We start from the raw sequence: 56518 nt of genomic DNA, 5'->3' as shown, positions 1-56518 counted from the left end.
GTCGTCGGATTCCCGCTGCTCACCACGCTCGCGCTCCAGACCTCCACCACCTCCCACGCGGCCGTCGTGGTCGGCCTGCTCCCGTTGACCACCGCCCTGCTGTCCGCGCTGCGGATGGGCACCCGGCCCTCGCGCACCTTCTGGGCGGCGGCACTGGCCGGTGCGGCCGTGGTGATCGCCTTCACGGTGCAGCAGAGCGGCGGCAGCCTCACCTCCGCCGACCTGTATCTGTTCGCCGCGCTCCTGGTCTGCGCGGCGGGCTACACGGAGGGCGGCCGGCTCGCCCGGACCATGCCGGGCTGGCACGTCACCGGCTGGGCGCTGGTGCTGTGCCTGCCGGTGTCCGTGCCCGCCGCCGTGCTCGCCCTGACCCACGAGCCGGTCCAGCTGACCGCGCACAGCGTGGCCGGGGTGCTGTGGGTGGCGGCGGGTTCGCAGTTCCTGGGGCTGGTCGTCTGGTACCGGGGCATGGCCGTCATCGGCATCCCAAAGGCCAGCCAGTTGCAGTTGGCGCAGCCCCTGCTCACACTGGTGTGGTCGGTGCTGCTGCTGGGCGAGCAGCTGACGGTGGCCGCCCCGCTGACGGCCGCAGCGGTCCTCGTCTGCATCGCCGTCACCCAGCGGGCGCGGGGTTGAGCGGGCCGTACGGCCCACCTCCCGCGGCCGCCCCGGGCCGTAGACTCAAGGCCACGGACCGCTTTGCTCCCGCTTTCGCCGAGGAGGCTCCCCCATGCGCGCAACCGTGGGCGACCAGCTTGTCCAGCACGGACGGGTGGTCGGACAGCACGACAAGGTCGGCGAGATCGTCGAGGTGCTGGGCGAGAAGGGCAATCCCCCGTATCGCGTCCGTTTCCAGGACGGCCACGAGGGACTGTGCTCACCAGGACCCGACACCGAGATCCGGCACCAGGACATGACCCGGTAGATCAGCGCGCGGGCGGTGCCGCCGGCTGCTGGTAGTGGTCGGCCACGACCCGCGCCATGGCCCCGATCCGGTCGTCGGCCGTCTCCCGGGCGGCGAAGTACACGTGCCCGCGCACCTCCGGGTGGCGCCCGGCCAGCGTCAGGTGCCGGGACAGCTCGGCCGGATCCTGCCAGGCCGCGGCCTGCGCGGGGTCCCCCGCCCGGTACAGCGCCTCACCCGCGTACAGCTGTGTCGCGGTGCCCCGCGCCACCTCCGCCCACCACGGCAGCAGCGCCGCGTAGTCGGCGGCGGGGTTGCCGATGTGCCAGTACAGCTGGGGGCAGATGTAGTCGATCCAGCTCTCCCGGACCCACTTGCGGGTGTCCGCGTGGAGGTCGTCGTAGGACTGGAGGGCCCGGGTGGCGGAGCCGCGCGGGTCGGTGTCGGCGTTGCGCCACACCCCGAAGGGGCTGATGCCGAACCGGGTACCCGGCCGGGCCTGCCGGATCCGGGCCGCGACACCGGCCACCAGCAGGTCGACGTTGGCGCGTCGCCAGGCGGCCCGGTTCGGGTGGCCACCGCCGTACAGGTCGTAGGCCGCGGTGTCGTCGAAGGTCTGGCCCGCGACGGGATACGGGTAGAAGTAGTCGTCGAAGTGCACGGCGTCCACGGGGTACTGGTGCACCGCGTCGAGGATGGCGTCCTGGACGAAGGACCGGACCTCGGGGAGCCCGGGGTTGTAGTAGAGCTTCCCGCCGTACCGGACGACCCAGTCGGGGTGCTGGCGCGCGGGGTGCCCGGCGACGAGCCCGGCCGGGTCGGAGTGGTTGGCGATCCGGTACGGGTTGAACCAGGCGTGCAGTTCCAGACCGCGGGCGTGCGCCTCCTCCACGGCCGTGCCCAGCGGGTCCCAGCCGGGGTCCCGGCCCTGGGTGCCGGTGAGCACCGCCGACCAGGGCTCGTACGGGGAGGGCCAGAGCGCGTCGGCGGTCGGCCGCACCTGGAAGATCACCGTGTTCAGCCGGCGCCGGACCGCCGTGTCGAGGTGGGCGATCAGCTCGGCGCGCTGCCGCGCCGCGGTCAGCCCCGCCTGCGAGGGCCAGTCCCGGCCCGCCACCGTCGCGAGCCACATGCCGCGCATCTCCCCGGCCTGCTCCCGCCGCCGCGGCGCGGCCGACGCGCTCGACGCGGTCGAGAGGGCCGCCAACGCGGCCACGCCGAAGGCCCGTCGGGTGACCTGCCCCATGATCTGCACCCCAGTCGCACTGTGGATCCGTGCGGTCACGGACCGTTCTCGCGCCCCAGGATGCACGACCCCGGCGATCGATCATCGATACTTGGCGGTAACGTGCACGAACGGAGCAGGCACCGGGACCCGGCACCCTGCCCCTGGCCGAAGTGACAGCGAAAGGGACGATGTGGTGGACATCGAGCGCGTCGGAGTGGTGGGCTGCGGCCAGATGGGAGCGGGCATCGCCGAGGTGTGCGCCCGCGCCGGCCTGGACGTGAAGGTCGCCGAGACCACCGGCGAGGCCCTGGAGATCGGCCGTACCCGGCTGTTCAACTCCCTGGCCAAGGCGGCGGAGCGCGGCAAGATCAGCGCCGAGGAGCTGGCGACGACGCAGGCGCGCCTGAGCTTCACCACCGACCTCGGCGAGTTCGCCGACCGCGATCTGGTGATCGAGGCCGTGGTGGAGAACGAGCAGGTCAAGACGGAGATCTTCCAGGTGCTGGACCAGGTCGTGACCCGGCCGGACGCCATCCTGGCCTCCAACACCTCCTCCATCCCGCTGGTGAAGCTGGCGGTCGCCACCTCGCGGCCGGACCAAGTCGTCGGCATCCACTTCTTCAACCCCGCGCCGGTGCAGAACCTCGTCGAGCTGATCCCGGCGCTCACCACCTCCGAGGGCACCCTCAGCCGCGCCCAGGCCTTCACCGAGAAGGTGCTCGGCAAGCACGCCATCCGGGCCCAGGACCGCTCGGGCTTCGTGGTGAACGCGCTGCTGATCCCGTACCTGCTCTCCGCGATCAGGATGTTCGAGTCCGGCATCGCCAGCCGCGAGGACATCGACAACGGCATGGAGCTGGGCTGCGCCCACCCGATGGGTCCGCTGAAGCTGTCCGACCTGATCGGTCTCGACACCGTCGCCTCGGTCGCGTTCTCGATGTACGAGGAGTACAAGGAGCCGCTGTACGCCGCTCCCCCGCTGCTCCAGCGCATGGTCGACGCCGGCCGCCTCGGCCGGAAGTCCGGCTCCGGCTTCTACACCTACGGCTGATTACGGACGGTCAGTATTCGGCCAAGTACCCGGGCCCGGCACCTCGTTGGTGCCGGGCCCGCGCCGTTCACACACCGTGTGCACCCCGGGCCCGCATATGCCCTTCGCACACTCTCCCCACGCGCTCACCAGGCGAGTTCACTTTGCTGCGCATGCAAGGGACGAGACATGACTACGGAAGGGAGCGGACACGTGACCGCCGATCCCGAGCATCCCGTCGTACACGGAGAACTCGCAGAGTTACGGCGCCGCTTGGACGTGGGCCACGCCCAAGTGGAGGGCGGACTGGCTCTGCTGACACACCGCACCGAGGAGACCGCCAAGGAGCTGGACGAGCTGATCAGCCGGGTCTGCACACTCGAACACGCACGCTGGCCGCTGCCCGCGGTCGCCGCGCTCACCGCCCTGGGCGCCCTGGCGGTCGCGGTGTGGCAGGCGCTCGGCCGCTGAACTCAAGGAGCGTCCTGGCCCAGCCTGAGGTGGTGCAGCAGGAGTAACGCGGCCGCCATGTTGGCGGCCGGCACCTCCCCGCGGGCGATCATGTCGGGGACCAGCTTGAGGTGGACCCACTCCCGGCGGTCCGACTCGAAGTCGTCCACCGGGTGTCCGACGTACTCACCCTCGTCGGCCCAGTAGATGTGGTGGCGGGCGTCGGTGAGTCCGTTGGACGGCTCCACGCTCATCAGGTGCTGCAACGGTCCCGGCCGCCAGCCGGTCTCCTCCTCCAGTTCCCTGGCGGCCGCCAGGGCGACGTCCTCGCCGTCCTCGACCACTCCGGCCGCGAGTTCCCACCCCCAGCTGTCGGTGATGAACCGGTGCCGCCACAGCAGCAGGACCTCGTTGGCCGCGTTGACCACGGTGGCCACGGCGACCGGGCGGAGCCGGATGAGGAAGTGGTCCAGGTGCCGGCCGTCGGGCAGCTCCACATCTGCCAGGTTGACGGTGAACCAGCGGTTTTCATACACAGTTTGTTCGTTCTGTTTCGTCCACTGCACGGTTCTGCCACCTTCCGTCGAGTAAGTGGCAATATCGCAGCAGGGACGGTGTGCTGTCGGTGTCCGGGCAGCGGCCTACAGCGGTACGCGCAGTGCGCCGTCGATGAGTTCCGCGGCCTCGGCGGTGCCCGCACAGCCGCTGCGCACCAGGTGTTCGCGTACCGCGCGCAGTCTGTCGCGCAGGCGCTGCGACTCCATTCCTCTGGCCTGTTCGGCCATCTGCACGGCGGTGGCCACCGCCTTGTCGGCATGCCCCTGGCGCAGCTCGATGGTGCTGAGCATGGCGAGCCGGTGCACCCGCCCCCGGTCGTGCGCGGGGTTGTCCACGGCCGCGGCGGCGTGCTCCCCGGCGGCCGCCAACTCGCCCAGGCTGAGCAGCGCCTCCGCCACTTGCACGTTCACGAGTCCCGGCTGGACATAGCCGGTCTCGTCGGGTTCGTATCCGCGCCGGATGCGTTCGGCGGCCTGTTCGGCACGCCGGATGCAGGACAACGCGCCGGTGCCGTCGCCGAGATGGGCGTACGCCTTCGCCTGCATCGCGTACAGGTCGGAGGCGAGCGCCGGTGTGATGTGCTTGCCGGCGGCCCGCAGCGCGGCCTCCGCGAAGGCGACCGCCTGCCGGAACTCCCGCATGTACAGAGCCTGGTTGACCAGCAGCGCTATCACATAGGCGCCGAGTCCCCGGTCCCCGCTGGCCTTCGCGAGCCGCAGCGCCTGGTGGAAGTAGCGCTGCGCCAGACCGTGCGCGTCTGAGTCGTAGGCGCAGATCCCGGCGATGGCGACCAGGCCGCCGGTGGCGCGGTGGAGTTGACGGCCCGTCGCGTCGGTGTAGCTGCCGCGCAGCAGCGGGGCGGCCTCGGAGTTGAGGAATCCCACGATCCGGGTGCGGGTCGCCATGCCGCCCGCCTTGCGGTACATCTGCTCGTAGTGGGCGCGGGCGGCCCGCAGCATCTTGATGTCGGCGGACGTGACCCGGTGCCGGCCGCCGCGGGAGACGTCCACGTCCTCGGGCGGGTTCTCCCACTCCCACACCGGCATCACGGCGGGGGTCCCGGTGACGGCGGGGGCGCCGAGGAGGTGCGGGCGCTGCTGTTCGTCGCTGCGCCACAGCGCGGTGGCCCGCTCCACGAAGCCGGACAGCGAAGTGCCGTGCGGGTTCGCGGGTTCGCCGGGGACTCCGAGGCCGATGTCGTCGAGGGTGACGGAGCGCTGGAGCCGGCCCGCGAGCACCTCGCAGATCAGGTCCGGTACCTGGCCGCGGGGCCGCTGCCCCTTCAACCACCGTGCCACGGCGGTGTGTTCGTAGCGCAGCGCGAGTCCGCGGGACCGGCCCGCCTGGTTCACGTGCGCTGCCAGCCCCGCGTGCGAGATCCCGGCCTCGTCAAGGATCGCGTCGAGCAGAGTGTTGGGCTGCATGGGATGCCCCCCGGGTGGCTCGGTGCCGTCAGAGTAGTGGTTCCGCCTTCACACGGGGTGTGAACGGAGTGCCCGGATCCGGGCTGTGCGCGCACTGTCGCGGAGAGTTTCCGACCGGTTGACTGAATTGCCTCGAAAGAGGCCGGCCGGGCCGCCGGCTCCCCCTCGTACAGTGCGGCGGCCCGCATCAGCGCCGTCCGCCCGGCTGCCTGCCCGACACTCCGTGGCGGGGCGGACGGCCGCGCCGGCGCTGCGCCGGCTGGGCGGGGCGACTGAACACCGTTGCGCCGAAGGTGCGTTGTCGGCTACCGGGGGGTGCCGGGCGGTCGCGCAGTTCTTCGCGCCCCTATGGGGTGGGTGCGGTCGTTGCGCAGGATCAGCAGGGCGATGTCGTCCGAGGGCGTGCCGGGGGCGTGGTGCGTCAGTGCCCGCAGCACCGAGCGGAGGATCAATTGCGGGCGGCCCGGCCGCGTGCGGACCGCTCGGCCGAGCGCCTCGTGCAGGGAGAAGAAGCGGCCGCGGGTGTCGCGGGCGTCCTCGGCTCCGTCCGTGTACAGCACCAGCGCCTCGCCCGGCAGCAGTCGGCCCGCGTGTACGACCGGCGGGTCGCAGGGCAGCGGGAACATGCCGAGCGGCGGCAGCGGATCCGCGGCCGTCAGCGGCTCGACGGACGTGCCGCTCATCAGATAGGGCCACGGATGACCGCAGTTGACGCCCCGCACCGTGCCCTCCTCGCCGATCTCCAGCAGCAGGACGGTGGCGAACTCCTCGGCCTCCGGGTGCTCGTCTGCGGCGCGTGCACGCAAGTGCCGGGCCTGGGCGCGCTCCAGTCTGCGCAGTATCCGCCCGAGATCGGGTTCGTCGTGGACCGCGTCCCGGAAACCGTCGAGGAGGGCGTCGGCCGCGCCGACCGCGGCGGTCCCGTGTCCCCGTACGTCGCCCATCACCACACGGACGCCGTGCTCGGTGGCGACGACGTCGTACAGGTCCCCGCCGGCGCGGGCGCCCCGGTCCGCGGCGAGGTGCGCCGCGGCGACGCTCAGTCCCGCGACGCGCGGCGCCGGAGGGCGGCGGGGACGCACTGCCTTGATACGGATCATGCCGGTGGCCCCCAAGCAGGCCCAGTCAGACAGAATCGGACCGGCCCCGAAAGGCCGGTCCGATTCTGTCGACCACTACCCCGGCGGAACCGGCCCACCAGGAAACCTCACCCAATCGAGTGAGGTAACCCCAGGTGTCCCAGGTCCGCGGGGAACCGCGCTATCCCCGCAGTACGGCTCCCGTGCGCTCGCCCGCGAGGGCGACCGCCGCGTCCCGCGCCGCCGAGGCCTCGTCCACGGTCAGCGTCCGGTCCCCGGCACGGAACCGCAGCGCGTACGCCAGAGACTTCCTGCCGTCGCCGAGCTGCTCCGCGTTCTCGTACACGTCGAACAGCCGGATGGCCTCCAGCAGGGACCCCGCGCCCTCGCGCAGCGCGGCCTCCACCTCGGCGTGCGGCACAAAGGTGTCGACGACGAGGGCGACGTCCTGCGTGGCGACCGGGAAGGAGGAGATGCTCGGCGCCTGCGGCGTACCGTCGCCGACCCGCTCCAGCGCGTCCAGGTCCAGCTCCGTCGCGCAGGTGCGCGCGGGCAGGCCCAGCGCCTTCAGCACACGCGGGTGCAGCTCGCCGGCGTGACCGACGACCGTCTCCACGCCGTCGACGACGACCGCCAGCTCGGCACAGCGGCCGGGGTGCCACGGCCCGTACTGGCCCTTGCGGACGACGAGTTCGGCGCCCGCCTCGGCGGCGACGGTCCGCGCGGCCTGCACCGCGTCGGCCCAGCCGGCCGGACGGCCCGCGCCCCACCAGCCGGCCTGCTCGCGGGCGCCCGCGAGGACGACGGCGACATGGCGCGGCTGCTCGGGCAGCACGGCGTCGAGCGCCGCGATCTCCTCGTCCGTGGGACGGCGGTCCACCGGCAGATGCGCGGCGGCCGACCGCTCCTCGCGCGGGAGGAAGACCAGACCGGTCTCGAACAGGGCCAGGTCGTGCGAGCCCCGTCCGTCGTTGCGCCGCAGCGCGCCCAGCAGGCCCGGCAGCAGCGACGTACGGAGCGCGGGCTCCTCGTCGTTGAGCGGGTTGGTCAGCCTGACGACCCGGCGGGCCGGGTCCTCGGCATCGAGCCCGAGCTGGTCGAAGACCTGCTCCCCGATGAACGGGTAGTTGGGCGCCTCGACGTAACCGGCGCCGGCCAGCGCGCGGCCGACCCGGCGGTGCAGGCGCTGGCGGTGCGTCAGACCGCGGCCGGACGGGGGCTTCGGCAGCGTGGAGGGCAGGTTCTCGTAGCCCTCCAGCCGGATGACCTCCTCGGCCAGGTCGTTCTGCTCCTCCAGGTCCGGCCGCCAGGACGGGACGGTGACGATCAGCTCGTCCTGCCCGTAGACGTCGCAGCCGACCTCCTGGAGGCGGCGCACGACGGTCTCCCGGCCGTACTCGACGCCCGCGACCCGGTCGGGGTGGTTCGCCGGCATCGTGATGGTGTGCGGCGCGGACGGGGCGATCACCTCGGTGACCCCGGCCTCGGCGGTGCCGCCCGCGAGCAGCACCAGCAGGTCGACCGTGCGCTGGGCGGCCGCGGCGGCGGCGGCCGGGTCCACTCCGCGCTCGAAGCGGCGGGACGCCTCGGAGGACAGCTTGTGACGGCGGGCCGTGCGCGCGATCGACACCGAGTCGAAGTGCGCGGCCTCGACGACCACGTCGGCGGTGGCCTTGTCGAGGTTGTCGTGGTCGGCGATCTCGGTGTCGGCGCCGCCCATGACACCGGCGAGTCCGATCGGGCCCCGGTCGTCGGTGATGACGAGGTCCTCGGCGTGCAGCTTCCGCTCGACACCGTCGAGGGTGACGATCTTCTCGCCCTCCTCGGCGCGCCGGACGCCGATCGTGCCCTGGACCAGCCCGCGGTCGTACGCGTGCAGCGGCTGACCCAGCTCCATCATCACGTAGTTGGTGACGTCGACGGCGAGCGAGATCGGGCGCATGCCGACCTTCTGGAGCCGGCGCTTGAGCCAGATCGGCGAACGCGCCTCGGGGCTCAGGCCCGTGACGGTGCGCGCGGTGAAGCGGTCGCAGCCCATGGGGTCCGAGACCTGCACCGGGTAGCCGAAGGCGTTCGGCGCGGGCACGTCGAGGAGCGCCGGGTCGCGCAGGGCCAGGCCGTAGGCGATGGCGGTCTCGCGGGCGACACCGCGGATGGAGAGGCAGTCGCCGCGGTTGGCGGTGACGGCGATGTCCAGGACCTCGTCGACCAGTTCGAGCAGTTCGACGGCGTCCTTGCCGACCTCGGTCTCCGGCGGCAGGACGATGATGCCCTTGGTGCCGTCGTCGCCCATGCCCAGCTCGTCGCTGGAGCAGATCATGCCGTGCGAGGTGCGGCCGTAGGTCTTGCGCGCGGCGATCGCGAAGCCGCCGGGCAGCTCGGCGCCCGGGAGCACGACCACGACCTTGTCGCCGACGGCGAAGTTCCGGGCGCCGCAGACGATCTCCTGCGGCTCACCGGTGCCGTTGGCGGTGGCGACGTCGACGGTGCAGAAGCGGATCGGCTTCTTGAAGCCCTCCAGCTCCTCGATGGTCAGCACCTGTCCGACGACGAGCGGGCCCTTGAGCCCGTCGCCGAGCTGCTCGACCGTCTCGACCTCGAGGCCGGCCGAAATGAGCTTGGCCTGCACATCGCGGCCGGTCTCGGTGGCCGGGAGGTCGACGTACTCCCGCAGCCAGGAAAGCGGGACCCGCATCAGATCTCCATCCCGAACGGCCGGGTGAACCGGACGTCACCCTCGACCATGTCTCGCATGTCCTCGACGTTGTGGCGGAACATCAGCATCCGCTCGATCCCGAACCCGAAGGCGAAGCCGCTGTACTTCTCCGGGTCCACACCGCAGGCGGTCAGCACCTTGGGGTTGACCATGCCGCAGCCGCCCAGCTCGATCCAGCCCTCGCTGGAGCAGGTGCGGCAGGGGCGGTCGGGGTTGCCGACGGACTCGCCGCGGCAGACGTAACAGACCATGTCCATCTCGGCGGACGGCTCGGTGAACGGGAAGAAGTTCGGCCGCAGCCGGGTCTTCATGCCCTCTCCGAACAGGGACTGGACCATGTGGTCCAGGGTGCCCTTCAGGTCCGCCATGGTCAGGCCCTCGTCGACGGCGAGCAGCTCGACCTGGTGGAAGACCGGGGTGTGGGTGGCGTCCAGCTCGTCGGTGCGGTAGACGCGGCCGGGGCAGATCACGTAGACCGGCAGCTCGCGGTCGAGCAGCGAACGGATCTGCACGGGCGAGGTGTGGGTGCGCAGCACGACACCGGACTCGGTGCCGCCCTGCGGGCCCTCGACGAAGAAGGTGTCCGCCTCACCGCGCGCCGGGTGGTCCGGGCCGATGTTGAGGGCGTCGAAGTTGAACCACTCGGCCTCGACCTGGGGGCCCTCGGCGACCTCGTAGCCCATGGCCACGAAGATGTCCTCGATGCGCTCCGAGAGCGTGGTCAGCGGGTGGCGGGCGCCGGCCGGTACCCGGTCGTGGGGCAGCGTGACGTCCACCGCCTCCTCGACCAGCACGCGCGCGTCGCGCTCGGCCTCCAGCTCGCTCTGCCGGCCGGCGAGCGCCTTGTTCACGGCGCCCCGGGCCTGGCCGACCAGCTTGCCCGCGGCGGCCTTGGCGTGCGGGGGCAGGGCGCCGATCTCGCGGTTGGCGAGGGCCAGCGGGGAGGTGCCGCCGGTGTGGGCGACCTTGGCCTCCTGGAGCGCGTCGAGGGAGCCCGCGGCGGCGAAGGCGGCGAGCGCCTCGTCCCGCATCCGCTCGATCTCTTCCGGTTTCAACGCCTCGACCTCGACAGGGTCGTACGACTTATTCGGTGCCGACATCTCTTCCCGTGCTTCCGATTGCTGGCGGATGGTCCCCGTGACCGGCGCTGAGACTCCTCTGCGGGCCGTGTGCAGGACACAAAGGTGCCAAAGGCCGAGTCTAACGGGGTGCGGGTGTGCGGATGCGCCCGTGGCCCGTCAGGCGAGATACGCCGGAGTGGCCACGGGCAACGTAAATCGGAACTCGGCGCCGCCGCCGGGCGCGCGGCCGACCGTGATGGTGCCGCCGTGGGCCTCGACGATGCCCTTGACGATGTAGAGGCCGAGCCCGGTGCCGCCGCGCTTGCTGCCCCGCCAGAAGCGGGTGAAGACGCGGTTCATGGACTCCTCCGGAATGCCGGCCCCTTCGTCGCTCACCGTGACCGACGTGCCGGCGTCCTCGCCCTCGCGGGGGGACACCGTGGGTGTGACGTCAATCGTGACGGTTCCCTCGCCGTGCCGCACGGCATTTTCCAGCAGGTTGCTCAGCACCTGGTCGACCTTGTCGGGGTCGGCCCACAGCGCGGGCAGCGGCTGTTCCAGGCGCAGCAGGAAGCGGTCGGCGGGCTGGCCGGCGGCGACGTACGCCTGGATGTGCCGGCCGACGGCGGCGCCGATGTCGACGGGCTGGCGCCTGACCTCCAGCCGCCCGGAGTCGATGCGGGAGATGTCCAGCAGCTCGGCGATGAGCCGGGTGACCCGGTCGGCGTCGGCGTCGACGGTCTCCAGCATCAGCCGCTTCTGGTCGTCGGTGAAGCGGGCCCACTTGGCGAGCAGGGTCGCGGTGAAGCCCTTGACGGAGGTGAGCGGGGACCGCAGCTCGTGCGCGACGGTGGCGATCAGCTCGGCGTGGCTGCGCTCGGTGCGGCGGCGGGCCTCGGTGTCACGCAGGCAGACGACGACCCGCCGGACCGGCCCGGTGGGCTCGGCGCGGACGTACTTCACCGTGACCAGGACCTCCCGGCCGCCGGGAAGGAGCAGGTTCCGCTCGGGCTGCCGGACCCGGATGGCGAGACCGCCGTACGGATCGGTCAGCTGCCACCAGCGGCGGCCCTCCAGGTCCTCCAGGGGCAGGGCCTTCTCCAGCCGGCTGCCGAGCGCCTCGGCGGCGGGGACGGCGGTGATCCGTTCGGCGGCGGCGTTGAAGCAGACGACGCGCCCGTGTTCGTCGGCGACGACGAGGCCGTCGGGGAGGTCGTCGGGGTGCACACCGGGGTCGGCCTGATCGCCGGGCCGGGGCGCGGGCGGGTGCGGCACCTCCCGTGCTCCCGGCGCGCTGCTCGTGCCGACGCTCATCCCCGTACCCCACCTCTCAGCCGAACGAGGGGCCCCGAGCTGGTCACCCTACTAGCTCTCGGTGACGGAGCGGCACCCTCCGGAGGCGCGCTGTGCACGGGCCGACGCGTAGAGACATACGGCCGCGGCGGTGGCGAGGTTCAGGCTCTCGGCCTTCCCGTGGATCGGTACGCGCACGACGGCGTCCGCCAGCGCGCGGGTCTCCTCAGGGAGCCCCCATGCCTCGTTGCCGAAGACCCAGGCGGTCGGCCCGCCCATCGTGCCGTGGTCCAGCTCGGCGTCGAGGTCGTCCTCGCCCGCGCCGTCCGCGGCGACGACGCGCACGCCGGCCGCCCTGAGCCCGGCGACGGCCTGCTCGACCGGCACGCCGACGGCGACCGGCAGATGGAACAGGGAACCGACCGAGGCCCGCACGGCCTTGGGGTTGTAGAGGTCCACGGAGGCGTCGGTGAGGACGACGGCCTCGGCCCCCGCGGCGTCGGCGCAGCGCAGCACGGTGCCGGCGTTGCCGGGGTCGCGCACGTGTGCCAGGACGGCGACCAGGGCGGGCCGCGCGGCGAGGATCTCCTCGAAGGGGGTGTCGATGAACCGGCAGACCCCGACGAGGCCCTGCGGGGTGACGGTGGTGGAGATGTCCGCGATGACCTGCTCGTCGGCGAGGTGGACGCGGGCGCCAGCGGTCCTGGCCTCCCCGACGATGTCGGCGTACCGCTCCGCGGCCTCGACGGTGGCGAACAGCTCGACCAGCGTGTCCTTGCCGTGTGCCGCGGCCTCCCGCACGGCCTGCGGCCCCTCCGCGAGGAACAGCCGCTCCTTGCCCCGGAAGTTCCGCCGCTCGAGCCGCCGGGCGGCGGAGACGCGCGGGGAGCGGGGGGAGATCAGCTCGGGGCTGGCGGGGGGCATGGGGGGCTCACCTTCGTTCTCACTCGTGGGGGCCGCGGCCCCTGGGGGCAGCGACAAAGGACCCGCAGGCCGTGAAACCTGCGGGTCCTTGGGTCACGCCGGCTCGCTGGCCGGCGCAGCGTCACGCCGCCTTGGGGGCGTTCACGTCGCTGGGGAGAGCCTTCTGGGCGACCTCGACGAGCGCGGCGAACGCGTTCGGGTCGTTGACGGCCAGCTCGGCGAGGATCTTGCGGTCGACCTCGACGTTGGCGGCCTTCAGGCCCTGGATGAAGCGGTTGTACGTGATGCCGTTGGCGCGGGCAGCGGCGTTGATGCGCTGGATCCACAGCTGGCGGAAGTCACCCTTGCGCTTCTTGCGGTCGTTGTAGTTGTAGACCAGCGAGTGGGTGACCTGCTCCTTGGCCTTGCGGTACAGGCGCGAACGCTGACCGCGGTAGCCGGAGGCCGCCTCGAGGATCGCCCGGCGCTTCTTGTGGGCGTTGACTGCCCGCTTGACGCGTGCCACTTGTTAACTCCTTGTAGCGGGGCCGTGGTTGGACTCACACGGCCCGGTATCGATTGGGTCCCGGTCCAGACGTGCGGCGCTCGTTATCGGTGCGCCGCGTACGTCACTTGCCGAGAAGCTTCTTGATCTTCGCGGCGTCGCCCGGGGCCATCTCGGCGTTGCCGGTGAGGCGACGCGTCACGCGGGACGACTTGTGCTCGAGCAGGTGGCGCTTGCCGGCGCGCTCGCGGAGCACCTTGCCGGAGCCGGTGATCTTGAAGCGCTTGCTGGCACCGCTGTGCGACTTGTTCTTCGGCATAGCGCCGTTATCTCCTCGTCGGTGGCGCTCCGGTGCCCGGTCGTGAAACCGGGCACAGGTGGAGCGTCGCTCTTGTATCGGTTACATCCTTGAGGACTCGCGTCCCCCGGGATCACGCCTCGGCGGAAGCCTCGGCAGGGGCCTCGGCGGCCTCGGTCTCCGTGGCGTCGACGTCCGCGGCGTTCTGCGAGCGGCCGGGGTTGGCCTTCGCGTCCGCCTTGCGGGCTTCCTGCGCCTGACGGGCCTCGGCCATCGCCTCGGTCTTCTTCTTGTGCGGACCGAGAACCATGATCATGTTCCGGCCGTCCTGCTTCGGGTTCGACTCGACGAAACCGAGGTCCTGGACGTCCTCCGCGAGACGCTGGAGCAGTCGGTAGCCCAGCTCGGGCCGGGACTGCTCGCGACCACGGAACATGATCGTGATCTTGACCTTGTCGCCCTGCTTGAGGAACCGGACGACGTGACCCTTCTTGGTGTCATAGTCGTGCGGGTCGATCTTCGGCCGGAGCTTCATCTCCTTGATGACCGTGTGCGCCTGGTTCTTGCGCGCCTCACGGGCCTTCATGGCCGACTCGTACTTGAACTTCCCGTAGTCCATGAGCTTGCACACGGGCGGACGGGCGTTCGCCGCGACCTCGACCAGGTCCAGGTCGTACTCCTGCGCAAGCTCCAGTGCCTTGGCCAGCGGGACGATGCCCACCTGCTCGCCACTGGGACCGACAAGTCGCACCTCGGGAACGCGAATCCGGTCGTTGATGCGGGGCTCGGCGCTGATGGATCCTCCTCGGTAGCACCACACGACCGTCTGGCGGACAGCCGTGTATGTCTGGTTGACATAGGACCAACCATCGGAGGCCATGAAAAATGCCCCGGACGGGACACAGGCGGGGGCTCCAATGAATCCGGAGCACCGCCACGGTCGGCCGCGGGGCGCGATATCGGGCGACTCCACCGTCCGTACGGAACGGTGGTGGCCGCCTGACCGGTGACCCGCCGTCCCGGAGGGCGGTCGGGTGGGAGTTCGGAGCCTCCACTTGTGGGCCGGACACATGCGTATCCGGCCGGTCGTCACCCAAGGTTAGCAGCTCCCGTCGGGCAGGGCTAACCGAGGCACTGTCGGGCCCGCCCCCGCGGTGCGCCTATCGTGGGCGTCATGAGTGACACCTCCCCCTCGGACAGCCCCGAGACGCCCGACTTCGACGAGATGACCCGCGACATCGCCGAGGTCCCCGCCGTCGAGGTGATCGTGACGGTCGCCGTCAACCTGATGAGCGCCGCCGCCGTGAAGCTCGGTCTGACCGAGGAGGGCGACAAGTACAAGGACCTGGACGAGGCCCGCAAGCTGGTCACCGCCCTCGCCGGGCTGCTCGACGCGAGCACCACCGAGATCAGCTCCTTCCACGCGGCCCCGCTGCGGGACGGCCTGAAGTCGCTCCAGCTGGCGTTCCGCGAGGCGTCCCTCGTCCCGGACGAGCCGGGCAAGGGCCCGGGCGAGAAGTACACCGGGCCGGTCTACGGCTAATCCGGTCTACGGCTAATCCGGTCTACGGCTAGTCCGGTCTACGGCTAGTCCGTCACCGTACGAACAGGGGCTCGCCCGGTGGCGTCGCTCCGGCCGGCAGCAGTGCCAGGTCGAGGCCGCGCACCAGGCGGGCCCTCAGTGTTTCGTCGGCGGCGATGCGCTCGGCCACCGCTCGGGCCGCGGGGGCCGGGGGGACGGCCGGGTCGAGGACGAGGGCGAGGGTGCCGTCCGCCTGCCCGGGGCCGAGATGGGCGCGGAGCACGGCCGGCTCGGCGGCGACGGCCGCCCTGACCGCCTCCACCACCGCGGGGTCGGCCAGCGGATCGGCCGTGGTGCGCCCCTCGGCGAGGGCCAGCAGCGCCGGGCCCGTCAGTTCGAACGGCACCGGGCCGGCCAGGTCCAGGACGACCGTGTCCGCCTTCTCGTGCGCGGCGGCCTCCAGCGCCTGGTGCAGGGCGACGGCGACGGGGCGGGCCGCGGGGTCCCACCGGGCGAGGGAGTCGGTGGAGGTGAAGGCGGGCAGCGCCTTGCGGTCGCCGGCCCGCAGGGTGGGTACGGCCATGTCGCTGGTCTTCTCGCGGCGCAGCCCGTTCTCGTCCTCCTCCACCTCGCCGAGCACGGCCACGACCGGGACGAGCAGCCGCGCGTCCCTCAGCGCCTCCAGTACCGGCGCCACGGCGGCCCGGTCCTCCGCCCAGGCCGCGAGCGCCGCGCCGAGCCGGGGGTCGGCGGTGCCGTCGTCGTCGGAGAAGGGGGAGTCGGGAATGTTCTTGTTCGCCACGGTCCCGACCCTATAGGGGGGATGCTGCTGCGCTTGTGCGGGCCCGGAAACGTCCGCGTGACGGGGTTCACGGGAATCTCAGGTTTCCCTGACCCAGATCTAACCTCCGTCTAACAGCGGCCACAGCCGGCGCCCCGACCATCGCGGCCATGGAGTCCTCCAGAGCCCGCCGACGCCGCCGCGTTCCCCTCTTGTACGTCGCCCTCGCCGCGCTGACCGTCGTCGGCGGTACGGCCGCGGGGACGGTGTACGTGCAGGCGCGGGCGCACTCGCCCGGGACCGCCGCGAGCGCCGTATCGTCGTCGGCGACGCCCTCCTGGGCGGCGGCGAGCGGGGAGGCATCCATGGAACCGGTGGCACGGCCCGCCGTGGACCACGACGCGCTGCTCGCCGACGCGATGGAGTCGGTCTCCGTGGCGAAGGGCGCCGAGGTGTCGGTGGCGGTGCTGGACCTGGAGTCCGGGGAGAGCGCCTCCTACGGGGACGGCGCCTTCGACACCGCGAGCATCGTGAAGGTCGACGTGCTGGCGACGCTGCTGCTCCAGGCGCAGGACGCCGGGCGGTCGCTGACGGCGGCCGAGAAGACGTACGCCACCGCCATGATCGAGAACAGTGACAACGCCTCCACCTCGGCGCTGTGGGAGACGATCGGCAGGGCCGAGGGGCTCGCCGCGGCCAACGAGCGGTTCGGGCTGACGGACACCGAGGGCGGCGAGGGCATGCTGTGGGGGCTGACCCAGACGACCGCGACCGACCAGATCACCCTGCTCCAGCAGGTGTTCGGGGAGGACTCGGAGCTGGACGAGGACTCGCGGTCCTACCTCCAGGGGCTGATGGAGCGGATAGCGGTCGACCAGCGGTGGGGGGTGTCGGCGGCGGCGGACGGTTCCGAGTGGGCGCTGAAGAACGGCTGGCTGCCGCGGAGCACGACCGGGCTGTGGGACATCAACAGCGTCGGACGGGTGACCGTGGACGGCCACGACTACCTGGTGGCGGCGCTGTCGGACGGCAACACGACGAAGGCCGGGGGTGTCGACCTGGTCGAGGCGGCGGCCCGCGCCGCGGTGTCGGTGTTCACGGAGGACACGTCCGCGACCGGGTCCGCCGACGATCCCTCGGCCACGAACCCCTCCGTCACGAACCCTTCGGTCACGGACCCCTCGGTCACGGACCCTGCCTAGGAGCGGCTCAGAAGTCGTCGCGGGCGGTGCGGCGGCCGCGCCACAGGAGCACGGCGGCCACCAGCAGGACGCCTCCGGCGCCGCCCGCGAGCGGGGCCGCCCAGGCGGTGGCGCTCTCGTCGGCCTTCGCCGTGTCCGGGCCGTCACCGAAGTACCGGTCGCCGTAGGCGGCGGAGCGCAGGTCCTTCGGTTCGATGCCGGCCGCCTTCCGGATCGCGGCGGCCGGGTCCACGAAGCCGTAGCCGCGGGAGTCGTCGCGGCCGCCGGCCGGGGCGTTGCGCGCCGTGTCCTGAAGCAGCTTCTTGATCTGGGCGGGCGTCAGTCCGGGGTGTGCGGACTTGATCAGGGCGACCGCCCCGGAGACGAACGCGGCGGCGGCGCTGGTGCCCCAGCCCTGGTAGTACTTGCGGTCCGGCGCGGCGATGACGACGTCGACGCCGGGCGCGCTGACGGTGGCGTACCAGCGGCGGGTCGAGAACGACGCCCGGGTGCCGAACTTGTCGACGGCGGTGGCGGCGATGACCCCGGGGTAGGCGGCCGGGTAGGAGATGTGGTCGCCCTTCTCGCCTCCGTTGCCCGCCGAGGCGACGACCGCGACGCCCTTGTCCAGCGCGTACTGGACGGCCTCGTCCTCGGCGGGTTCGGGGTGGGCGGACTTGGAGTCGTCGCCCAGCGAGAGGTTGATGACGTCGGCGCCGTGGTCGGCGGCCCAGCGGATGCCGTCGGCGAGGGCGTTGCCGCGGGTGGTGCGGGCCTTGGAGCGGGCGGAGTCGTCGTCCTCCAGGATCACCCGCACGGGGAGGATCTTGGCCTCGGGGGCGATGCCCATGACACCGTCCGCGTTGCCGTAGCCGTGCCCGTGGCCGGCGATGATGCCGGCCATCGCGGTGCCGTGGCCGGCCCAGGCCGGGTCGCCGCGCTCGGCGCCGAAGCCGACCATGTCCTTGCCCGGCAGGACGTTCCCGTCGAGGTCGGGGTGCTCGTCGTCCACGCCGGTGTCGAGGACCGCGACGGTGATGCCCTCGCCCTTGGTGGTCTGCCAGGCCTCCGCGGTGTGCATGGCCTCCAGGCCCCACTGCTGGGCGCGTATGCCGTCGGCGTGCGCCGCGGTCGACGGGACCAGGGCGAGGGCCGCGGCTAGCAGGACGCCGATCAGGCCCGTGCGGCGGACGGTGCGGGTGGTGGTCACGTGGGCCGCTCCGAGGCGTACGGGCCGACCTGCTTGCGCAGGGAGCGCTCGACGCGGTCGGCGAGGCCCTTCGCCTCGTGCCCGAGCCCGGCCTGGGCGGGGGCCGTGGTGGCACCGGGTCGCACCGCGTCCTCGGCGGGCTGCGGTTCGTCGACGGTGCGGCCGTCGGCCCAGCCGGAGACGGCGTACACGACGACGGGGGCGTCGGTGAGCACGGAGACCGTCCAGGAGGCCCGCTGATCGACGTCGAAGCCGGGGCCGTACGGGCGGGGCATGAGGTCGGTGCGGCGGTCCAGGCCCTCGTCGGTGAAGCGCTTGGCGAGGGAGGCCGTGGCGGTGGCGTCGGCCTTGGTGAAGAGCAGTCCGACGGTGGTGACGTAGGTCTGGGTGGCGTCGGTGTAGGTGGCGCGCAGCAGCCGCTGGCAGCCGACCGGGGAGAGCGCCTTGCGCAGCAGCGGGTCGAAGGCGTCCTTGCAGCCGCTGTCCGGGGCGACCGCGGTCCGCGTCCAGGTGCGGTCGGCGCCGCCGGGGCCGGCGCCCTGGCCCGCCACGGTGGGCGGGAAGAGCTGGTCGACGGGCACGCTGTGCCACAGGCTCCGGGCGGTCGCGAAGCTGTCCTTGGCGGCGGCTGCCTCGGAGTCCCCGACGAGCCAGCTCCCGGTGACGGCGCCCCCGACGAGCCCGAGCCCGAGCACCAGGCAGGCCGCCACGGCGGCGAGCCGCGGTCGGCCGCGTCGGCCCAGCGGTCCGGGCCGCGCGTCGTCGTCGTAGCCCTCGGGCTCCCCGAACGTCACGACGGGCCGCCCGGCGGCGGGGCTCATGGGCGCGCTCCAGGAGAGTGCGGGGTCGGGCGTCACGGGTGGGGCGGGCTCCCGCTCCTCGGGCTCGGCGACGACCGGCCGCAGACGCCGGGTCGTCTCGGCGGGGGCCTCGCCCGGGTGCCGCGGGGCCGTTGTCGTGTACGCCGTCTCCGACGGCGCCCCGGCGGGACGCTCCCCGAGCGGGCCCACGGGGGCGAGCGGCTCGTGCGCGGGCCGGGGGAAGACGGGCGGCACGCCGGGTACGGGATCCACGGGCCGCGAAGCCGGCCGACCGGGCGAACCGGGCGAACCGGGGCGGGACGGGACGGAGGGTCTCCGGGTGGCGTTCGACGACGGTCCTGCGGTGGTCCCGGCCGACCGCGACGGCACGGGTGGCGCGCCGATCGGCCGGGGCGGGACGTCACGCGAGGCATCGTCGGAGGAAGTGGGCGCGGACCGCGGCCGCGGGGGAACCCCGGCGGCGACGTCCGACTCCGCAGGCGAAGGCGAACCGGCCCCGGTGCCGGGGCCCGAGGGAACACGAGCGGACGCGGGCGGCCACGACTCCGCACGCGGAGGCGGACCGACAGGCGCCGAGCCTGCCGTGCCGGGGCGCGGAGGAGCATCCGCCGAGGCGGGCGGCGCAGACTCCGAGCGCGGCACCGCACCGCCCGAGACGGACGGTCCCGAGTCCCGGCGCGGAGGCGGACCGACAGGCGCCGGGCCTGCCGTGCCGGAGCGCGGAGGCGCATCCGCCGAGGCGGGCGGCGCAGACTCCGAGCGCGGCCCCGCACCACCCAAGACGGACGGTCCCGAGTCCCGGCGCGGAGGCGGACCGACAGGCGCCGGGCCTGCCGTGCCGGAGCGCGGAGGAGCATCCGCCGAGGCGGGCGGCGCAGACTCCGAGCGCGGCCCCGCACCGCCCGAGACGGACGGTCCCGAATCCTGGCGCGGAGGCGGACCCGCGGGGGCCGGGGTGCCGATACGAGCCGAGGCGGGGGGCCACGACTCCGCACGCGGAGGCGGACCGGCAGGGGCCGGGGCCGCCGTGCCGGGGGTGCGCGGGGGCTCGTCCGTGGGAGCGGCGGCCGGCGGCTTCGGGGGGCTTGCTGCCGGGCTGCCGGGTGCCCGGGTCGGCGCGGACTTCGGGCGCGGAGGCATGCCTGCCGTGGGCGACGTGTTCGGGCTCGGCGGTATCCAGCCCGGAGCCGAGGGCGCTCTCTCCGGACGCGGAGGCACGTCCGCCGTCGAGGCCGGGCGGGGCGGGTGCTCGGGGTACGCCGCGGGGGCCGTGTCCGGGAAGCGGGCGGATGCCCTGGGCGGCGGCGGGGCGTCGGCGGAACGGCCGGGCGGCGTGCCGAGGGACGGGAAACGGGGCGCCGGACGTTCCGGTTCCGGCTCCTCGGAGTGACGGTTCTCCCCGGCGGAGGGCGGAGCGGAGGGCGGCCTGTCCGGGGGGTGGGAGGCGCGCTGCGCTTCCGTGTTCATGCGCCCCCCGTTTCCTCTCGCCCGGGCCGTACGTCGTCCTCGGGCCCCGTCCGCCGCCCCGGGCCGGTGTTCCGGGCACATCTACCCGCGCGAACGGACCGGCATCCCGCGCCAGCGGGGCGCTCATGTGCGTGCGCGTCACTCTACGGGTTGACCCCGGTCCGGCGGGAACCAGTCCGCGAGCCCGGGGCTTTAGCCCGGAACGTCCCTCTACCCTGCGGTAATCAGGTCTGGCAGGCTTCGTTCATGACTGCGCGCGCCGCCGACCGGGCCCGTTACGACAGGGCCACCGCCCATCTCGACGCCCCTCTCGCGATCGTGGACCTCGACGCCTTCGACGCCAACGCGGACGATCTCGCCCGCCGGGCGGGCGGCAAGCCGATCCGCGTCGCCAGCAAGTCCGTGCGCTGCCGCGCCCTGCTGGAACGCGTTCTGGCCCGGGACGGCTTCGCCGGGATCATGTCCTTCACGCTCGCCGAGTCCCTCTGGCTGGCCCGCTCCGGGTTCGACGACGTGCTGCTCGCCTACCCGTCCGCCGACCGCGCCGGGTTCGCGGAGCTGACCGCCGACCCCAAGCTCGCGGCGGCCGTGACCGTGATGATCGACGACCCGGCGCAGCTGCGGCTGATCGACGAGGCCCGCGACGGCGGCCGCGAGGGGGTCCGGGTCTGCCTGGAGCTGGACACCTCGCTGCGGCTCCTCGGCGGCCGGATCCGGGTCGGTGCCCGGCGCTCCCCGCTGCGCTCCCCCGCCGAAATCGCCGACCTGGCCCGGGTCGTCGCGGGCCGGCCGGGCTTCGAGGTCGTGGGGATCATGGCGTACGAGGGGCACATCGCCGGGGTCGGGGACTCCGTCGCCGGCCGGCCGCTGCGCTCGCGCGCGGTGCGGCTGATGCAGGCCACCGCGCGCCGGGAACTCGCACAGCGCCGCGCGGAGGTGGTGCGGGCGCTGCGGGCCGTGGCGCCGAACCTGGAGTTCGTCAACGGCGGCGGCACGGGCAGTGTGCAGTTCACCGCGGCCGAGGACTGCGTCACCGAGATCGGCGCCGGTTCGGGGCTCTACGTGCCGCGCCTGTTCGACAACTACACGTCGTTCAGCGGCAGGCCCGCCGCGCTGTTCGCGCAGCCCGTGGTGCGCAGGCCGGGCGTGGGCGTGGTGACGGTCCTGGGCGGCGGCTATCCGGCCTCCGGCGCGGCCGGTCCGGACCGGCTGCCCGTGCCGTACCTCCCGGAGGGGCTGCGCTACGACCCGCAGGAGGGGCCGGGCGAGGTGCAAACGCCGCTGCTGGGCTCCCCCGCCGACGACCTCCTGCTCGGTGACAAGGTGTGGTTCCGGCACGCCAAGGCGGGCGAACTGTGCGAGCGCTTCGAGCAGTTGCACCTGGTGCGGGGCGACGAGGTGACGGCGACCGTCCCGACGTACCGGGGCGAGGGCCACACCTTCCTCTGACGGAGCGTCCGGCCGGCTAGCCGGGTGCCACGCTGCTGCCCACGCCCCCGCCGCCGTCCGGGTCGTCGACGGACCGGATGCCGCTGGTGATCCGGTCCATGTCGGCCAGGGGCGGTCCGTCCGCGCCCGCGTCGAAGACGAAGCGGACGCAAACCGGGGACTCGGTGCCGACGCGCGAGGGGAAGACCGTCGACTGGACGTACCCGCCGGGCCCCTCCGCCGTGGTGACCCGCCAGCGCACGAAGTACCCGGCGCGTCCGGCGACCGCGACCGGGCCGGACTTGACGACCCGGTGCGACTCGATGCCGCCGTAGGGGCGGGTGCCGGCGGCGTCGCGGTCGTACGCCGTGTCGGCCGCGTCCTCGATGTCCTCCTCGGCCAGGGCCCGCGGGGACCGTTCGTCGGTCGAGGTCACCGTTCTGGAGATGACCAGGCCGCTGCGGCAGACGCCCTCGTCGCCGGGGCAGTCGTAGGTGCCGTCGGTGGTCATCATGACGTCGTCCCGCGCGACGTGCTCGGGCCGGACCCAGCCGTCGAGCAACGGCAGGGTGATGCCGTTGAGTTCGTCGACGACCACCGTCGGGTCGCTCTCCGCGGGCGAGGGCGACGGGGACGGGGCCCCGGTCGTGGGTGGCGCCCCGGAGGTCGCGGGCGCGGTGACGGTCCCCGTTCCGTCGTCGTCGGCGGAGTCCTGGCCCAGCACCACCGCGCCGATGACGACGGCCGCCACGAGCACGGCCGCCGCCGTGGTGACGGCGACGGCCCTGGCCCGTCCGGAGGCCCCAGCGGCCTGCGGCGTCACGACCGTGTCCCCGGGGGCGCGCCGGTGGTCGGTCCAGGCGGAACCGTCCCACCAGCGCTCCAGATGGGGGGCCTGGGGATCGCGGTACCAGCCGGGCGGGGGCGTCATGCTCATGCGGGCACTCTAGATGCCGCCTACAAGGGGGTGACGTACGCTCCCGAGATTCCTCCGTCGACCAGGAAGTCGGTGGCGTTGACGAACGAGGAGTCGTCGCTGGCCAGGAAGGCGACCGCGGCGGCGATCTCCTCGGCCTCGGCGAACCGTCCGACCGGGATGTGCACGAGCCGGCGCGCGGCCCGCTCCGGGTCCTTGGCGAACAGCTCCTGAAGCAGCGGGGTGTTGACCGGCCCGGGGCACAGCGCGTTGACCCGGATGCCCTCGCGCGCGAACTGCACGCCGAGTTCGCGGGACATGGCGAGGACACCGCCCTTGGAGGCGGTGTAGGAGATCTGGGAGGTGGCCGCGCCCATCCGCGCCACGAAGGAGGCGGTGTTGATGATGGAGCCCTTGCCCTGGCGCCGCATGTAGGGGATGGCCGCCTTGCAGCAGAGGTAGACGGAGGTGAGGTTGACCTCCTGGACGCGCTTCCACGCCTCCAGGCCGGTCTCCAGGATGGAGTCGTCGTCGGGCGGCGAGATCCCGGCGTTGTTGAACGCGATGTCCACACTGCCGTAGGTCTCGTACGCGGTCCTGAACAGCGCCTCGACCTGCTCGGCGTCGGTAACGTCGACCTTGACGAAGGTGCCGCCCACCTCGTCGGCCGCCGCCTTGCCGCGCTGTTCGTCGACGTCGCCGCAGACCACGTGGGCGCCCTCGGCGGCGAGCCGCCGGGTGGTGGCGAGGCCGATGCCGCTGCCGGCTCCGGTGATCACGGCGGTACGGCCGACCAGGCGCCTGCAGACGGTCTCCTCAGAGGACGAGCCGGGGGAAGAACCGGGGGAAGAAGTCACTGTGCGGGGCCCTCCGTGCTGATGAAGACGTTCTTGGTCTCGGTGAAGGTGGTCAGTGCGTCCGGGCCGAGTTCCCGGCCGATGCCGGACTGCTTGAAGCCGCCGAACGGGGTCCAGTAGCGGACGCTGGAGTGGGAGTTGACGGACAGGTTGCCCGCGCGGACGGCCTGGGAGACGCGCAGCGCGCGGCCGACGTCCCGGGTCCAGATCGATCCGGACAGGCCGTAGTCGGTGGCGTTGGCCAGCCGTACGGCGTCGGCCTCGTCGTCGAAGGGCAGCACCACGGCGACCGGTCCGAAGACCTCCTCCACGGCGACGCGCGCGCCCGGGTCGACGCCGGTGAGGAGGGTGGGCGGGTACCAGAAGCCGGGGCCCTCGGGTGCCTTGCCGCGGATGCCGGGGGCCTCGGGATCGACGTAGGAGCGGACGCGTTCCAGTTGGGCGCGGGAGATCAGCGGGCCCATGTCGGTGCTCTCGTCGGACGGGTCGCCCACCCGGACCGCCTGGAGCGCCGGGCCGAACAGCTCCAGGAACCGGTCGTGCACGGAGCGCTGGACCAGGATGCGGGTGCGGGCGCAGCAGTCCTGGCCGGAGTTGTCGAGGAAGGCCATGGGCGCGGCCAGGGCGGCCGTTTCGAGGTCGGCGTCGGCGAAGACGATGTTGGGGCTCTTGCCGCCGAGTTCGAGGGTGACCCGCTTCAGCAGCGCGGAGCCCTTCGCCAGCACCTGCTTGCCCACGGCCGTGGAACCGGTGAAGACGATCTTCGCCACGCCGGGGTGCTCGACCAGGGCGTCCCCGGCGACGGGCCCGTGGCCGGGCAGCACCTGGAACAGCCCCTCCGGCAGCCCGGCTTCGAGAGCCAGCTCCGCCAGCCGCAGCGCGGTCAGCGGGGTCGTCTCGGCGGGTTTGAGGAGGACGGCGTTGCCCGCGGCGAGGGCGGGGGCGGTGCCCCAGGCCGCGATCGGCATCGGGAAGTTCCAGGGCGCGATGACGCCGACCACCCCGAGCGGTTCGAGGAAGGTGACGTCGAGGCCCCCGGCGACCGGGATCTGGCGACCGGTCAGCCGCTCCACCCCGCCCGCGGCGTAGTCGAGCAGGTCGCGGACGTTGCCCGCCTCCCAGCGGGCGTTGCCGAGGGTGTGGCCGGCCTCGCGGACCTCCAGCCGGGCGAGTTCCTCGCGGTGTTCGTCGACGGTTGCGGCGAACCTCCGCAGCAGCCGGGCGCGGTCGGCGGGGGCCAGGGCCGCCCACGCGGTCTGGGCGCGGGCGGCCCGTACGACGGCGGCGTCCACGTCGGCCCGGGAGGCAGCCGGGACGGTGGTGACGACCTCCTCGGTGGCCGGGTTCAGTACCTGGAGCTGGTCGGGCAAGGAGGGCCTCACAGGCGTTCGAAGGAGCGGCGGAGCTCCCAGTCGGTGACGGCGGCGTCATAGGCGTCGATCTCGACGCGGGCCATGTTCCGGTAGTGCGCGACGACCTCGTCGCCGAAGGCGGCCTTGGCGACGGGGCTGTTCTCCCACAGCTCGGCGGCCTCGCGCAGGGTGGTCGGGACGTGTTCGTACTCGGCGGCGTAGGCGTTGCCGGGGCAGGGCTCGGGCAGTTCCAGCCGCTGCTCCACGCCGTACAGGCCGGCGGCGACCAGGCCCGCGACGGCCAGATACGGGTTGACGTCGCCGCCGGGGAGGCGGTTCTCGAAGCGCAGCGAGCGGCCGTGGCCGACGACCCGCAGGGCGCAGGTGCGGTTGTCGTGGCCCCAGGCGACGGCGGTGGGCGCGAAGGAGCCGGGCTGGAACCGCTTGTAGGAGTTGATGTTGGGCGCGTACAGCAGGGAGAAGTCGCGCAGCGCGGCGAGCTGGCCGGCGAGGAAGTGCCGCATCACCTCGGACATCCCGCCGGGCGCGGCCATCGCGTTGCCGCCGTCCGCGTCGGCGAGGGAGAGGTGGATGTGGCAGGAGTTGCCCTCGCGCTCGTTGTACTTGGCCATGAAGGTGAGGGAGACGCCCTCCTGGGCCGCGATCTCCTTGGCGCCGGTCTTGTACACGGCATGCTGGTCGCAGGTGACGAGGGCCTCGGCGTAGCGGAAGGCGATCTCGTGCTGGCCGGGGTTGCACTCGCCCTTGGCGGACTCCACGGTCAGGCCCGCGCCGGCCATCTCGTTGCGGATGCGGCGCAGCAGGGGCTCGATGCGGCCGGTGCCGAGGACGGAGTAGTCGATGTTGTACTGGTTGGCCGGGGTCAGGTCGCGGTAGTTCGCGTTCCAGGCCTGTTCGTAGGTGTCCTTGAAGACGATGAACTCCAGCTCGGTGCCCACCTGGGCGGTGAGCCCGAGTTCGGCGAGGCGCTCCAGCTGGCGGCGCAGGATCTGGCGGGGGGCCGCGGCCACCGGGGAGCCGTCCTCCCAGGCGAGGTCGGCGAGGACGAGGGCGGTGCCGGCGTTCCAGGGGACGCGGCGCAGGGTGGACAGGTCCGGGCGCATCGCGAAGTCGCCGTAACCGCGGTCCCAGGAGGACATGGCGTAGCCGTCGACGGTGTTCATCTCGGTGTCGACGGCGAGCAGGTAGTTGCAGCCCTCGGTGCCGTGGTCCAGGACCTCGTCGAGGAAGAAGCGGGCGGCGAACCGCTTGCCCTGGAGCCGCCCTTGCATGTCCGGGAAGGCCAGGACGACAGTGTCGATCTCGCCGCTCGCGACGAGGGCGTGCAGCTCCTCGACGCCGAGCGGCGGTGTGCGGTCTGCCACGGGAAAGCCTCCTAGGGCCTCTTCGTTCAGCCGGAAGCCATAAGGTATTGCCGAGAACCATTGCTTGGGAAGGGGGCACGGCGGGATGTCGGTGGACGCTGATCCGGGACCGGAGGGGGACGCCGCTCCGGGTCCGGAAGGGGACGCCGCTCCGGGTCCGGAAGGGGACGCCGCTCCGGGTCCGGAAGGGGACGCCGCTCCGGGTCCGGAGGACCGGCTCACCCCGGTGCTGCGGCCGGTGCGCGCGGGCAACGGCTTCGAGGAGGCGCTGGAGCAGATCCTCCAGGTGGTCCGGCTCGGCCTGGTGCCCGGCGGCGAACGGCTGCCCGCCGAGCGGGATCTCGCCGAGCGGCTCGGGATCAGCCGGGTGACCCTGCGCGAGGTACTGAAGGTGCTCCAGGACCAGGGGCTGGTGGAGTCCCGGCGGGGCCGCTACGGCGGAACCTTCGTGCTGCCGCGCGCGGACGCCGGCGGCGAGAACGAACTGCGCCGCCGGATCGCCGCGGTGGACATCGAGGACGTGCTGCGCTTCCGGGAGGTGCTGGAGGTCGGCGCGGTCGGCCTGTGCGCGGCGCACGGTCTGACGCCGGAGCGGGAACGGCGGCTGCGCAAGGCGCTGGCCGCGACCCGGGACGCGCCGCTCGGCGACTACCGGCGCCGCGACACCCTCCTGCACCTCACCCTCGCCGAGCTGTGCGGGTCGCCGAGCCTCGCCGCGCGGTACGCGGCGGTGCGGGCCTCGGTCAACGAACTCCTGGACTGCATCCCCCTGCTGGTCCGCAATCTGGAGCACTCGCAGCGGCAGCACACGGCGCTGGTGGAGGCGGTGCTGGACGGGGACGCGGACGGCGCGCGGGAGATCATGCGGGAGCACTGCGCGGGAACGGCCGCGCTGCTCAGGGGATTCCTGGCCTGAGCCGGGGACACGGAAAAGGTTCAGTCGCGGTCCATTGAAAGGGCGGAGCATGCCGGACAGACCGCTGATCGGGGTCAGCACCTATCTGGAGGCCGGGACGCGCTGGGGCGTGTGGGAGCTGGAGGCGGTCCTGCTGCCGGCCGGCTATCCGCGACTGGTGCAGCGCGCGGGCGGGCTCGCGGCCCTGCTGCCGCCGGACGCGCCGGAGCACGCGGCGGCCGCGGTGGCCCGGCTGGACGGGCTGGTGATCGCGGGCGGGCCCGATGTGGAGCCGGTGCGCTACGGCGCAGAGCGGCACCCCCGCACCGGGCCCCCCGCGCGGGCCCGGGACACCTGGGAACTGGCCCTGATCGGGGCGGCGCTCGACGCGCGGATCCCGCTGCTCGGGGTCTGCCGGGGCATGCAGCTGCTGAACGTCGCCCTCGGAGGCACGCTCGTACAGCATCTGGAGGGCCACGCGGAGGTCGTCGGCGTCTTCGGCCGCCACCCGGTCAAACCGGTCCCGGGCAGCCTGTACGCCGGTATCGCCCCGGAGGAGACCTCGGTGCCCACGTACCACCACCAGGCGGTGGACCGGCTCGGGGCGGGACTCGTCCCGACGGCGTACGCGGAGGACGGCACGGTCGAGGCCCTCGAACTGCCCTCCGCCGACCACTGGGTCCTCGGTGTGCAGTGGCACCCGGAGATGGGCGAGGACGTACGGGTGATGCGGGCCCTGGTGGAGGCGAGCCGCGGCGCCGGGACGTGACGCCGCGCGGGCGGCTCAGCCCCGCGTCAGGTGCAGCAGATCCCGGGCCGGGCCGACCGGGCGGTGTCCGGCCGGCCACACCGCCTTCAGGTCCCGGGCCAGGGAGACGTCCGCCAGGGGGATGCTCACCAGGCGGCGCAGGGACAGCTCCTCGCGGACGGCCAGTTCGCTCAGTACGGCGGGACCCGCGCCGCTGACCGCGGCGGCCTTCACCGCGGTGGTGGAGGAGAGTTCGATCAGCGGCCGGGCCAGTCCGCCGAGCGCGGTGTCCAGGACCTGCCGGGTGCCCGAGCCCTTCTCCCGGAGGATCAGCGGCGTCACCGCAAGTTCCCCGGCCGTCAGCGGGCGCCGGCGCCGGGCCCAGGCGTGGCCGGGTGCCGTCACCACGATCAGCCGGTCGTGGGCGATCACCACCGAGTCCAGGCCCGTGGGAAGGGTGAGCCCCTCCACGAAACCGAGGTCCGCCTCGTCCGCCAGGAGCCGTTCGGCCACCGACGCGGAGTTGCCCGCGAGCAGCGACACGGCGGTGTCCGGGCGGCCCGCGCGCAGCGCCAGCAGCCAGCCCGGCAGCAGGTACTCGGCGATCGTCATGCTCGCCGCCACCCGCAGCCGCGAGTCCCGCCGGTCCCGCAGCGCCTGCGCGCCCACGTCGAAGGCCTCGGCCGCCTCCACGATCCGCCGCGCCCAGTCCGTCACCAGCGCCCCGGCGTCCGTCAGCCGCGAGCCCCGCGGCGACCGGTCCACCAGCGCCACCCCGAGCTGCCGCTCCATGGACCGGATCCGGCTGCTGGCGGCGGGCTGGGTGATCCCCAGTTCGCGCGCCGCCCCGCCGAGACTGCCGAGCCGCGCCACCGCGAGCAGCAGTTCCAGCGCGCCGAGGTCCGGAACGCGATGGGCCAGCTGGGAGGTCACCGCACTACTCATAAGTCCAGCTTATGTCCTCATAGGGCCATGGTCCCTGGTGGCCGCCCCGGACCGGCGCGACCGTGGAACCATGGTCACCGCCGCCCACCCCTCGCGCGTACCGGCCGTCCGTCACCTCGGGCCGAACTGGTACGCCTCCGTCATGGGCACCGCCGTCGTCGCCACCGCCGGCGCCGCGCTCCCCGTGCCGGTCCCCCGCACCGCGCTCACCTCGGTCTGGGCCCTGTCCCTGCTGCTGCTGACCGGCCTCCTCGCCGCCCGCGCCCTGCACTGGAGGTACCACCGGGACCAGGCCCGCGCCCATCTGCTGGACCCGGCGACGGCCCCCTTCTACGGCTGTCTGTCCATGGCCCTGCTGGCCGTCGGCGGCGGCGCCGTCACGGTCGGCCGGGACTGGATCGGCACCGGGGCGGCGGTCGCGCTCGACCTGGTGCTGTTCGGCACGGGCACGGTGATCGGACTCGTGGCCGCCGTCGCCGTCCCGTACCTGATGGCCGTGCGCCACCGGGTGGAGCCGGGACAGGCCACGCCGGTGTGGCTGCTGCCGCTCGTCGCCCCCATGGTGTCCGCCGCCCTGGGTCCGCTGCTGGTCCCGCACCTGCCGCCCGGACAGGCGCGCGAGACGCTGCTGCTCGCCTGCGTCGCGCTGTTCGGCCTGAGCCTGTTCGCGACGCTGCTGATGCTGCCCCTCGTCTTCGCCCGGCTGGTCACCGGCGGACCGCTGCCGCTCGCGCTGACCCCGACCCTGTTCCTGGTGCTGGGCCCGCTCGGCCAGTCCACCACCGCCGTCGGCAATTTCGCCGCGTACGCGCCCGGCGTCGTACCGGCCCCCTACGCCGAGGGCTTCGACATGCTGGCCGTGCTCTACGGCGTGCCCGTGATGGGCTTCGCGCTGCTGTGGCTGGCCTTCGCCACCGCGCACGTGGTCCGGGCCCGGCGGGCGGGCATGCGGTTCGCGATGACCTGGTGGGCGTTCACCTTCCCGGTCGGCACCTGCGTCACCGGCGCCGAGGCGCTCGCCCGGCACACCGGGCTCCTGGTCTACGACGGGCTCGCCGTGGGCCTGTACGCGCTGCTGGTGGCCGCCTGGCTGACCGCCGGGGCGCACACCGTGCGCGGGGTGGTCAGCGGAGCGCTGCTGCGAGCGCCGCGCCCAGCACCCCCGGCGCCTCGGCCAGTGACGGTCCGTACCACGTCAGGTGCCGTCCGCTGACCAGCGCGCAGGGCAGTCCGGGGAAGGCGTCCGGGCCGTCCTCGGCGGTGAAGCGGTACGGCTCGTCGGGGAGGACGACCAGGTCGGGCGCGACCGCCCGCAGCTCCTCCAGGGGGACGCGGGGGTAGCGCTCGGGGTGCGTGGCGTGGACGTGGTCCACTCCGAGGCGGGCCAGCAGGTCACCGGCGAAGGTGTCGCGGCCGAGCACCATCCAGGGGCGCCGCCAGACGGGCACCACGGCGGTGCCGCGGCGGTCCGGGACGGGCAGCGCCGCCCAGGCCCGCTCCGCCTCCTCCAGCCAGCCGGGGCGGGGATCGGCCCCGCAGGCCGCGAGCACCCGCTCCAGCTCGCTCAGGGCCTGCGGCAGCGTGCGGATCTCGGTGACCAGCACCTCGGCGCCCGCCGCCCGCAGCGCGTCGAGGTCGGGGGCGCGGTTCTCCTCCTCGTTGGCGATCACCAGGTCGGGGGCGAGGGCGAGGATCCGCTCGGTGCTCGGGTTCTTGGTGCCGCCGATCCGGGCCGCGTCGAGGCCGGCCGGATGCGTGCACCAGTCGGTGACGCCGACCAGCACGCCGGGGGCGGAGACGGCCACGGCCTCCGTCAGGGACGGCACCAGGGAGACGACCCGCATCAGCGGGGCCGGTCCTCGACGGCCTCGATGTGCTCGGCGACGGCCACGACGACGACCCGGGTGTCGGGCACCGTGGCCCGCCAGCGGTGCCGGACACCGCCGGTGAGGTACAGGGTGTCGCCCCGGCCGAGCCGGTAGGCGCGCCCCTCCGCCTCGATCTCCACGGCGCCCTCGGCGACGTACATCAGCTGGTCGTTGCGGTACTGGATCTCGCGGCCCGCCTCGTGGTCCCCGGTGAACTCCGAGGCGTGCATCTGGTGGTGGCCACGGACCAGGGAGCGCACCCGCGGCGGTCCCGGCGCCGGGTCACCGGGCTCGGCGCGGACCACGTCGACGCTGCACGCCGGGTCGGCCGCCGCGAGGAGTTCCACCGCGGTGGTGCGCAGGGCGTCGGCCAGCTTCTCCAGCGAGCTTCTGCTGGGGCGGGCGCGATCGTTCTCCACCTGGCTCAGGAAGGGCACCGACAGACCGCTGCGCTCGGCCACCACGGCGAGGGTGAGGTCCAGTGCACGGCGGCGCCGCCGTACGGCCGCGCCCACGCGCAGGGGCTGTTCCTTGTGGTCGCCCATGGCTCCGGCTCCCTCCCTCGCTCGTCGTCGTCGCGGTGCGGGTTCTCCGAAGAGTTCTCTGCACCCTACGCATGTTCGGCAAACAGTTTCATGCGCCCGTCACATCGACGACACACAGTGAGCGGTCCTGTCTCACGGTTCGCGCCACCACCGGGCCCCGGACCGGACGGTTCCGGGGGTGTTCGCCCCGCTGTGGGACCGTCCGCTGATGGAAGACTGCCTGATCGGGTCGGCGGGTGCGGCCGCCTCGCCCCGGTTGGCCGGATTTCGCGCACCACGAGAAGGCGGGCGTCCGGCACCCGCCAGGTGCACCGGACGCCCGCCGGAACGTGGGCCCGCGAGCCGCTAGGCGGCCGGAGTCATCCGTTCCACCATCCCGGGGTGCTCGTCGAGCCAGGCGGCGACGGCCTCCTCCTCGTGGCCCTGGCCGCGGTCCTTGATCTCCTGTTCGAGGGTGCCCAGCTCGTCCTCGCTCATCCTGAAGTCCTTGATCCACTTCGTGAGCTGCGGATACCGCTCGGGGAACTCCTTGTTGGAGATCGTCCGGATCGTGTTGCCCTCGCCGAAGAACTTCTGCGGGTCCTTCAGCTTGGTCAGCTCGTACTCGCTGTACGCCCAGTGCGGCGACCACAGCACCACCGCGATCGGTTCCTTCTTGGCGTAGGCGCGCTTGAGTTCGGCGAGCATCGCGGGGGTGGAGCCGTCGACGACCTCGTACTCGTCGTCCAGGCCGTAGCCGGGCAGCACCTTGGACTTCAGGAGGTTCATCTCCCCGGTCCCGGGCTCGATCCCGACGATCCTCCCGTCGAACGTGTCCGCCTTGCCCTTGAGGTCCTCCAGCGAGTCCACGCCCTTGACGTAGGACGGCACGGCGAGCTCCAGCGAGGTCGGTTCGTACCAGGTCCCCAGGTCGTGGAGCTCGTCCTTGCTCTTGTCCCAGTAGTTCTTCTGCGCGTACGGCAGCCAGGCGTCGAAGTTGAGGTCGAGGTCACCGGAGGCAAGGCCGGTGTAGACCGGGCCGACGTCCATCTGCTTGAGGTTCAGCCGGTAGCCGCGCCGCTCCAGGACGTTCTTCCACAGGTAGGTGACCGCGATGTCCTCGTCCCAGGGGAACCAGGCCACGTCCAGCGGACGCTTCGCCTCGGCCGGCGTCCCGCTGTCCTTGACCGGGGCGAGCTCGTCGACGAGACCGGGCTGGTCCTCCAGCCAGGCGCGCACGGCGTCCTGCTGCTTGCCCTTGCCGGCCTTGACGATCTCCGACTCCAGGGAGGTGAGCTGGTCCTCGGTGAGCCGGAAGTCCTTCAGCCACTGGCCGACGACCGGGTTCTCCGCGGTGAAGCCCTTGCGGGCCAGGCTGTGCACGCCGTCGCCCTCGCCCCAGGCGCCCTTGGGGTCCTTGAGCTTCTTCAGCTTGTAGTCGCTGTACGCCCAGTGCGGGGACCAGAGCGTGGTGACAATCGGTTCCTTCTTGTCGTACGCCCGCTTCAGCTCGGCCAGCATGGCCGGGGTGGAGCTGTCGACGACCTTGAACTCCTGGTCCAGGCCGTACTCCTTGAGGACCTTGGTCTTGAGCAGGCTCATCATTCCGGCGCTGGACTCGATGCCGGTGATCTTGCCGTCGAACTGACCGGCCTTGCCCTTGAGGTCCTCCAGCGAGTCGATGCCCTTCATGTAGGCGGGCACGCTCAGTTCGAGGGAGGTCGGCCCGTACCAGGAGCCGAGGTCCTCCAGCTTCGAGCCGTACTTCTTCCAGTACTGCTCGTGGGTGACGGGCAGCCAGGAGTCGGTCTGGAAGTCGATGTCGCCCTCGGCGAGGGAGGTGTAGAGGGGGCCCGCGTCGAACTGCTTGGCCTCGACCTCGTAACCGCGCTGCTCCAGGATCTCCTTCCACAGGAAGGTGGAGGCGACGCCCTCGTCCCAGGGGATGTAGCCGATGCTGATCTTCTTGCCCTGGCCGACGTTCTTTGCGTCGGCGACGGGCGCGGCCTTGCCTCCGCCGCCGAAGACGCCCATGCCGCCGGCGACCAGCGCGAGCACGACGACGCCGACCACGGCGACCGAGGCGCGCGGGCGGTAGGACCAGATCTTCAGGCCCTGGGCGGCGCGCGCCCGGGCGGCGGCCCGGCGGCCGAGCGGGGAGACCTGGGTGCCCAGGGCGCCGGTCATCCGGTCCAGGTAGATCGCGAGGATCACGATGGCGATGCCCGCCTCGGCGCCGAGGCCGATGTTGAGCTGGCCGATCGCCTCGTTGACGTCGCCGCCGAGGCCGCCGGTGCCGACCATGCCGGCGATGGCCGCCATGGACAGACCGAGCATGATGACCTGGTTGACGCCGGCCATGACGGTGGGCAGGGCCAGGGGCAGCTGGACCCGGAACAGGGTGTCGCGCGGGGTGGTGCCGAACGCCTCGGCGGCCTCGACGAGTTCCTCGTCGACCTGGCGGATGCCCAGTTCGGTCATGCGGACGCCCGGGGCGAGCGCGAAGACGAGGGTGGCGACGATGCCGGCGGCGGCACCGCTGCCGAAGAAGAGGATCGCCGGGATCAGGTAGACCATCGCCGGGAGCGTCTGCATCAGGTCCAGGGCGGGCCTGACGACGGCGCTGACCCGGCTGGAGCGGGCCGCCCAGATGCCGAGCGGCACCGATATGACCAGCGCGACGACCGTGGCGACGAGGACCAGCGACAGGGTCACCATCGCGTCCTCCCACAGGTCGAGGGAGATCACGAAGGCGAAGCCGGCGAAGGTCAGGACGCCGCCGAGGGTGCCCCGCAGCCAGAACGCGACCAGCGCGAAGATCCCGGCGAGCAGCAGCGGCTCGGGGGCCTGGAGGACGGCGTCGACGCCGTCGTAGGCGCCGCGGAAGATCTGCTCGAAGAAGTCGAACAGCCAGCCCATGTGGGTGGTGAGCCATTCGACCCCGTCGTTGACCCACTGGCCGAACTCGATCCTAGGCACGGGCGGTCACCTTCTCTCCGCCCTTGTCGCGCGGGGCGGGACAGGGCTCCGGTTCGGAGCTCTCGTCGCCGAGGAAGCCGACGAGCCGCTGCCGCGGTACGACGCCGACCAGCTTCTTCTTCCCGTCCAGCACCGCGACGGGGTGGGAGAGCCGGGCGCTGAGCGCGCACAGGTCGTGGAAGGGGGTGTCGGGCGTGGCGGTGGCGCAGGCGCAGTCGGCCTCGTCGCCGCGGACCGCGCGGTCCATGACGGAGGACGCGGTCAGCACCCGGGAGCGGTCGACGTCCTGGGTGAAGGAGGCGACGTAGTCGTCGGCGGGGCGCACCAGGATGTCCTCGGCGGTGCCGATCTGGACGATGCGGCCGTCGCGCATGACGGCGATGCGGTCGCCCAGGCGCATGGCCTCGTTGAGGTCGTGGGTGATGAAGACGATCGTCTTCTTCAGCTTCGTCTGCAGTTCGAGGAGCTGGTCCTGCATGTCACGGCGGATCAGCGGGTCCAGCGCGCTGAAGGACTCGTCCATGAGCAGCAGGTCGGCGTCGGTGGCGAGCGCGCGGGCGAGGCCGACGCGCTGCTGCATGCCGCCGGACAGCTCGTCGGGCCAGGACTTCTCCCAGCCCTTCAGTCCGCACAGCTCCAGGGCCTCGGCGGCCCGCCGGAGACGTTCGGCCTTGGCGACGCCCTGGACCTCCAGGCCGTAGGCCGCGTTCTCCACGACGCTGCGGTGCGGGAAGAGCGCGAAGTGCTGGAAGACCATGCTGATCTTCCGGGCGCGGACCTCACGGAGGTCCCGGGCGCTCAGCGAGGTCAGGTCCTGGCCGTCGAAACGGACGTGCCCCGCGGTCGGCTCCAGCAGACCGTTGAGCATGCGCAGCAGCGTGGACTTGCCCGAGCCGGACAGGCCCATGACGACGAAGATCTGGCCCGGTTCCACGGTGAAGGAGGCGTCGACCACGGCGGCGGTCGTGCCGTCGGCGCGCAGCTCCTCCCGGTCGGCACCACCGCGGAGCCGCTCCACCGCCTCGTCCTGTCGCCTGCCGAACACCTTGTAGAGATGTTCGGCCTCCAGTCTCGCTGACACGTGTACCTTCTCGCTTCGACGGCAATGGACCTCAAAGAGCAAGTGGCCTCAATGAGAGGGAGCGACGCGGCGCACGCGGCGGCATCGCTCCGGCGCGGCGCCTGCCCCCGTCCCTCCGGCACAAACGCACAAGTGGGGCGGCCCACAGGGGACGCGCCTGACGCAACCCGTTGCGCCCACGGCGTGCTGTCAGTGGCGTACGGCATGATGCGTGGCGTGACCGGACGACTGATGCTCCTCGACACCGCTTCGCTCTACTTCCGCGCCTACTTCGGCGTGCCGGACTCCGTGAAGGCCCCGGACGGCACCCCGGTGAACGCCGTGCGGGGGCTGCTGGAGTTCATCGACCGCCTGGTGAAGGACCACCGTCCGGACCACCTGGTGGCCTGTATGGACGCCGACTGGCGGCCGCAGTGGCGGGTGGACCTGATCCCCTCCTACAAGGCGCACCGGGTCGCCGAGGAGCGTGCGGCGGGTCCGGACGAGGAGGTCGTGCCGGACACGCTGTCACCGCAGGTGCCGGTCATCGAGGCGGTCCTCGACGCGCTCGGCATCGCGCGGGTGGGCGTGGAGGGGTACGAGGCGGACGACGTGATCGGCACGTTCACCGCGCGGGCGAAGGGCCCCGTGGACATCGTCACCGGTGACCGCGACCTGTACCAGCTGGTGGACGACGCGCGGGGAGTGCGGGTGCTGTACCCGCTCAAGGGAGTGGGCACGCTCCAGCTCACCGACGAGGCGTGGCTGCGCGAGAAGTACGGCGTGGACGGGCGCGGGTACGCGGATCTGGCGCTGCTGCGCGGCGACCCGAGCGACGGTCTGCCAGGGGTGCCGGGCATCGGGGAGAAGACGGCGGCCAAGCTGCTCGCCGAGTTCGGCGACCTGGCCGGGATCGTCGCGGCGGTGGACGACCCGAAGGCGAGGCTGACGCCGACCCAGCGCAAGCGGCTGGACGAGTCCCGGCCGTATCTGTCGGTGGCGCCGACGGTCGTCCGGGTCGCGGGTGACGTACCGCTGCCGGAGGTGGACACCGCGGTGCCACGCGCCGCGCATGATCCGGTTGCGCTCCAGGGACTGGCGGAGCGCTGGGGGCTCGGGGGATCGTTGCAACGGCTGCTGACGACGCTGACCGCGTGAAGGAACGTTCCCCATGGAGTGAATGAGGTTCGGCGGACCGGGAATTCGTCCCTTAAATTCTCCTTCACACGCTTTGCCGCAGGGGTCAACCCCGGGCGAAGGTGCTAACTTAGGTAAACCTAAGCTTATTTCGAGGGAGGCCGTCATGGCAGAACGCCCTGCCCGCAAGCCGCGCAGGCCCCACACCGCGCAGGTCGTACGGACCGAACGGCTGACCCCGCACATGCAGCGGGTGGTGATCGGCGGGGAGGGCCTGGCCGCCATCTCCGCGGACACCTGCACGGACCACTACGTGAAGCTCCTCTTCGGCCCGGAGGGCGTCACCTACCCCGAGCCCTTCGACCTGGAGCGGATCCGCGAGGAGTTCCCGCGCGAGCAGTGGCCGGTGACCCGGACGTACACCATCCGCGCCTGGGACCCCGAGCACCTGGAGATGACCCTGGACTTCGTCGTCCACGGGGACGAGGGCCTCGCCGGCCCCTGGGCGCTGCGCGCCCGGCCGGGTGACGTCGTGCGGTTCATGGGCCCCGGCGGCGCCTACGCCCCCGACGCCACCGCCGACTGGCACCTGCTCGTCGGCGACGAGAGCGCCCTGCCCGCCATCGCCCGGTCCCTGGAAGCCCTCCCGGACGGCAGCCTGGCCCTGGCCTTCGTGGAGGTCGCGGGACCCGAGGAGGAGCAGAAGATCGACTCCGACGTGGAGGTGATCTGGCTGCACCGCGGTGACCGGCCGGTGGGCGCGGCGCTCACCGAGGCGGTCCGCGGTCTGACCTTCCCCGAGGGCCGGATGCACGCTTTCATCCACGGCGAGGCGACCTTCGTGAAGGACCTCCGCCGCCTGCTGCGCGTGGAGCGCGACATCCCCCGCGAGGACCTCTCGATCTCCGGCTACTGGCGCCTCGGCCACAACGAGGACGGCTGGCAGGCCTCCAAGCGCGAGTGGAACGCCCGCATCGAGGCGGAGCAGGAGGGCACGCCCGCGGCCTGAGCGAGGCCCTCGGGCACGCCGGCCGGGGCGCACCCGCCCCGCCGTACCCTTGATCGTGATGAGACGCAGGACCCCTCCCCCGCCCTCCCCGCTCCCCCAGCGCGACGGGGTCGACCCGGTGCGGGTGCGACTGCCCGGCGACGGGCCGTGGCAGACCGTGCGGGGACACCTCGTCGAGCGGCTGGCGGGCGCCGGCGACGGCGTCGTGGACCGGATGTTCGACGAGGGGCTCTTCGTCGGGGCCGACGGACGCCCGCTCGCACCCGACGCGGTCTACGTGCCGGGGATGTTCGTCTGGTTCCACCGGGACCTCGCGGAGGAGGTCCTGGTGCCGTTCGCCCTGGACGTCGTTCACCGCGACGAGCACATCGTCGTGGCCGACAAACCGCACTTCCTCGCCACCACCCCGCGCGGCAGCCATGTCCGGCAGACCGCCCTCGCCCGGCTCCGCCACGAACTCGGGCTGCCCGCGCTCGGCGCCGCGCACCGGCTCGACCGGCTCACCGCCGGGCTGGTGCTGTTCGTCGTACGGCCCGAGGAGCGCGGCGCCTACCAGACCCTCTTCCGCGACCGGCGGGTCCACAAGGAGTACGAGGCCGTCGCGCCCCACTCCCCCTCGCTGCGGCTGCCCACCACCGTCCGCAGCAGGATCGTCAAGGAACGCGGGCAGCTCGCCGCCCGGGAGGTGGCGGGCGAGCCGAACGCCGTCACCCGGGTCGAGCGGACCGAACAGCGGGCGGACGGACTCGACCACTACCGCCTGCTGCCCGCCACCGGGCAGACCCACCAGCTCAGGGTGCACATGAACGCCCTCGGGGTGCCGATCCTCGGCGATCCGCTCTACCCCGTGGTGGCCGACCCCGTACCGGCCGGTGACTTCCGGCGTCCGCTCCAACTGCTCGCGCGGACACTGGAGTTCACCGACCCGGTCACGGGGGTGGAGCACCGGTTCGCCAGCGGACGGGTGCTCGCCGCCTGGACCTCGTACGACACCTGGAACGACCCGGGTCCGGTCTGACCTGCGGGGCAGGCGGGACTTTCGAAACACGCCCTAGTAGCCGCGCCACCAGCGGACCAGGCGACGCCAGGCGCTCTCCCCGCGGGGCGGCCCGGGTGCCGCCGCCGGCTGGGGAGCGACGGGCGCCGGCTCGGGCGGCGGCTGTGGCTGGGTGCGGGCCGCCGTGCCGACCTGCCAGGCCGGGCGGGGCTGCGGCATCTGGTTGAGCCCCGGCTTCGCCATCACGTCCTGCTGCGGCTTGGGCTCGAAGCGGACCGGGAGCTCCACCAGGTGCCGCGAGGAGATCGACTGACGCCAGCTCAGCTCGTCCTCGTCGCAGTCGAGTCTGATGTCCGGCAGCCGCATCAGCAGCGCGTCCACGCCGACGTCGGCGATGCCACGGGCGATGTCCTGCCCGGGGCACTCGTGCGGGCCGCCGCCGAAGGCGAGGTGGGACCGGTTGCCCTGCATATGGGCGGACAGGTCGGGACGGACCCGCGGGTCGATGTTGCCCGGCGCGATACCGAACAGCAGGCCGTCGCCCTTGCGGATGCGCTGCCCGCCAAGCTCCGTGTCCTGCTTGGCGTAGTAGGCGAAGACCGTGCTGAACGGCGGCTCGTCCCAGAGGGACTGCTCGACCGCCTCCGGCACCGTCATCTGCCCGCCGTTGAGCCGGGCGCGGAAGCCGGGGTCGGTCAGGACCATCCGCAGCACGTTGGCGATCAGGTTGGCGGTCGCCTCGTAGGCCGCCATCAGGACGACCCACAGGTGCTTGGTGACCTCGTCGTCGGTGAGCCGGGCCGGGTGGCTCATCAGCTGACTGGCGAAGTCCGCGGCCGGTTCCGCCCGGCGGCGCTCGGTCAGCCGCTGGAGCGCTCCCATCACGAAGGCGTGGCTGGCGATCGCGGTCTCGGTGCCGCGCAGCATGTCCCGGGTGGCCTGCACCAGCCGGTCGCTGTACTCCTCGGGCATGCCGAGGATCTCGCAGAGCACGGCCATCGGCAGGTGCTCGGCGAACTGGCCGACCAGGTCGGCGCGCCCCTGCTCGCAGAACTGGTTGACCAGGCGCTGGGTGGAGCGGTTGATGTACCGGCGGATGCCGCGGTGGTCGATGGTGGACATGGCGCCGGTGACCGCGCCGCGCAGCCTGAGGTGCTCGTCGCCCTCGGCGTAGGAGCAGATCGGCTCCCAGGCGATGTGCGGCATCAGCGGGTGGTCGGGCTTGACCATGCCCTCCAGCAGCGGGTTCCAGATGCGGCTGTCCCGGCAGTACTGCGAGGGGGTGCGGACCATGTGCAGGTTCTCGGCGTGCCCGAGGACCACCCACATCGGTACGTCGTCGTGGAGCAGCACCGGGGCCACCGGCCCGTGCTCCTCGCGCAGTTCCTCGTACAGGTCGTCCAGGTCCTCCGAGCCGGGGCCGTAGAGCCGGCGCAGTCCGCCGGGCCCGAGGTTGTGCGCGGGGCAGCCGGGCGGTGGACCGGAGCGCGGGTCGTCCGTGCCGGTCGTGGAAGGGGATTCAGGCGTCACGTTCTCGCTCCGGAAGGGGTCCGTTGGCTGGGGAGTGCGGGTCGGACAGGTCGTCAGGTGAGGGCGCCCGTCATGGCGAGCGAGTGCAGGAAGCGCATCAGCGTCATGAGGGTGTCCCGGCTGGAGGCACGGCGGCGGGCGTCGCACTCCACGATGGGGATCTCCGGCGACAGGTCGAGGGCCTGCCGGATCTCCTCGACCGGGTAACGGGGCGCGTCCGGGAAGGAGTTGACGGCCACCACGAAGGGCACCCCGCGTTCCTCCAGGCGCCCTATGACGTCGAAGCTGACCTCCAGGCGGCGGGTGTCGATCAGCACGACCGCGCCGAGCGCGCCCTCGAAGAGGCCGTTCCACAGGAACCAGAAGCGTTCCTGGCCCGGGGTGCCGAAGAGGTAGAGCACCAGCTTCTCGGTGATGCTGATCCGGCCGAAGTCCATGGCGACGGTGGTGGCCGTCTTGGTGTCGGAACCGAAGTTGTCGTCGACGCCGATCCCGGCCTGCGTCATCGTCTCCTCGGTGGTCAGCGGTCTGATCTCGCTGACCGAGCCGACCATGGTGGTCTTCCCGACGCCGAAACCGCCCACGATCACGATCTTCACCGCGGCCTGGGCGGTCTGCGGCAGCCGGTCCTCGGCCCGTGGCCCCGGGACGGTGTCAGAGTTTTTGAAGTCCATGCATCACCGCTTCGAGGAGGGAACGGTCGGCGACCGACTGCCGCACGAGCGGCTTGTGCGCCTCTACCAGTTCGTCCGCCAGCATCTCGGTGAGCACGACGGTCACCACACTGAACGGAAGGTCGAGATAGGCGGACAGCTCGGCCACCGACAGGGGGGCCGTGCAGAGCCGGAGCAGCGCCGACTGCTCCGGCGTGGCGGAAGGCGGGGGTTCGGCGCGCGCCACGATTAAGGTGACGAGGTCGAGGTCGGCACGGAGCGCGCCCCCGCCGCCGACCACGAACATCCGCTCGGGGTTGCGGCGTTCGCCCTCCTTGGGCTGCCGCGGGACCGGCGGCGGCTCGGGGTGGCGCCTCTGGCGTTGCGGAGGAGTCATACGGTCTGGCCGTTGCGCCTGGGCGGACTGGTCAGATGCGGTCCGATCCGGTCGACGAGGTCCCGCATGCGGTTGCTCATCAGTCCGGGCTCGGCGAACGTGTCGGAGAGGACCGCGAGGTAGGCGTTGGGACCGGCGGCCATCAGATAGAAGTAGCCGCGGTTGATCTCGATGATGACCAGCTTCATCTTGCCGTCGCTGTCCGGGATCTCGTGCGCGACGGCGCTCGCGAGGCTCTGCAGGCCCGCGCAGGCCGCGGCGACCCGGTCGGCGGCGTCGGGGTCACCGCCGTGCCGGGCGATGCGCAGTCCGTCGGCGGAGAGCACCACGATCATCTCGATGCCGGGTACGCCGTCGGCCAGATCCTTGAGCATCCAGTCGAAGTTGGCTCGCTGCTGGATCACTTGAGGTCCCCCTCGTCGTCGGCCGGGGCGTGGGCCGGTTCGTTGGTCGGCTGGCGGAACGCGCTGGGATCGGGGTCGCGCTTGAGGCCCTCCCAGAAGGCCTCCACCCACAGACCGGGCGGGGTGTCGTCCTCCGGCTGCGGCTCCGGGTCGGCCTTGACCGTGCCCCACAGGGGCTCCTCGCCGCGGGCGACGCGTTCCTGGTCCTCGCGCTCGATCTTCGCCTGCTGGGCGATCCGCTCGCTCAGCGGCGTCTTGACCCGGCTGCGGCGCTGCGGCAGGCCGCCCGCGGTCCACTCGGTGACGACCGGGACGTCGTCCTCCAGGGAGAGTCCGGCGGGAATGCGCGGGTTGGTGGGGCGGCGCGTCTTGGGCTTGCGCTTGGGGCCCTCAAGGGCGCCGAGTTCGGGCTTGGGGGCGGCACCGGCGCCGATCCCGATGCCGTGGGCGTAGCCGGGCGCGGGGTCGCTGGTGATCATCTCGCGCGGGATGACGAGGACGGCGCGCACCCCGCCGTAGGCGGAACTGCGCAGTGACACCTGCATGTCGAAGGCCTTGCACAGGCGGCCCACGACGGCGAGGCCGAGGCGGGGGGTGTCGCCTAGTTCCTGGAGGTCGATACCGGCCTTGGCCGCCTCCAGCATGCCCTCGACCTTGGCGCGTGCCTCCTCGCTGAGGCTGACGCCGGCGTCCTCGATCTCGATGGCCACACCGGTCTGCACCTCGGTGGCGGTGACGTGGACCTTGGTCTGCGGGGGCGAGTAGCGGGTGGCGTTGTCGAGGAGTTCGGCGGCCGCGTGGATGACCGGCTCGACGGAGATGCCCCGGATGTTGACCTTCGCGATGTTGTCCAGCGAGATCCGCCGGTACTCCAGGATGCGGGACATGGCGCCGCGCAACACGCTGTAGAGGGCCACGGGTTCGGGCCACTGGCGGCCGGGGCGGCCGCCGCCCAGCACGGAGATGGAGTCGGCGAGGCGGCCGATCAGCGCGGTGCCGTGGTCGATGCGCAGCAGGTCGTCGAAGACCTCCGGGTTGCGGCCGTGGTCCTCCTCCATCTCCAGCAGTTCCTTGTTCTGCTGGTGCACGATCGCCTGGACGCGGCGGGCGATGTTGACGAAGGAGCTCTGGGCGGAGTCCCGCAGCGCCTCCTCGTCGTCGATGATCTCCAGCACGCGGTGGACCAGGTTCAGGTGCGCGGCGGACAGCTCGCGGTAGGCGGGGTTCAGTTCACCCAGATGACGGATCACCTCCGCGGGGGAATTCCCGCGGTGCATGTAGTCGATGGCGACGGGCACGACCTGGTGCGCCAGCCGGTCCATCTCGTCCTGGTGGACGGCCACGCGCCGTTCCAGATACGCGGTGTCACGGGCGTGCTTCTCGGTGGCGGCCCGCAGGGCGCGCCCCCGGCGCACGACTTCGGTGGCCGTGGCGATGACCAGCACGGTGGCGACGGCACCGCACCAGCCGACGGCCGCCCGGGCCGGCCCGGTCACCAGGGCTGCGGCGGCTCCGGTCACCGCGGCCATCAGTATCGCGGGCGGCAACAGCACGCGCGCGTAGGGGAGTTCACGGCGCCGGGGCGGAGAGGCGGGAGGGGGTTGAACACTCACCATGTGGGCCCTCTGAAAGGAATCGGCTGGGAGTCGGGGGGCGTGCAGGGGGGACGTCACGTTACGTTCGGGATCTTCGGAAGATATGGAACAAGCGCACGAATACGCCTCAACTCGGTGCGCTGCGGGCGAGCTTAGTCCGAGCGGATCATCGCTGTGTCATATTCAGCAACCGCCTGAAATCACCCCGGGAGCAGGAGTACCCTCGGCTCCATTTACACGCTGGGGATGCGTTCGCACACGGCGCGTGACGGCGTACGCCGGTGCGAGAACACTCACCGTGACGAGTGAGGAAACCACGAAGGGGCGGCCTCCCCTCCCGGGAGACCGCCCCTTCGTACGGCGATGCCGTCTCAGCCCACGGACGAGTAGGCCACGACCCCTCGCAGCAACTGGTCCACGGCCTTGCGCGCGGCCTTCGCCACCGTCGACCCCTCACCGGGCGCCGCCGCGGAGATCTGCCCCAGCACGTCGATGACCTGCTTGCACCAGCGGACGAAGTCACCGGCCGGCATCTCCGCCTCGCGCAGCACCTCGTCCAGGCCCTTGCCGCCGGCCCACATGTACGCGGCCCAGGCGAAGCCCAGATCGGGCTCCCGCTGTCCGACGCCCTCGGTCTGACTGATCCGGAAGTCCTCCTCCAGGGCGTCGAGGCGCCCCCAGATCCGGACCGTCTCACTCAGCGCGGCCTTGGCCTTCCCGGACGGGACCTTGGGCGCCGCCGCGTCGTCCCCGGCCCGCGACTCGTACACCAACGCCGAGACGCACGCGGCGAGTTCGGCGGGGTCCAGGCCCTCCCAGACGCCCGCCCGCAGGCATTCGCTGGCCAGCAGGTCGAGTTCGCCGTAGAGCCGGGCGAGCCGCCGGCCGTTCTCGGTGACCTCGTCGCCGCGCAGGTAGTCCAATTCGGTCAGCAGGGCCACGATCCGGTCGAAGGTCCGGGCGATGGTGTTGGTGCGCCCCTCGATGCGCCGCTCCAGCTGGGAGGTGTCCCGCAGCAGCCGGTGGTAGCGCTCGGCCCAGCGGGCGTGGTCCTCCCGCTCGTCGCAGCCGTGGCAGGGGTGCGCGCGGATGGCGGTGCGCAGCCGTGCGATCTCCCGGTCGTCGGCGGCCTGCGACCGCTTCTTGCGCGCCCGCTCCGGCGGGATGTGCCCGGCCTTGGTGCGCAGCGCGGAGGCGAGATCCCGACGGGACTGCGGGGAACGCGGGTTGAAGGACTTCGGGATCCGCATCCGCTCCAGCGCCTCGACCGGCACCGGGAAGTCCATCGACGCCAGCCGCTTGACCTGCCGCTCGGCGGTGAGCACCAGCGGCCGCGGGCCGTCGTGCTGCTCGAACCCGCGGTGGCCGTTGGACCGCCCGGCGGGCAGCCCCGGGTCCAGCACCAGGGCGAGCCCCGCGTACTTGCCGGTCGGCACATGGATGACGTCGCCCGGCTTGAGCTTCTCCAGCGCCACCGCGGCCTCGGCGCGCCGCTGGTTGGCGCCCTGCCGGGCCAGTTCGGTCTCGCGGTCCTTCAGCTCGCGGCGCAGCCGCGCGTACGCGTCGAAGTCGCCGAGGTGGCAGGTCATGGAGGCCTTGTAGCCGTCCAGCCCCTCCTCGTTGCGCTGCACCTGCCGGGAGATCCCGACGACCGACTTGTCGGCCTGGAACTGCGCGAACGACGTCTCCAGCAGCTCGCGCGAGCGATGCCGCCCGAACTGCTCGACGAGGTTGACCGCCATGTTGTACGACGGCTTGAAGCTGGAGCGCAGCGGATACGTGCGGGTGCCGGCGAGTCCGGCGAGGTGCTCGGGGCTCATCCCGCGCTGCCAGAGCACCACGGCGTGGCCCTCGACATCGATGCCGCGGCGCCCCGCGCGCCCGGTCAGCTGGGTGTACTCGCCGGGCGTGATGTCGGCGTGCTGCTCGCCGTTCCACTTGACGAGCTTCTCCAGCACCACCGAACGGGCGGGCATGTTGATGCCGAGCGCGAGCGTCTCGGTGGCGAAGACCGCCTTCACCAGCCCGCGCACGAACAGTTCCTCGACGACCTCCTTGAAGGTCGGCAGCATGCCCGCGTGATGGGCTGCGATGCCCCGCTCCAGGCCCTCCAGCCACTCGTAGTACCCGAGGACGTGCAGGTCCTCGGTCGGGATCGAGGCGGTGCGCTCCTCGACCAGGGCCCGCACCCTGTGCCGCGCCTCGTCGTCGTTGAGCCGCAGTCCGGCGTACAGGCACTGCTGCACGGCGGCCTCGCAGGCGGCGCGGCTGAAGATGAAGGTGATGGCGGGCAGCAGGCCCTCGGCGTCGAGCCGTTCGATGACCTCGGGCCGGCCGGGCGTCCACACCCGGGAGCGCTGCCGGCGTTCCCGCTCGCGGTCGGCCTCGCGCATCGCGCGGCCCCGCCTGCGGTCCTGGTAGGACGGCCGGGTCGCCTCCATACGGGCCAGCCGCGTCAGATCGGGGTTGACGGCCTTCTTGTGGCCCTCGCCCTCCTCGAACAGGTCGTACATCCGGCGCCCGGCCAGCACGTGCTGGAACAGCGGCACGGGCCGGTGCTCGGAGACGATCACCTCGGTGTCGCCGCGCACGGTGTCCAGCCAGTCGCCGAACTCCTCGGCGTTGGACACGGTGGCCGACAGCGACACCAGGGTCACCGACTCGGGGAGGTGGATGATCACCTCCTCCCACACGGCCCCGCGGAAGCGGTCGGAGAGGTAGTGCACCTCGTCCATGACCACATGGCCGAGGCCGATGAGGGTCTGCGAGCCGGCGTACAGCATGTTCCGCAGCACCTCGGTGGTCATCACGACCACGGGAGCGTCGGAGTTGACGCTGTTGTCACCGGTGAGCAGGCCGACCTTGTCCGCGCCGTAACGGCGGGACAGGTCGGCGTACTTCTGGTTCGACAGCGCCTTGATGGGCGTGGTGTAGAAGCACTTCTTGCCCTGACTCAGCGCGAGGTGGACGGCGAACTCGCCCACGATCGTCTTGCCGGAGCCGGTGGGGGCGGCCACCAGCACGCCCTTGCCCGCTTCGAGTGCCTTGCAGGCCTCGATCTGGAAGGGGTCGAGACCGAAGTCGTACATCTCGCGGAAGGAGGCGAGCGCGGTGGCCTGCTCGGCAGCCCTGAGGCGGGCAGCCGCGTACCGCTCGGCCGGTGAGAGGTCCTCTGTCATCGTGCTTTCGAGCGTACCGGGCCCCACTGACAACAGGACGATCATTATCCGGATCCGGGTTCCGTAAACCCCGGATCCGTGCAGCTCACGGCCCTACGAGCCGGAGCGCCCCGGGGACGCAGCGCGCGGTCAGCGGCAGCGGCCCGATGGGCTCGCCGTCCGCGTACCCGGTGATGTTCTCGGCGGCCAGTTCGACCTCGGCGGCGCGGACCACGGTGACCTTGGGGTGGCTGACGTGCCGGCCCCGGTAGACGCTCGGGAAGACCCTGAGCAGGGTGGCCCGGGAGCAGTCCCCGACGATGGTCAGGTCGAACAGCCCGTCGGTGAGGTCGGCCCCGGGACAGATCCGCATCCCGCCGCCGTAGGAGGATCCGTTGCCGACGGCGACCAGCGTGGCCTCGACCTCGCGGACCTCCCCGCCGTCGAGGGTGATCCGGTAGGGGAAGGGCCGGAAGGCGGCCAGCTCGGCGAGCATCGCCAGGTCGTACTTGAGCCGGCCCGCGGGCCACCGCATCCGGTTGCCGCGGTCGTTGACCCGGGAGTCGAAGCCGGAGGCGAGGACGGTCCCGAACCAGTGGTCGCCGACCTGCCCGAGGTCGATGTCGCGGACCCGGGCGCCCTTGAGCGCGTCGGCGATCAGCCGGCCCGCGGCGGCCGGCTCCCGTACGGGCAGGCCCAGCGCGCGGGCGAAGTCGTTGCCGGTGCCGACGGCGACCAGGCCGAGCGGGGTGCGGGTGCCCGCGACGGCCTGGAGCGCGAGGTTGGCCATGCCGTCCCCGCCCACGGCGACCAGGGCCCCGGTGCCGTCGGCGACGGCGTCCCGCGCCCGGGTCAGGGCGTCCGCGGCGTCCACGCCGATGACGGTACGCACGGTGAAACCGGCGGCCCGCAACGCGGAAGCGGCCGGCTGCGCCGCTGCGGCGCCCCGGCCGCGGCCCGCGGTGGGGTTGACGAAGAGAGTGATCTCGCTGCTCACGGAAGAGACCCTATGAGCCGGGCGTCGATCCTCAGGTCACGTCGTCATAACCGTTGATCCGCTCCGAGGACGCCTGCTCGGGCAGCGTCCGGCCGGCGGAGACGGGCTCGACCTCGCCGATCGCCTCGGGGGTGAGGTCCAGGTCGGAGGCCTCGTCGTCGGAGGGGCCCATCGCCTCGCGGCGGCGCCTGCGCCGGTCGTTGGTCAGCGAGACCGCGACGGCGAGGAAGTACAGGATCCAGATGGGACCGGCCAGCGCCATCATCGTCAGCGGGTCGGTGCTGGGGGTGGCGACCGCCGCGAACACCGTGATGCCCATGATCATGCCGCGCCACCAGCCGAGCATCCGCTTGCCGGTGATGGCCCCGCTGAAGTTCAGCATGACCAGCAGCAGCGGCAGCTCGAAGGAGAGACCGAAGACGATCACCATGCGGGTGACGAGATCGAGCAGGTCGTCCAGCGGCAACAGGTTGTCCACACCGAACGGGGTGAACTCGATCAGCACCTTCGCGGTGGCGGGCAGCACCTTGTACGCGAAGAAGGCGCCCATGAGGAAGAGCGGGAAGCCGGTGGCGACGAAGCCGTAGGCGTACTTCCGCTCGTGCTTGTGCAGGCCCGGGGCGACGAAGGCCCAGAGCTGGTACAGCCAGATCGGCGAGGCCAGGACCACGCCTGCCATCAGCGACACCTTGAGCGCGAGCGTGAAGGGGGTGAGCAGACCGTTGATGGTGATCTGCGCGCACGTCTCATCGGTACTGGCGTTCGCCAGTTGCTCGAAGCTCTTCGAACAGCCGACCGACTCAAGGATCGGCTCGGTGAAGAAGCTGATGATGTCCATGTAGAAGAAGGCGGCGACGATCGTGACGACGACGATCGCCAGCATCGCCTTCGCGAGCCGGTTGCGGAGCTCGCGAAGGTGTTCCGCGAGGGGCATCCGCCCCTCGGGGTCCCTCTCCTGCTTACGGGCAGACTTCAGCAACCCACGTTCCCATCTCGTGCGGCGGGCCGGAGGTCACCGGCCCTGCGTCAGCGCTTGGTCGTGTCCGTCGGCTCGGAGACCGGGCGCGAGCTGGTCACGTCACCGGGGGCGGCCTGGATGATGCGCTGCGCGGGCTGCTCGTCCGCGGTGTGCGGGGGGTCGGCGGGCGCGGTGGACTTGTCGTCCTCCTTCATCGCCTTCGCCTCGCTCTTGAGGATGCGCGCCGACTTGCCGAGCGAGCGGGCCATGTCCGGAAGCTTCTTGGCACCGAACAGCAGGATGATGACGACGAGGATCAGAATGATCTCGGTGGGTCCGAGCCGTCCCATAAGTCTTTTACCTTCTCACCGAGGCGGGCGGGTGGGTTGCTGTCCGACCGGTCGGACAATTGTCCGAACGATCGTGCTGACAGCGATCGTAACGCTCAGGGGTAAACGTCCGGCAATCCCCGTGCATACTCCCGGTCCGCGGTCCGGGCCTCGTTTTCCGGCCGCGACCAGCAGCGTACCTGCCCGATGCGTCCGGTTGACAGGGCGAAGTGGCCCAAAACGCATCCGGCGCAGGACTCACACCCGGTTCTCAGCCGGACTCACAGGGAGTCCACAGTGCGGGCCGTGCTCATCGCCGCCCGCTCCAGATCCTCGGCCGCCCTGTTGATGCGCCGCGCGGATTCCGCGACCTGCGCGCCGAGACGCTGCGCCTCCAGGAAGACACGCACCGCGAGCACACCGAGAACGATGAGACCCAGGAAACCCACAGCTACCGCGAACATCGGCCAGAACATGACGCCGAGCCTAGAGGGTCGAGTGCAGCCGCAGCGTACGGACCCCGCCGCCGGTGAGCAGCTCCACGATCCGCTCCCCGGCCGGCTTGCGCACCGCCACCCCGCAGTCCGGGCAGGTGAACGAGTAGAAGGTGGTGCGGCTGGAGGCTCCGATGGCCAGCCGCAGCGCGCTCGCCGCCAGTTCGAACCGGCCCCGGCAGTCCGGGCAGCCCGCCCGGAACATCACGGGGACCACGCTTCTCATCCCGGCGAACGCCGACGCCACCGACACCCCGGTCAACACGGAATCCGTCAAGCCATCCACCCCTCGTCACAGCTCGTTCCCCCCACGAGGCACCCGGCGCCGGTGCGGGCCGCACGGGCCCACCGGCTCAAGCCCGGCCGCCGCCCACGGCGTCCTGCGCCTCGACCCCGTCGTACCCGGCCAGCGCCTCCCGGGCGGCCCGGCGGGCGCTCTCGGCCAGCTCCGACGGCGCGACGATCCGGCCGTCCCGGCCGAGCCGGAGGGCCAGCCGCCGCAGCGACGCCGGCTCCGGGGTGCGCAGAGTGATACGCAGACCGCCGTCCGGAAGCTCATCCGCACTGTCGTGCGGGTAGTACTCCGCGACCCAGCGCCCGCCCGGACCGACCTCGACGACCACCTCGGGATCCTCGGCCGCGGGCTGCACCAGCCCCTCCGAGAGATCCCGCAGCTCGATCTCCGGCGGCGCCGACGGCTCGTCGAGGATGCGGATCTCCGCGACCCGGTCGAGCCGGAAGGTGCGCCGGGCCTCGGAGCGGCGGCACCACGCCTCCACATAGGTGTGGCCCACGCTGACCAGGCGGATCGGGTCGATCTCCCGCTCGGTGACCTCGTCCCGGGCCGGCGAGTAGTAGCGGATCCACAGCCGCCGGCGCTCGGAGATCGCCCGGTCCACGTCGGCGAAGACACCGCCCTCGGACTCGAACGTCACCGACAGCCGGGAGCTGGCCCCGGCCGCCTCACCGGCCGCCGTCTCCACCTTGGCCGTGGCCCGCAGCAGGGCCTGCCGGTCGCCCTCGCGCAGCCCCGGCAGCGTGGCCACCGCGCGCGCGGCCACCAGCAGGGCCGTCGCCTCGTCGGAGGCGAGCCGCAGCGGCTCGGCCACGTCGTCCGGGTTGTGCCACCAGATGCGCTCGCCGTCGGTGTCGATGTCCAGCAGATCACCGCCGCGGAAGCTGGTACCGCACATGGGCAGCACGTCGAGGTCCGAGACCAGCTCGTCCTCGGTGATGCCGAAGGCGCGCGCCACGTCCTCGACCCGGGCACCGGGACGCTCCCGCAGATAGGTCACGAGCGAGAGCATCCGCCGGGTCTGGTCGATGGCGTTCACGGGCCTGACCGGTTTGCCTGCCACAGTCCTCTTCCGCTCCCCCTCAGCCCTTGGCCACGGCACGCAGCCGGTCCATCACATCGGCCCGCAGCTCGGCGGGCTCCAGCACGACCACGTCCGGGCCGAACTCCACCAGCCAGGCGTCCAGACCGTGCCCGTACGGAATCTCCAACTCGTCCCAGCCGTCACCGAGTTCCCGAACCCCGGTGGCCTTCGCCCGCAAGGGGTACCCGGCACCGGAACGCAGCCGGATCAGCGCCGAACGGTCGGCGGTCTCCCCCGCCCAGCTCGCGACGGTCTCCCGCACCGTGACGACGTCCGGCACCGGCACGGTGAACCGGCCCCCGCGCGAGCGGACCTTGCCGGTGATCCGGGAGAGCCGGAAGACCCGCTCGGCACCCCGGTCCCGGTCCCAGCCCGCCAGGTACCAGTGACCGCGCCAGCACTCCAGCGCCCACGGCTCCACGGTGCGGGGCTCGGGACGGGCCGCGGTCGCCTTGCGGTAGTCGAAGACGACCGGGCGGCGGTCCCGGCAGGCCAGCATCAGCGGCTCGAAGGCCGCCTCGTGCACGGGGATCCTCGGCTCCAGCGCGCCATGCGCCCCGTAGGGGTCGACGTCCTCCGGCAGACCGGCCGCCCGCAGCTTCTGCAGGGCGCCGCTGGCCGCGCCGGCCAGCCGGGCCTGCTGCCACACCTTGGCGGCCAGGCCCAGGGCGGCGGCCTCCTCGGCGTCGAGGGTGATGGGCGGCAGCCGGTTGCTGTCACGGCTCGCGAGATAGCCGATCTCGCCGTCCAGGCTCTCCACGGTCTCGATGACCAGCCCCAGCTCCCGCAGATCGTCCTTGTCCCGCTCGAACATGCGGTTGAAGGAGTCGTCCGAGCCGGCCTCCATGTAGGCCTCGATGGACTCACGCAGCTCACGCTTGCTGAGCGGCCGACGCGTCCCGAGCAGACACAGCGCCAGATTCATGAGCCGCTCGGCCTTGGCAATGGCCATCGACGCCCTTCGCCTCCCTATGGTGCTTACGATCGACGACCGTACCGCCCCCGGGTGGCGCGGCAAAAGCCGAGGGCCCATGCCCGGACAGGCATGGGCCCCAGACAGTCGGGTCCGGTCGTACGACGATCAGACTGCGAGCGACCGGACCTCAGGTGATCAGACGCCGAGGAGGTCGACCACGAAGATCAGGGTCTCACCCGGCTGGATCGCCGGAGTGGGGCTCTGGTTGCCGTAGGCGAGGTGCGCCGGAATGGTCAGCCGACGACGGCCGCCGACCTTCATCCCCTGCACACCCTGGTCCCAGCCCTTGATGACGCGGCCGCCACCGAGCGGGAAACGGAACGGCGTACCGCGGTTCCAGCTGGCGTCGAACTCCTCGCCGGTGCTGAAAGCGACACCGACGTAGTGCACGGTCACCGTCTGGCCGGCCTTGGCCTCCTCGCCGTCGCCCTCCCAGATGTCCTTGATCTCAAGGTCCGCCGGCGGCTCGCCCTCGGGGAAGTCGATCTCGGGCTTGTCCATGCTCACGTGTTCAGCTCCATGCTTGTTGTGGAAAGAGGCCTGCGCACAGGCAACGATCACAGTCTTACATCCCCCGAGGGGTCACATCTTCGCCAGAATGTCCACCGAGAACACCAGCGTGGAGTCCTTCTTGATGTCACTGCCCTGCGGCGGGTTGTCGCCGTAACCGAGGTCCGGCGGGATGACGATCAGGACCCGGCTGCCGACCTTCTTGCCCGTCAGACCCTGCGCCCAGCCCTTGACGACCTGCTGGAGCGAGAACGAGGCGAGCTGCTTGTTGGCGTAGGTCGAGTCGAACTCCTTGCCGCCGTCCCACAGCACACCCTTGTACTGCACCAGCACGCTGTCCTCGGCGCCGACCTCCTCGCCGTCACCCTCCAGGACGTAGTTCGCCACCAGCTTGGTCGGCGCGTCGGCGTCCGGCACCTCGATCGAGGGCGCCTTGCCGTCGGTGTTCGTACCGACCTTCGGCAGATCGATGCTGTCCTGCGCGACCTCGGTGCCCTTGGCGGAGCTCTTCGCGTTGAACGTCCCCTGCACATCCACCACGAACACCAGCGTGTCGGTGCCCTTGATACCCGCCTGGCTGTTGCCCTCGGTGCCGTAGCCCCAGGTCGGCGGCACCGCCATCTCGACCCGGCTGCCGACCTTCTTGCCCGGCAGGGCATAACGCCAGCCGTCGATGATGCTGCCCTGCGCGAGCTGGATGACCAGCGGCGTCTTACGGTCGTAGGAGTTGTCGAAGACCTTCGCCGTGGCCCAGATCTGCCCCAGGTAGTGCGCCTGGATGTAGTCGTTCTCCGCGATCGTCTGGCCGTTGCCCGCGATCACCGTCTTCACCGCCAGATCCTCGGACGGCTCGCCGCTGCCCTTGGCGACGGTCGGCTTCTCGCCGAACTTCGTCCCCGCGGTGATCGCCGGCAGCGGACCGTCCACGATCTTGGGCGACGGCGCGGCCGACGTCTGGTCCGCCGAGGGCGACGCGCTGTCGCTGGCCTCGCCGGAGTCGGCGTCGTCGTCGCCGCACGCGGCGAGCGTGGCCAGTCCGGCGGGTACGGCAATGAGAAGTGAGCGTCGGCGCACGGTGGGGGCCTCGTAATCGGTCGATCTTGTGAAGGGCGTGCGCGCAACTCTACGGCGTGAGAAGGGCGCCGTACGTGAAACGTACGGCGCCCGTGTTGCGTTCCGGCACTGAGGCCGCAACCCTCGGCTCACATACCGGCGATCAGCTTCTCCACCCGGTCGTCCACCGAACGGAACGGGTCCTTGCACAACACCGTGCGCTGCGCCTGGTCATTGAGCTTCAGATGCACCCAGTCGACCGTGAAGTCCCGGCGCTGCTCCTGGGCCCTGCGGATGAAGTCACCGCGCAACCGGGCCCGAGTCGTCTGCGGCGGCACCGACTTGCCCTCGAAGATCTTCAAGTCGTTGCAGATACGGGCCGCTTGCCCCTTCCGCTCCAACAGGTAGTACAGACCCCGACGACGGTGGATGTCGTGGTAGGCGAGGTCTATCTGCGCGACCCGCGGATGCGACATCGTCATGTTGTGCTTGGCACGGTAGCGCTCGATCAGCTTGTACTTCATGACCCAGTCGATCTCGGTACCGATCCGGTCGAGATCCTCCGACTCGATCGAGTCCAGCGTGCGGCCCCACAGCTCCAGCACCTGCTCCACGGTGCCCGTCCGGATACCCCGGCGCTCACAGAAGTCCACGGCCTTCTCGTAGTACTCCCGCTGCACCTCCAGCGCCGACGCCTCCCGGCCGCTGGCCAGCCGCACCTTGCGCCGGCCCGTGATGTCGTGACTGACCTCACGGATCGCCCGGATCGGGTTCTCCAGCGTCAGGTCCCGCATCACCGTGCCCGCCTCGATCATGCGCAGCACCAGGTCGGTCGCGCCGACCTTCAGCAGCATGGTCGTCTCCGACATGTTGGAGTCGCCCACGATGACATGCAGCCGGCGGTACCGCTCCGCGTCCGCGTGCGGCTCGTCCCGCGTGTTGATGATGGGCCGGGAACGCGTCGTCGCCGAGGAGACGCCCTCCCAGATGTGCTCCGCCCGCTGGCTCACGCAGTACACCGCACCGCGCGGGGTCTGGAGCACCTTCCCCGCACCGCACAGCAACTGGCGGGTCACCAGGAACGGAATCAGAATGTCGGCGAGCCGGGAGAACTCCCCGTGCCGCGCCACCAGATAGTTCTCGTGGCAACCGTAGGAGTTGCCCGCCGAGTCGGTGTTGTTCTTGAAGAGGTAGACGTCGCCCGCGATTCCTTCCTCGTGCAGGCGTCGTTCGGCGTCCACCAGTAGCCCTTCCAGAATGCGTTCGCCTGCCTTGTCGTGCGTGACCAGCTCGGTCACGTTGTCACATTCGGGTGTGGCGTATTCCGGATGTGACCCCACGTCGAGATACAGGCGGGCGCCGTTCCGCAGAAAGACATTGCTGCTGCGGCCCCATGACACGACACGGCGGAAGAGGTACCGCGCCACCTCGTCAGGCGACAGACGGCGCTGTCCCCTGAACGTGCACGTGACGCCGTACTCGTTCTCCAGCCCGAAAATGCGGCGGTCCATGACTGAACATTACGCCCGATCCCCTGCGCTGAAACGGGGTTCGACGGCACGGTTTGGATCATTTTCCGATGAAGCCGCAACGACCGCTCCCTGCCCGGACGCTGCGAGGACCCGTCCGGTGGCCAGCAGGACCAGCAACGACACGGCTCCCGCGGCCCCCGGAACGGCGAAGCCCCACAAGGCCCCACCGGCCTCGACCACCGGCCCGGCGAGCCCCGTTCCCACCGACGCGCCGACGGTGAACGTCGTCACAAGCCAGGAGAAAGCCTCGGTGACCGTCCCCCGCGGCGCGTGCCGGTCCACGAGCACGAACGCACAAGCGATACAAGGGGCCAGGAACACACCCGCCAGCGCCGTCAGCAGCACCATCCCCACCACGCCCGGCATCAGCATCAGCGGCAGGTAACACACCGCCAGCAGAGCCACCAGCACGGTCAGTCGCCGCCCCGGCTCCCCCGCCCACTGCCGCGCCCCGTACACCGTCCCGCCGACCAGCGCCCCCAGCCCCAGAGCCGCCATCAGCCAGCCGTACACCGCGTCACCACCGTGCTCGTCCGCGTACGGCACCGACGCCACCGTGATCGAACCCAGCGCCATCCCCACGAACAGGAACGCCCCCAGCAACGCCAGCAGCCCCGGCGAACGCAGCGCCCCCAGCCAGTGCGCCTCACGCGGCACCGACCGCCACGCGCGCGAGGGCGCCGACACCACCACGGACAGCGCGCCGAGGACACCGATCACGTTCAGCACCAGCAGCGCCGCCTGCGCCGACCACACCGCCGTGCACAACGTCACCAGCAGCGGCCCGACCGTGAACATCACCTCCTGCGCCACGGCGTCCATCGCGTACGCCGTGTGCACCTGCCCCTCCTTGGACAGCACCGAGGGCCACAACGCCCGCAGACCGCCCTCCAGCGGCGGCGTGAACAGCCCGGCCACCACGACCGCCGCATACGCGAGCGGCAGCACGCCGATCCCCGCGAAGGCGAACACGCCCATACCGAGCGCCGACACCACGGCGGCCGGCAACTGCACCCGCGGCTGCCCGCGCAGATCCACCAGCCGGCCGAGCAGCGGCTGCCCCACCGCGTTCGCCACGCCGTAGACCGCCGCCAGCGCCCCCGCCAGGCTGTACGTACCGCCCTCCGCGCGCACGAACAGCACGATCGCGATGGCCGCCGTCGCGTTCGGCAACCGCCCCACCAGCGTGCCGACCAGCAGTCGGGTGGCATGCCTCGCCCTGAGAATCTCCAGGTAGCCCGTGGCCATCTGCGCCCACTCCTTGCCGTGACCCGCACGTTGTACGTATAACCCCTGAGGTCATACGTACCATGTGCGCTGTTCACGCGTCCAGACGAAAGCGCAGGCAACACCGTGCCACGAGGCAGCACCCGACCCACCAGCCGGGACGTCGCCCAGGCCGCGGGCGTCTCCCAGGCCGCCGTCTCCCTCGTCCTCGGCGACAAATGGCGCGGACGCGTCTCCGAGACCACCGCAGCCCGCGTACGCGAAGCCGCCCGCGACCTCGGCTACCGCCCCAACCTCGCCGCCCGCAACCTCCGCCTCGGCCACACCCGCACCGTCCTCCTCGTCGTCCCCGCCCTCACCACCGAATTCTTCGCCGGCGTCTACACCGGCGCCGCCCGCGTCGCCGCCGCCCACGGCTTCGGCGTCGTCCTCTACCCCTCCCCCGAAGGCATCGGCCCCGCCCGCGACCCCTTCGCCTCCGCCCAGGCCGCCCTCGACGGCGTCATCGCCTCCTCCATGGCCGCCGACGCCCTCACCGCCATCCGCGGCGACCAGCTCCCCCTCGTCATGCTCGACAGCGACCCCGCAGGCAGCCACGGCGCCGCCACCGTCAACCTCGACATCCCCGACGCCGTCCGCCAGATCACCGACCACCTGCTCGGCCTCGGCCACCGCCGCTACCTCCACCTCGCCGCCGACGTCCCCTCCTGGACCTTCGAAGTCCGCGCCGCCGAACTCCGCACCCGCCTCGCCGCCGCCCCCGGCACCACCCTCACCACCGCACACGCCCCGATC

Annotated in this window: 54 protein-coding genes (2 of these 54 only partly in view); 14 read left to right on the top strand and 40 right to left on the bottom strand. The window is 72.0% G+C overall.

The window, feature by feature from the left end:
• Positions 1–636 carry the 3' portion of a DMT family transporter gene (locus tag AB0E07_RS18090; RefSeq protein WP_362252354.1) on the top strand. The gene continues 297 nt to the left of window position 1, outside the view, so 636 of the gene's 933 nt are visible here — the last part of the coding sequence; the start codon falls outside the window, past its left edge; its stop codon occupies positions 634–636.
• Between the two features lie 94 nt (positions 637–730).
• A complete protein-coding gene (locus AB0E07_RS18085) occupies positions 731–925 on the top strand; it encodes a DUF1918 domain-containing protein (RefSeq protein WP_362252351.1) in 195 nt (64 codons plus the stop codon).
• 1 nt (position 926) lies between these two features.
• Here the strand turns inward: AB0E07_RS18085 and AB0E07_RS18080 are convergent, their stop codons facing one another.
• Positions 927–2150: a family 10 glycosylhydrolase gene (locus tag AB0E07_RS18080; protein WP_362252348.1), complete on the bottom strand. Its 1224-nt coding sequence runs from the start codon at positions 2148–2150 to the stop codon at positions 927–929.
• A gap of 172 nt (positions 2151–2322) precedes the next feature.
• Between AB0E07_RS18080 and AB0E07_RS18075 the strand changes: the two genes are divergently transcribed.
• Both AB0E07_RS18075 and AB0E07_RS18070 read left to right on the top strand, forming a co-directional pair.
• On the top strand, positions 2323–3183 hold the full coding sequence (locus tag AB0E07_RS18075) for a 3-hydroxybutyryl-CoA dehydrogenase (RefSeq protein ID WP_362252345.1): 861 nt from the start codon (positions 2323–2325) through the stop codon (positions 3181–3183).
• Between the two features lie 192 nt (positions 3184–3375).
• Positions 3376–3633, top strand: a complete 258-nt coding sequence (locus AB0E07_RS18070; protein WP_362252342.1) for a hypothetical protein — start codon at positions 3376–3378, stop codon at positions 3631–3633.
• A 2-nt stretch (positions 3634–3635) separates the two neighbouring features.
• On the opposite strand, the gene AB0E07_RS18065 is transcribed toward AB0E07_RS18070, so the two are convergent.
• The 10 genes from AB0E07_RS18065 to infC form a co-directional block, all read right to left on the bottom strand.
• Positions 3636–4178, bottom strand: coding sequence for an NUDIX hydrolase (locus AB0E07_RS18065; RefSeq protein WP_362252340.1), 543 nt, complete (start codon positions 4176–4178; stop codon positions 3636–3638).
• A 75-nt stretch (positions 4179–4253) separates the two neighbouring features.
• Entirely contained in the window at positions 4254–5594 is a 1341-nt protein-coding gene (locus AB0E07_RS18060; RefSeq protein ID WP_362252337.1) for a transcriptional regulator, read from the bottom strand.
• 305 nt (positions 5595–5899) lie between these two features.
• The gene (locus AB0E07_RS18055; protein ID WP_362252334.1) at positions 5900–6694 is read right to left on the bottom strand and encodes a PP2C family protein-serine/threonine phosphatase; all 795 of its coding nucleotides are present in this window, start codon (positions 6692–6694) and stop codon (positions 5900–5902) included.
• A gap of 160 nt (positions 6695–6854) precedes the next feature.
• Positions 6855–9368: a phenylalanine--tRNA ligase subunit beta gene (pheT, locus tag AB0E07_RS18050; RefSeq protein WP_362252331.1), complete on the bottom strand. Its 2514-nt coding sequence runs from the start codon at positions 9366–9368 to the stop codon at positions 6855–6857.
• A complete protein-coding gene (gene pheS, locus AB0E07_RS18045; RefSeq protein WP_362252327.1) occupies positions 9368–10489 on the bottom strand; it encodes a phenylalanine--tRNA ligase subunit alpha in 1122 nt (373 codons plus the stop codon). Before pheS ends, pheT begins: the two co-directional genes overlap by 1 nt.
• 138 nt (positions 10490–10627) lie before the next feature.
• A complete protein-coding gene (locus AB0E07_RS18040) occupies positions 10628–11764 on the bottom strand; it encodes an ATP-binding protein (RefSeq protein WP_362252324.1) in 1137 nt (378 codons plus the stop codon).
• A 51-nt stretch (positions 11765–11815) separates the two neighbouring features.
• Complete coding sequence (locus AB0E07_RS18035; protein WP_362252321.1) at positions 11816–12667, bottom strand: RNA methyltransferase; 852 nt, start codon at positions 12665–12667, stop codon at positions 11816–11818.
• Positions 12668–12788: 121 nt separating this feature from the next.
• Positions 12789–13172 carry a 50S ribosomal protein L20 gene (rplT, locus tag AB0E07_RS18030; protein ID WP_351930042.1) on the bottom strand — a complete coding sequence of 128 codons (384 nt, stop codon included), beginning with the start codon at positions 13170–13172 and terminating at the stop codon, positions 12789–12791.
• Between the two features lie 103 nt (positions 13173–13275).
• Entirely contained in the window at positions 13276–13470 is a 195-nt protein-coding gene (gene rpmI, locus AB0E07_RS18025) for a 50S ribosomal protein L35 (protein WP_003977225.1), read from the bottom strand.
• Between the two features lie 112 nt (positions 13471–13582).
• Positions 13583–14269 (bottom strand): translation initiation factor IF-3, encoded by a 687-nt coding sequence (infC, locus tag AB0E07_RS18020; protein WP_362252431.1) that lies wholly within the window; start codon positions 14267–14269, stop codon positions 13583–13585.
• A 354-nt stretch (positions 14270–14623) separates the two neighbouring features.
• Between infC and AB0E07_RS18015 the strand changes: the two genes are divergently transcribed.
• Complete coding sequence (locus AB0E07_RS18015) at positions 14624–14992, top strand: DUF1844 domain-containing protein (RefSeq protein WP_362252318.1); 369 nt, start codon at positions 14624–14626, stop codon at positions 14990–14992.
• Positions 14993–15044: 52 nt separating this feature from the next.
• Here AB0E07_RS18015 and AB0E07_RS18010 read toward each other — a convergent pair whose 3' ends face one another.
• Positions 15045–15773 (bottom strand): SseB family protein, encoded by a 729-nt coding sequence (locus tag AB0E07_RS18010; protein ID WP_362252315.1) that lies wholly within the window; start codon positions 15771–15773, stop codon positions 15045–15047.
• Positions 15774–15922: 149 nt separating this feature from the next.
• Between AB0E07_RS18010 and AB0E07_RS18005 the strand changes: the two genes are divergently transcribed.
• The gene (locus tag AB0E07_RS18005; protein WP_362252312.1) at positions 15923–16954 is read left to right on the top strand and encodes a serine hydrolase; all 1032 of its coding nucleotides are present in this window, start codon (positions 15923–15925) and stop codon (positions 16952–16954) included.
• Between the two features lie 7 nt (positions 16955–16961).
• Here the strand turns inward: AB0E07_RS18005 and mycP are convergent, their stop codons facing one another.
• Both mycP and AB0E07_RS17995 read right to left on the bottom strand, forming a co-directional pair.
• Positions 16962–18143: a type VII secretion-associated serine protease mycosin gene (mycP, locus tag AB0E07_RS18000; RefSeq protein ID WP_362252309.1), complete on the bottom strand. Its 1182-nt coding sequence runs from the start codon at positions 18141–18143 to the stop codon at positions 16962–16964.
• Positions 18140–19198, bottom strand: a complete 1059-nt coding sequence (locus AB0E07_RS17995; RefSeq protein ID WP_362252306.1) for a hypothetical protein — start codon at positions 19196–19198, stop codon at positions 18140–18142. The genes mycP and AB0E07_RS17995 overlap by 4 nt, the downstream gene beginning before the upstream one ends.
• Positions 19199–20677: 1479 nt before the next feature.
• Here AB0E07_RS17995 and AB0E07_RS17990 point away from each other — a divergent pair.
• Positions 20678–21880, top strand: coding sequence for an amino acid deaminase/aldolase (locus AB0E07_RS17990; RefSeq protein ID WP_362252303.1), 1203 nt, complete (start codon positions 20678–20680; stop codon positions 21878–21880).
• Between the two features lie 16 nt (positions 21881–21896).
• Here AB0E07_RS17990 and AB0E07_RS17985 read toward each other — a convergent pair whose 3' ends face one another.
• Genes AB0E07_RS17985 through AB0E07_RS17970 form a run of 4 tightly spaced genes read right to left on the bottom strand, consistent with a single transcriptional unit; the run spans position 21897 to position 26369 of the window.
• Positions 21897–22790 carry a DUF2510 domain-containing protein gene (locus AB0E07_RS17985; protein ID WP_362252428.1) on the bottom strand — a complete coding sequence of 298 codons (894 nt, stop codon included), beginning with the start codon at positions 22788–22790 and terminating at the stop codon, positions 21897–21899.
• A gap of 26 nt (positions 22791–22816) precedes the next feature.
• On the bottom strand, positions 22817–23632 hold the full coding sequence (locus tag AB0E07_RS17980) for a 3-oxoacyl-ACP reductase (RefSeq protein ID WP_362252300.1): 816 nt from the start codon (positions 23630–23632) through the stop codon (positions 22817–22819).
• Entirely contained in the window at positions 23629–25002 is a 1374-nt protein-coding gene (locus AB0E07_RS17975) for an aldehyde dehydrogenase family protein (RefSeq protein WP_362252296.1), read from the bottom strand. The genes AB0E07_RS17980 and AB0E07_RS17975 overlap by 4 nt, the downstream gene beginning before the upstream one ends.
• Positions 25003–25010: 8 nt before the next feature.
• Entirely contained in the window at positions 25011–26369 is a 1359-nt protein-coding gene (locus tag AB0E07_RS17970; protein ID WP_362252293.1) for a glutamine synthetase family protein, read from the bottom strand.
• A gap of 85 nt (positions 26370–26454) precedes the next feature.
• On the opposite strand from AB0E07_RS17970, the gene AB0E07_RS17965 reads away from it, so the two are divergent.
• Positions 26455–27285, top strand: coding sequence for an FCD domain-containing protein (locus tag AB0E07_RS17965; RefSeq protein WP_362252290.1), 831 nt, complete (start codon positions 26455–26457; stop codon positions 27283–27285).
• Between the two features lie 49 nt (positions 27286–27334).
• Complete coding sequence (locus AB0E07_RS17960; RefSeq protein WP_362252287.1) at positions 27335–28033, top strand: gamma-glutamyl-gamma-aminobutyrate hydrolase family protein; 699 nt, start codon at positions 27335–27337, stop codon at positions 28031–28033.
• Between the two features lie 15 nt (positions 28034–28048).
• Here the strand turns inward: AB0E07_RS17960 and AB0E07_RS17955 are convergent, their stop codons facing one another.
• Complete coding sequence (locus tag AB0E07_RS17955; RefSeq protein WP_362252284.1) at positions 28049–28957, bottom strand: LysR family transcriptional regulator; 909 nt, start codon at positions 28955–28957, stop codon at positions 28049–28051.
• A 70-nt stretch (positions 28958–29027) separates the two neighbouring features.
• On the opposite strand from AB0E07_RS17955, the gene AB0E07_RS17950 reads away from it, so the two are divergent.
• On the top strand, positions 29028–30170 hold the full coding sequence (locus AB0E07_RS17950) for a TDT family transporter (protein WP_362252281.1): 1143 nt from the start codon (positions 29028–29030) through the stop codon (positions 30168–30170).
• Here AB0E07_RS17950 and AB0E07_RS17945 read toward each other — a convergent pair.
• The 4 genes from AB0E07_RS17945 to AB0E07_RS17930 all read right to left on the bottom strand — a co-directional run bounded on the left by AB0E07_RS17945 (position 30082) and on the right by AB0E07_RS17930 (position 35409).
• Positions 30082–30801, bottom strand: coding sequence for a helical backbone metal receptor (locus AB0E07_RS17945; protein WP_362252278.1), 720 nt, complete (start codon positions 30799–30801; stop codon positions 30082–30084). The two genes, AB0E07_RS17950 and AB0E07_RS17945, sit on opposite strands and share 89 nt — an antisense overlap.
• Positions 30801–31370 (bottom strand): helix-turn-helix domain-containing protein, encoded by a 570-nt coding sequence (locus AB0E07_RS17940; protein ID WP_362252275.1) that lies wholly within the window; start codon positions 31368–31370, stop codon positions 30801–30803. The genes AB0E07_RS17945 and AB0E07_RS17940 overlap by 1 nt, the downstream gene beginning before the upstream one ends.
• Positions 31371–31715: 345 nt before the next feature.
• Entirely contained in the window at positions 31716–34328 is a 2613-nt protein-coding gene (locus AB0E07_RS17935; RefSeq protein WP_362252272.1) for an ABC transporter permease/substrate binding protein, read from the bottom strand.
• Complete coding sequence (locus tag AB0E07_RS17930) at positions 34321–35409, bottom strand: glycine betaine/L-proline ABC transporter ATP-binding protein (protein WP_362252269.1); 1089 nt, start codon at positions 35407–35409, stop codon at positions 34321–34323. The genes AB0E07_RS17935 and AB0E07_RS17930 overlap by 8 nt, the downstream gene beginning before the upstream one ends.
• A gap of 207 nt (positions 35410–35616) precedes the next feature.
• Here AB0E07_RS17930 and AB0E07_RS17925 point away from each other — a divergent pair, with 207 nt between their 5' ends.
• The 3 genes from AB0E07_RS17925 to AB0E07_RS17915 all read left to right on the top strand — a co-directional run bounded on the left by AB0E07_RS17925 (position 35617) and on the right by AB0E07_RS17915 (position 38552).
• Entirely contained in the window at positions 35617–36546 is a 930-nt protein-coding gene (locus tag AB0E07_RS17925) for a 5'-3' exonuclease (RefSeq protein ID WP_362252426.1), read from the top strand.
• 145 nt (positions 36547–36691) lie between these two features.
• Positions 36692–37534, top strand: coding sequence for a siderophore-interacting protein (locus AB0E07_RS17920; RefSeq protein WP_362252266.1), 843 nt, complete (start codon positions 36692–36694; stop codon positions 37532–37534).
• A 58-nt stretch (positions 37535–37592) separates the two neighbouring features.
• Entirely contained in the window at positions 37593–38552 is a 960-nt protein-coding gene (locus AB0E07_RS17915; RefSeq protein WP_362252263.1) for an RluA family pseudouridine synthase, read from the top strand.
• A gap of 33 nt (positions 38553–38585) precedes the next feature.
• On the opposite strand, the gene AB0E07_RS17910 is transcribed toward AB0E07_RS17915, so the two are convergent.
• The 17 genes from AB0E07_RS17910 to AB0E07_RS17830 form a co-directional block, all read right to left on the bottom strand.
• On the bottom strand, positions 38586–40061 hold the full coding sequence (locus AB0E07_RS17910) for a cytochrome P450 (protein WP_362252260.1): 1476 nt from the start codon (positions 40059–40061) through the stop codon (positions 38586–38588).
• Positions 40062–40114: 53 nt separating this feature from the next.
• A complete protein-coding gene (locus AB0E07_RS17905; RefSeq protein WP_362252257.1) occupies positions 40115–40735 on the bottom strand; it encodes an ATP/GTP-binding protein in 621 nt (206 codons plus the stop codon).
• Complete coding sequence (locus tag AB0E07_RS17900; protein ID WP_362252254.1) at positions 40716–41111, bottom strand: DUF742 domain-containing protein; 396 nt, start codon at positions 41109–41111, stop codon at positions 40716–40718. The genes AB0E07_RS17905 and AB0E07_RS17900 overlap by 20 nt, the downstream gene beginning before the upstream one ends.
• Entirely contained in the window at positions 41108–41515 is a 408-nt protein-coding gene (locus tag AB0E07_RS17895) for a roadblock/LC7 domain-containing protein (protein WP_186283327.1), read from the bottom strand. Before AB0E07_RS17895 ends, AB0E07_RS17900 begins: the two co-directional genes overlap by 4 nt.
• Positions 41512–43131 (bottom strand): ATP-binding protein, encoded by a 1620-nt coding sequence (locus AB0E07_RS17890; protein ID WP_362252251.1) that lies wholly within the window; start codon positions 43129–43131, stop codon positions 41512–41514. Before AB0E07_RS17890 ends, AB0E07_RS17895 begins: the two co-directional genes overlap by 4 nt.
• Before the next feature lie 350 nt (positions 43132–43481).
• Complete coding sequence (locus AB0E07_RS17885) at positions 43482–46334, bottom strand: DEAD/DEAH box helicase (protein WP_362252248.1); 2853 nt, start codon at positions 46332–46334, stop codon at positions 43482–43484.
• 40 nt (positions 46335–46374) lie between these two features.
• Positions 46375–47265 carry a diacylglycerol kinase gene (locus AB0E07_RS17880; protein WP_362252245.1) on the bottom strand — a complete coding sequence of 297 codons (891 nt, stop codon included), beginning with the start codon at positions 47263–47265 and terminating at the stop codon, positions 46375–46377.
• A gap of 31 nt (positions 47266–47296) precedes the next feature.
• Positions 47297–48244, bottom strand: coding sequence for a twin-arginine translocase subunit TatC (gene tatC / locus AB0E07_RS17875; protein WP_362252242.1), 948 nt, complete (start codon positions 48242–48244; stop codon positions 47297–47299).
• Between the two features lie 47 nt (positions 48245–48291).
• Entirely contained in the window at positions 48292–48573 is a 282-nt protein-coding gene (tatA, locus tag AB0E07_RS17870; protein WP_362252239.1) for a Sec-independent protein translocase subunit TatA, read from the bottom strand.
• Positions 48574–48833: 260 nt separating this feature from the next.
• Positions 48834–49028: a hypothetical protein gene (locus AB0E07_RS17865; protein WP_362252235.1), complete on the bottom strand. Its 195-nt coding sequence runs from the start codon at positions 49026–49028 to the stop codon at positions 48834–48836.
• A 10-nt stretch (positions 49029–49038) separates the two neighbouring features.
• A complete protein-coding gene (locus tag AB0E07_RS17860) occupies positions 49039–49323 on the bottom strand; it encodes a hypothetical protein (RefSeq protein ID WP_362252233.1) in 285 nt (94 codons plus the stop codon).
• Positions 49324–49399: 76 nt separating this feature from the next.
• Positions 49400–50404, bottom strand: a complete 1005-nt coding sequence (locus AB0E07_RS17855; protein ID WP_362252230.1) for a WYL domain-containing protein — start codon at positions 50402–50404, stop codon at positions 49400–49402.
• A 19-nt stretch (positions 50405–50423) separates the two neighbouring features.
• Complete coding sequence (locus AB0E07_RS17850; RefSeq protein WP_362252228.1) at positions 50424–51377, bottom strand: WYL domain-containing protein; 954 nt, start codon at positions 51375–51377, stop codon at positions 50424–50426.
• A gap of 159 nt (positions 51378–51536) precedes the next feature.
• Positions 51537–51908 carry an FKBP-type peptidyl-prolyl cis-trans isomerase gene (locus AB0E07_RS17845; protein ID WP_362252225.1) on the bottom strand — a complete coding sequence of 124 codons (372 nt, stop codon included), beginning with the start codon at positions 51906–51908 and terminating at the stop codon, positions 51537–51539.
• 75 nt (positions 51909–51983) lie between these two features.
• Positions 51984–52985, bottom strand: a complete 1002-nt coding sequence (locus tag AB0E07_RS17840; RefSeq protein ID WP_362252222.1) for an FKBP-type peptidyl-prolyl cis-trans isomerase — start codon at positions 52983–52985, stop codon at positions 51984–51986.
• A 128-nt stretch (positions 52986–53113) separates the two neighbouring features.
• Positions 53114–54475 (bottom strand): Pup--protein ligase, encoded by a 1362-nt coding sequence (gene pafA, locus AB0E07_RS17835; RefSeq protein ID WP_015661655.1) that lies wholly within the window; start codon positions 54473–54475, stop codon positions 53114–53116.
• A 9-nt stretch (positions 54476–54484) separates the two neighbouring features.
• Positions 54485–55744: an MFS transporter gene (locus AB0E07_RS17830; protein WP_362252219.1), complete on the bottom strand. Its 1260-nt coding sequence runs from the start codon at positions 55742–55744 to the stop codon at positions 54485–54487.
• 105 nt (positions 55745–55849) lie between these two features.
• Between AB0E07_RS17830 and AB0E07_RS17825 the strand changes: the two genes are divergently transcribed.
• Positions 55850–56518, top strand: partial view of a LacI family DNA-binding transcriptional regulator gene (locus tag AB0E07_RS17825; RefSeq protein WP_362252216.1) — the 5' portion only. It continues 348 nt past the right edge of the window; the window shows 669 of its 1017 coding nt (coding positions 1–669); it begins with the start codon at positions 55850–55852; its stop codon lies off the right edge, out of view.

The organism is Streptomyces sp. NPDC048002 (genome assembly GCF_040653275.1).
Lineage (GTDB): Bacteria > Actinomycetota > Actinomycetes > Streptomycetales > Streptomycetaceae > Streptomyces.
The sequence above is the reverse complement of the archived record's forward strand: the minus strand, read 5'-3'. Positions and strand labels throughout refer to the sequence as shown.

Excerpts from the sequence above, each read along its gene's own strand:
- AB0E07_RS17905 (WP_362252257.1), bottom strand. The coding sequence starts at position 40,735 with ATGGACTTCAAAAACTCTGACACCGTCCCGGGGCCACGGGCCGAGGAC.
- AB0E07_RS18015 (WP_362252318.1), top strand. The coding sequence starts at position 14,624 with ATGAGTGACACCTCCCCCTCGGACAGCCCCGAGACGCCCGACTTCGAC.
- AB0E07_RS17960 (WP_362252287.1), top strand. The coding sequence starts at position 27,335 with ATGCCGGACAGACCGCTGATCGGGGTCAGCACCTATCTGGAGGCCGGG.
- pheT (WP_362252331.1), bottom strand. The coding sequence starts at position 9,368 with ATGCGGGTCCCGCTTTCCTGGCTGCGGGAGTACGTCGACCTCCCGGCC.
- AB0E07_RS18085 (WP_362252351.1), top strand. The coding sequence starts at position 731 with ATGCGCGCAACCGTGGGCGACCAGCTTGTCCAGCACGGACGGGTGGTC.
- AB0E07_RS17965 (WP_362252290.1), top strand. The coding sequence starts at position 26,455 with ATGTCGGTGGACGCTGATCCGGGACCGGAGGGGGACGCCGCTCCGGGT.
- AB0E07_RS18035 (WP_362252321.1), bottom strand. The coding sequence starts at position 12,667 with ATGCCCCCCGCCAGCCCCGAGCTGATCTCCCCCCGCTCCCCGCGCGTC.
- AB0E07_RS18005 (WP_362252312.1), top strand. The coding sequence starts at position 15,923 with ATGGAGTCCTCCAGAGCCCGCCGACGCCGCCGCGTTCCCCTCTTGTAC.
- AB0E07_RS17985 (WP_362252428.1), bottom strand. The coding sequence starts at position 22,790 with ATGACGCCCCCGCCCGGCTGGTACCGCGATCCCCAGGCCCCCCATCTG.
- AB0E07_RS17945 (WP_362252278.1), bottom strand. The coding sequence starts at position 30,801 with ATGCGGGTCGTCTCCCTGGTGCCGTCCCTGACGGAGGCCGTGGCCGTC.
- AB0E07_RS17890 (WP_362252251.1), bottom strand. The coding sequence starts at position 43,131 with ATGGTGAGTGTTCAACCCCCTCCCGCCTCTCCGCCCCGGCGCCGTGAA.
- AB0E07_RS17950 (WP_362252281.1), top strand. The coding sequence starts at position 29,028 with ATGGTCACCGCCGCCCACCCCTCGCGCGTACCGGCCGTCCGTCACCTC.
- rpmI (WP_003977225.1), bottom strand. The coding sequence starts at position 13,470 with ATGCCGAAGAACAAGTCGCACAGCGGTGCCAGCAAGCGCTTCAAGATC.
- pheS (WP_362252327.1), bottom strand. The coding sequence starts at position 10,489 with ATGTCGGCACCGAATAAGTCGTACGACCCTGTCGAGGTCGAGGCGTTG.
- AB0E07_RS18060 (WP_362252337.1), bottom strand. The coding sequence starts at position 5,594 with ATGCAGCCCAACACTCTGCTCGACGCGATCCTTGACGAGGCCGGGATC.
- AB0E07_RS17990 (WP_362252303.1), top strand. The coding sequence starts at position 20,678 with ATGACTGCGCGCGCCGCCGACCGGGCCCGTTACGACAGGGCCACCGCC.
- AB0E07_RS17830 (WP_362252219.1), bottom strand. The coding sequence starts at position 55,744 with ATGGCCACGGGCTACCTGGAGATTCTCAGGGCGAGGCATGCCACCCGA.
- pafA (WP_015661655.1), bottom strand. The coding sequence starts at position 54,475 with ATGGACCGCCGCATTTTCGGGCTGGAGAACGAGTACGGCGTCACGTGC.
- tatA (WP_362252239.1), bottom strand. The coding sequence starts at position 48,573 with ATGGGACGGCTCGGACCCACCGAGATCATTCTGATCCTCGTCGTCATC.
- AB0E07_RS17955 (WP_362252284.1), bottom strand. The coding sequence starts at position 28,957 with ATGAGTAGTGCGGTGACCTCCCAGCTGGCCCATCGCGTTCCGGACCTC.
- AB0E07_RS18040 (WP_362252324.1), bottom strand. The coding sequence starts at position 11,764 with ATGAGCGTCGGCACGAGCAGCGCGCCGGGAGCACGGGAGGTGCCGCAC.
- AB0E07_RS17925 (WP_362252426.1), top strand. The coding sequence starts at position 35,617 with ATGCGTGGCGTGACCGGACGACTGATGCTCCTCGACACCGCTTCGCTC.
- AB0E07_RS17915 (WP_362252263.1), top strand. The coding sequence starts at position 37,593 with ATGAGACGCAGGACCCCTCCCCCGCCCTCCCCGCTCCCCCAGCGCGAC.
- AB0E07_RS17850 (WP_362252228.1), bottom strand. The coding sequence starts at position 51,377 with ATGGCCATTGCCAAGGCCGAGCGGCTCATGAATCTGGCGCTGTGTCTG.
- AB0E07_RS17920 (WP_362252266.1), top strand. The coding sequence starts at position 36,692 with ATGGCAGAACGCCCTGCCCGCAAGCCGCGCAGGCCCCACACCGCGCAG.
- AB0E07_RS18055 (WP_362252334.1), bottom strand. The coding sequence starts at position 6,694 with ATGATCCGTATCAAGGCAGTGCGTCCCCGCCGCCCTCCGGCGCCGCGC.
- AB0E07_RS17900 (WP_362252254.1), bottom strand. The coding sequence starts at position 41,111 with ATGACTCCTCCGCAACGCCAGAGGCGCCACCCCGAGCCGCCGCCGGTC.
- AB0E07_RS18080 (WP_362252348.1), bottom strand. The coding sequence starts at position 2,150 with ATGGGGCAGGTCACCCGACGGGCCTTCGGCGTGGCCGCGTTGGCGGCC.
- AB0E07_RS17885 (WP_362252248.1), bottom strand. The coding sequence starts at position 46,334 with ATGATCGTCCTGTTGTCAGTGGGGCCCGGTACGCTCGAAAGCACGATG.
- AB0E07_RS17940 (WP_362252275.1), bottom strand. The coding sequence starts at position 31,370 with ATGGGCGACCACAAGGAACAGCCCCTGCGCGTGGGCGCGGCCGTACGG.
- AB0E07_RS17865 (WP_362252235.1), bottom strand. The coding sequence starts at position 49,028 with ATGTTCTGGCCGATGTTCGCGGTAGCTGTGGGTTTCCTGGGTCTCATC.